Raw genomic sequence first — 57,671 nt, 5'->3', positions numbered from 1 at the left:
GTGTTCGCGGACAAGGTGTTCCCGGCGGCGGAAGAGTTCCTCTTCCACCCGGTCCACCAGATCGGCCGGTGTGACGGTGCGGCCGGTCTCGGCCGAGATTGAGGTGGTGCCGGCGTCGGTGATCCCGCAGGCAATGATTTGGCTGTATGGCGCGAGGTCATTGCTGCAGTTCAGGGAGAATCCGTGCATGGTGACGCCCTGGTTGACGCGGATGCCGATGGCTGCAATCTTGCGGTCCGGACCGCCGCCCCTAATCCATACCCCGGACCGGCCGGCAACGCGCTCGCCGGTAATGCCGAAGTCGGCAAGGACCGCAATCAGCACGTCTTCGAGTGTGGAGACGTACTCAGCGATCTTGCTGGGGTCCGGCAGGCGAAGGATCGGATAACCGACCAGCTGCCCCGGACCGTGCCAGGTCAGCTTGCCGCCGCGGTCCACGGACACCACCGGGGTGCCGTCGAAGGGGCGCTCATGCTCTTCGGTGCGCTTGCCTGCCGTGTACACCGGAGAATGCTCCAGCAGAAGCACCGTGTCCGGTGCCGTACCGGTGAGGACATTTTCATGCAGGGCGCGTTGCCGGTCCCAGCCGTCCAGATAATCCACATAATCCGGGGCAAGACCGATGCGCAGGAACTCCAAAGCCATGGGGACAGCCTAGACTGCCGCAGCCGAAGTTCCGACTATGGCCTTGGTCACACTGTTTCTGTGGCTCTGAGCACTGCCGGAAAAGGCCTGTGGATAACCCGGCAGACAGCAGCAATGGGGCTAGAACTGAGTCCATGGACAATAACGGAACGGCCGGAATCTCTGCCCTGCCGGTAATTGAGCAGGGTTATCAGGTGGTCGGGTTCCTGGGATCGGGGCGTACGGCTGCGGTGTGGCTGATCCAGCGGGAGGGGGACGGTACCCGCTTTGCGCTGAAGATTCCGGAAGGGGCAGCCGGAGGGCCGGGTACCACCTTTGAAACCCGGCGTGAGCTGAACATCCTGACCCGGTATGAACATGTGAACCTGCTGCGCCTGCACACCGTGCTGGAAACGGACCAGGGGCCCGGGCTGTTGATGGAGCGGGCGGCTGGGGGCTCCTTCGCCCGTCTGTCCGGTGCGCGGGGGGCCCTGTCTCCGGGGGAGGCTGTCACCGTGCTGGTAGGCATAGCATCCGCACTCGATTATCTGCACGGCCTGAACGTGTCCCACTCGGACGTGTCCCCGGGCAATATCCTCTTCACTGCAAACGGCAAGCCGCTGCTTGCGGATCTGGGCACGGCTCGGCTGTTTGGGACAGGTGCGGGAGTATCTGCAGCCCCGGAAGAGGACATCTTTGCCTTGGCAGCTGCGGGATGGCTGGCCCTGACGGGACGGGCGCTGCCTCCGGCAGAGCGGCGCCTGCCGTTGGCTGCGCTGGTGCCGGGAGTTCCGGGCGCGCTCGCCGAGGCGGTTGATGCCGGTCTGCAGGAAAACCCGGGACTCCGCCCGGATGCCGCCGAGTTTTCCCGCATGGTTTATGCCGCGGCCGCCGCGCAGCCGTTGGACCTGGCATTGTCCGAGGCAGCGGCCGCGTTTCCCGAGCCGCAGACACGGCGCGCCCGCCGGCACGCCAATCAGGCAGCGGGCAGGGTGTGGAAGCAGCCCGTGAGATTGCGGCGCGAACAACCGGACCCGGAAGAACCGAGAGGTTCCCGGCGGCCCGGCCCGCTGGTGCTGGCAGGAGCAGGGGTCCTCGTGGCGGCCACCATGGCGCTGGGAGCTGTGGCCGTAGCAGCACCGGAGCTCCTGCAGGGCGGGGACAGGGAGTCTGCTTCGGCACAGGAAAAGACAGAGGGGGAGAGCAGAGCATCCGGGAATCGTGAATCGGACATCCTGCCGGCACCCGCGCCGGACCCGGAACCAGACCGCGGCCCTGGCCACGGGCCAGGGAACTCCGCGCCGCAGCCGGGGCCTGTGTCTTTGGCACTCACGCACGACCTGGACCTGCGGCAGATGGTGCGCGGTGAAGACCCGGTGCAGGCCGCTCGGGCACTCGCGGAACTGCGGGCACGGGCCTTCAGCGCTGCCGACCGGGAGCAGCTCAACAACGTCAACGCACCGCGCTCGCCGGCCATGGAAACGGATCAGGAGGAGATCGGCAAACTCAAGGCATCAGGCACCGTACTCGCTGGTCTCGGGGTGGAGATCGTCTCCGCCGAGCCGCTCCGCCCGGGTCCGGAAGGGCGGATCAGCGTTCGGGCAGGAGTTTCCACATCCGCCTACGAGGAACGGGACGCCGGAGGCGGCGTGGTGCGGAACGTGGCTGCGGTGCCCGCTCAGGACGTGGTGCTGGTGCTGCTGCCGAGTCCGGACGGGTGGCGCATTGAGGACGTCCTGGCACCGGCTGCCTGAGGCAACCGGATTCCTCTGGCCCTGGTTCGGGGCCAGTCCTAAGCTTTTGAACATGAGTGAGGATCCAGTCCAGACCAATCCGGATCACTACACCGTGGTGTTCGAAAATGACCGGGTGCGCGTGCTCGAATATCGGGACAAGCCCGGTCATCGCAGCACCATGCACATCCACCCGGACAGCGTCATGATTACTGCCAGCACTTTCCGGCGGCGCCTCAGCTCCGGTACCGGTTCAATGGAGGTGGAACTGCCGGCCGGCAGCGCCAGGTGGCTGCCGGCCCAGGAACACTACGGGGAGAACATCGGGGACACCGATACCCATGCGTTCTTTGTGGAGCTCAAGGAGCCGGGCCCGGCAGCCGCCGCACGGGAGGGCGGTGTCCTGGGTCCGGGTCTTCCCGACCGGTAAAGGGTGCGATTCGGCTAGGTTTGGGAGATGTTGACCCTGGAAACTCCCCGGCTGCTCCTTCGCCCCTATACCGACGACGACGCCGCGTTCGTCCTCGACCTGTACTCGCGCCGGGAAGTTCAGCAGTTCCTGGGCGTTTCCCCGAAACTGATGAAGGATTCCGCCGAAGCGCTGGCCTTGATCGCCGCCTGGAACAGGTTGGATGACGGCACCTGCGGCGTCTGGGCCGTCCAGGTCATGGACGCCGCTGGTTCGGAGCACCTTGCCGGGACGCTGCTGTTGAAGCCCATTCCGGCGTCCGGGCCCGAACGAAAGCCGTCCGGGGACATCGAAATTGGCTGGCACTTCCACCCGGACAGCTGGGGAAAGGGATACGCGCCGGAGGCCGCAGCTGCTGTTTTGGACCATGCACTGGCCCGGGGCCTGCCGAAGGTGGTGGCCGTCATCAATCCTGCCAACGGAGCTTCCCGGCGGGTGTGCGAGAAAGTCGGCCTGCATCATCAGGGAACCTCGGACCGGTACTACAACGCCGTCTGTGAACTCTTCAGCACAGAAAGGCCGGCCTGTCCCTGAGCGGCCGGGACGTTCCTGAAAGATAGGATCGCACCATGAGCCCAACTGCCTACCTCCGTTATCCCGACCTGCACGGCGACCTTCTCACCTTCGTGGCCGAAGACGACGTCTGGATGGCTCCGGCCACCGGCGGCCGCGCCTGGCGCGTTTCGGCAATGGCATTGCCCGCGCGCAGTCCGAAGTTCTCCCCGGACGGCACCGCCCTGGCCTGGCAGGTGGTCCAGGGCGGGGCTCCGGAAATCGTCACGGCGGATGCGGAGGGCGGAAACTTCCGGCAGCTGACCTTTTGGGGCAGCCAGAGCACCCGTCTGAAGGGCTTCAATTCGGCGGGCCAGATCATTGCCACTACCTCGGTGGAGCAGGAGGACAATCGGCTGCGCTGGGCTTTCAGTGTGCCGCTGGACGGTTCGGCCCCCACAAAGCTCCCCTTCGGGCCGGTGGAAACGATCGCTGAAGGGCCCGCCGTCGGAGACGAGCGCCCGGTGGTCATTGGCAGCATGCTGACCCGTGAGCAGGCCTGGTGGAAGCGTTACCGCGGGGGTACGGCAGGGAAACTGTGGATCGATTCGGACGGCCTCGGGGAATTCGAACGCCTGGTTCCCGAACTCGACGGCAATCTTTCGGACCCGATGTGGATTGACGGCCGCATCGTCTTTCTCTCCGATCATGAGGGGTACGGCAACCTCTACTCGGTCACGCCCCGCGGCACCGACCTGCGCCGGCATACCGATTTCGACGGCTTTTACGTGCGGCATCCTTCCTCCGACGGGACGCGCATCGTCTTTGAGTCCGCCGGACAGCTTTGGCTCCTGACGTCGCTGGATGCGCACGCCCAGCCGGTGGAAATAGTCCTTGGCTCGGCAGGCAGTGCCCGCCGACCGCGGCCGCTGGACGTATCAAAGCACCTTGCAGAGGTTGTTCCCGAAGCCACGGGTGCGGCCAGCATCGTTGAATCCCACGGCACCCTGCACTGGCTGACGCACCGTGACGGGCCTTCCCGTGTTATTCGAGCGGACTCAGCCGTACGCGCCCGCCTGGGCCGGCCGCTGGGGAATTCCCGGGCAGTGTTTGTGGCCGACGACGGCGGCGAAGAAGCCCTTTACCTCAAGGACGTCTTCGCTGATATCGACGCCGGTGCCGCGGCCGCAGAATCGATGGGGAACCTGGCCCTGGACAGGCCCGCCGCGGCACACCGCCCGGAGGCCACCGGCGAAGGCACCGGCTTTGTCCTGCCCAGCCCGGTGCCCGCGGCCGGGGCGGCCGGATCGAACGTCCGGGAGCAGCGCGGCGCCGGCCCCGGGAATCCGGACGCCGAACAGCATCAGGAGGCGTTGGATGACCCGCGAAAGACAACGGGGGCAGGCACCGTCCGCGTTGGCTTCGAGCGTCCAACCCGGGTCAGCCAGCTGGTGCCCGGCCCGGACGGCCGGCACGTGGGCGTGGCGACCGAGTACGGTGAAGTCTTTGTGCTTGATGTTGCTGCGGCGCAGCTCGTCCCGGTAGCTGCCTCCCAGTATGGAGCGGTTGACCAGCTGGCCTTCTCGCCTGACTCCCAGTGGCTCGCCTGGGCTGAGCCCGTCAGCGCCGAGGGCCGCACCAAGATCCGCCTGCGCTCCGTACTGGACGCCGCAGCACCGGTGCTGGACGTGACCGACGGCCGGTTCACCGACCACGATCCGTCCTTCACCACGGACGGCCGATACCTGGCATTCCTCTCCGAACGCAGCTTTGATCCGGTGTATGACACCCACCGGTTCGACCTGAGCTTCCCGTCCTCCACCAAGCCCTTCCTGGTGGCGCTTGCTGCCGGGACGCCCTCGCCGTTCGGCCCGTCGGTTTCCGGCGGCGGGTTGCCGGACGCCACGAACCCGGCGGCGGAGGACACCGCATCGAAGGCGGACTCCTCCACGGCCAAGGTGCCGGCCGTAAGGGTGGACGCAGAGCGGATAGGGGACCGCATTATTGCCGTTCCCGTCCCGCAGGGGCGTTATGACAGGCTCCGTGCCGCTGAAGGTGCCCTGCTCTGGCAGGCCACGGACATATTTGGAGTGACCGGCGACGGGAGGGCCACTGCTGCAGACCGCGAACCGGCATCCCGGCTGGAACGCTTTGACCTGGCGAAGAAGGAAACTGCCGTCCTGGTGCCGGCCCTGGATAGTTTCGAGGTCAGCGGCGACGGCACCAAGGTGGTGGTGCGTCACGACGGCGGTGTCCGGGTGGTCCCGGCAGGCTCCAAGGTGGAAGAGGACTCCGCCGAGAGCATCCGCGTTGATCTGGACCGTATCCGCGTCCGGGTTGATCCGGTCAAGGTCTGGGGCCAGGCCTTCGACGAGGCCTGGCGCCTGCAGCGGGATTTCTTCTGGGCTCCGGACATGGGCGGCCTGGACTGGAAGGGCGTGCACGACCGGTACCGTCCGCTGGTGCAGAATCTCGGCAGCCACGATGACCTGGTGGACCTGCTGTGGGAGATGCACGGCGAGCTGGGCACGTCCCACGCCTATGTCACTCCAGCGCCCGTCACGGAACAGGGATCAGGGGGCCAGGGATTCCTCGGGGCAGACCTGCGGCCGGGAGTCCGCGGGTGGGAAGTGGTGCGTATCCTCGGCGCGGAGTCTTCCGACCCGCAGGCCACCTCGCCGCTGAGCGCGCCCGGCGCAGACGTTCATCCCGGGGACATCATCGCCGCGGTCGACGGCGTTCCGGTGCCGCCGGGCGAAGGCCCCGCCCCGCTGCTGGCGGGTGCAGCCGGACGCACGGTGGAGCTGACCATCGTCTCCGCAAACGACGGCGCCCCGCCCGCGCAGCGCCGCATTGCCGTCGTTCCCCTGCGCAGCGAGGAGCGGCTCCGCTACCAGAACTGGGTGCATGCGAACCGCCGCATGGTCCGTGAAGCGTCCGGCGGCGCCTTCGGTTACCTGCATATTCCCGACATGGTGGCCAACGGCTGGTCGCAGCTGCACCGGGACCTGGATCAGGAAGCATCCCTGCAGGCCCTGGTGGTGGATATCCGGCGCAACCGCGGAGGACATACCTCCCAGCTGGTGGCGGAACTGATCGGCCGGAAGGTCACGGCGTGGGCTAACCCCCGCGGCGGCCAGCCCTCCACCTATCCGGCCCATGCCCCGCGCGGGCCCGTGGTGATCCTGGCGGATGAATTCGCCGGTTCAGACGGAGACATCATCACCCAAACCGCGAAGCTGCGCAGCATCGGTCCGGTGGTGGGCACCCGCACCTGGGGCGGCGTCGTAGGCATTGACGGCCGCTTTGGCCTGGTGGACGGCACCGTGGTGAACCAGCCGCGGTTTGCCTACTGGTTCACCGGCGGCGTGGGGTGGGGCGTGGAGAACCGCGGGGTGGATCCGGATATCGAGGTGGCATTCCCGCCGCAGGCTTATGTGGCGGGGGAAGACCCGCAGCTGGAGCACGGCGTGGGAATCCTGCGAGAAATGCTCTCAGAACTGCCCACCGACCAGCCTCCGGCCTTTGCGGGCTACCGGTCCCTTCAGCCTGCTCCGCTTCCGCCGCGTCCGCAGGCGGAACTGGGGCCGGTGATATTGGATGAGGGGACGGTCCCCGGACCAATTGCGGCCTCCGGGTGGGGCCCGGACATTTCCTAGTTCCCGGGAGCCGGCGGCAGACGCGATCGGGCGTCTGCCGCTCAAGAGCGCCGGATGGCTTTGCCAGCGTTGTAGGGCGTTGGCGGCGCCGGTAAAGTCAAGCAGATGGGTACGTCTCCCGATTCCCCACCAAAGCACCCCGTCGCCGTCGGCGTTTTTTCCTGACCCCGCGCAGCCTCGGAGCAAGGAACAAGAATGAGTACCGGCACCCGCCCGTCATACCTGCGCTGGGCAGCTATCGCACTCGTCTTTGTGGGCGGCGGATTCGGTGCCGCCAGCCGCGAGGGCCTTTCGCTCGTTATCCCCAACCTCGGCCAGGTGCCGGTCGCCATCCCCATCATCAACGTGGTTGGCGCGTTCCTGCTCGGCTACCTCTACGAAGCCGTCACCCGTCTGGACAGCGCGCGTCCCACGGGCGCCAACCTCAAGCTGCTTCTGGGCACGGGATTCTGCGGCGGCTTTACTACCTACAGTTCCCTGGCCACCGACACCGCGGTGCTCTTCCGCGACGGGCTGCCGGGCTCCGCGGTAATTTACGCCCTCGCAACAGTGATCGTGGGCGCCTGCGCCACCTGGGCAGGCATCGCCATTGCGACTGCGGTCAACGACCGCAGCACAGGGCAGCGCAAAGACCAGCAGGAGGACGCGACATGACACCCGGAATTTTCCTGCTGCTCGCCCTGGCCGGCGGTGTGGGCGCCGTGGTGCGGTTCATGTTGGACGGATTCATCCGAGCGCACTCCAAGACACGTTTCGCGTGGGCGACGACGATCATCAACGTCTCCGGCTCCCTCGTGCTGGGCTTTCTGACCGGCCTCACCATCGAGCACCTGGTGTCAACCGATGCCAGCATCGTGATCGGCACCGGGTTCCTCGGCGGTTATACGACCTTCAGCACGGCGAGCTACGAGACGGTGCAGCTGATGAAAAAGGGCCGCTACGGTGCGTCATTCGTCAGCGGTATTGTCATACTCGTGCTTTCCGTAGCCGCTGCTGTGATCGGTCTTTGGGCCGGCGCGGAGCTGTAAAGAGCGTGCCGGCCGCAGGTTCGGCACCGTCAGCCCGCAGCCGGCGCGGCCGTACTGTCACGGATGACGAGCCGCGTTGCGAGGTCCATCCGGGGGATGGTTTCGAGGGTGCTCTCACTCATGCGGATCACGAGCCGCGCCGCTTCCTCGGCCATCTCCGTGAGCGGCTGATGCACAGTTGTGAGTGCAGGACTGGACCACTGGGCAAGCTGCAGATCGTCGTAACCGACGATGGACAAATCAGCGGGCACCCGCAGCCCAAGGGTTCTGGCAGCCTCGATGACGCCTAGCGCCTGAAGATCGCTTCCCGCGAAGATCGCGGTGGGGCGGTCGGGCAGCGTCAGGAGTTCGAGCGCGATGCTGCGGCCCCCGTCGACCCGGAAGTTGCCGAATCGAACGAAGCGTTCATCGATCTTGATACCGGCCGAGTTCATGGCGGATCGGTATCCGTCGACGCGGGCGAAGGAGCACATCATGTCGTCCCGGCCGGTGATCGCGGCAATCCGGGTGTGTCCCAGTTCGATGAGATGGCGAGTGGCAACGAGGCCGCCGGACCAGTTCGCCGACCCGACCGCGGGGACGTCGGGGGCCGGATCGCCGGCCGGGTCGATGACCACGAACGGAATGGCGCGGGATTGGAGGGCCGCCTTCGCTTCCGCCGCGAGACCGGCGAAGACGAGCACCACCCCCACCGGGCGCCGGCGGAGAACCCCGGTGATCCAGGCGGGGGAGGGGGAGTGGCGGTCACCCGATTCGGTCAGTACGACGCTCAAATCGTTGGCACTGGCGACATTTTCGACTCCACGGATAATCTCCATGGCCCAGGCTCTCTCGAGTTCGGGGAAAACGAGCTCGATCAAGGTGTCTCTGTTGGTCAGGCCCGGGCGGCGTTGGTATCCGTGCTTGCCGAGGAGCTCTTCGATTTTCGCCCGTGTCGGGGCGGATACATCTGACCGCCCATTGAGGACTTTCGAAACCGTGGAGAGTGAAACTCCGGCCTCATCGGCCAATTCAGTGAGTTTGACCTTGCGACCTGAGTCGGCCATGGGGGTCCAATCTGTATTTGTTGCGGAAAACACTTGCGTTTCACCGTGCCACTGCTAGGCTCACACCACACTAAGTGCTTTCGACGCAAATGTCGAAACTTTCGAGAGGCGTTCAAAGATGAACAAGCACCGTATCAGGAAGCTGCTGACAGTTGGGGCGGCGACGGCAATCGCGCTTGGCGGCCTGTCAGCGTGTGGCTCCGACAGTGGAGCAACAGAAGATGGTGAGGTCACCATGACGTTCTGGCATAACTCGACCACGGGCGCCGGCAAGGCGCACTGGGACAAGACGATCGCAGCGTTCGAGGAGGCAAACCCCGGCGTCAAGATCAACGCTCAGTCCATCCAGAACGAGGAGATGGACGGGAAGCTCCAGACGGCACTGAACTCCGGCGATGCACCCGACATCTTCATGGCGCGCGGCGGCGGCAAGCTTGCGGATGTCGTTGCGGCCGGACAGGCCATGGATATTACTGATTCCATCGACGACGCCACCAGGGCGGCTGTGCCCGAAGGTGTTTTGAACGCCTTCGCGGTCGACGGCAAGATTTACGGAATGCCGACCGCGGTGCTGCCTGGTGGCATCTTCTACAGCCAGGACCTCCTCACCGAAGCGGGCGTCGACGCGGCTCCGACAACTATGGATGAGCTCGGCTCCGCCGTAGACAAACTCAAGGCTGCCGGAATCGCCCCCGTCGCCGTCGGCGCCAAAGATGCCTGGCCTGCTGCCCACTGGTACTACTTCTTCGCGCTGCGGGCCTGCTCGCAGGACACGATGAATGAAGCGGCCGAGTCGAAGAAGTTTGACGACCCGTGCTGGCTCGAGGCTGGAAAGGAGATGGAATCGTTCGTGAAGACGGAACCGTTCAACGACGGATTCCTCACCACCTCGGCACAGCAGGGAGCAGGCAGCTCTGCAGGTCTCCTTGCAAATCACAAAGCAGCAATGGAACTCATGGGCGCATGGAACCCGGGTGTCATCGCATCGCTGACCCCTGATGAAAAGCCGCTGGAAGACCTGGACTGGTTCCCGTTCCCGGCTGTCGACGGAGGTGACGGCGCCGAGGGCGCCATGATGGGTGGCGTCGACGGATTCACCTGCTCCGCTCAGGCACCGAAAGAGGAATGCACGGCATTCCTGAACTTCTTCATGCAGCAGGAGTACCAGGAGGACTACGCGGAGGCGTTCCAGACCCTCCCCGCCAACCAGGATGCCCAGGCAGTTGTCACCGACCCGGCGCTCCAGTCGATTCTCCAGGCGTACAACGACGCACCGTACGTTACGGTGTGGCTCGACACCCTGTTCGGCCAGAACGTCGGGAACGCACTGAACAAGGGCGTTGTCGACATGCTCGCCGGTCAGGGCTCTGCTGAAGACATCGTCTCCGCTGTGAACGACGCAGCGGCCAAGGGATAGCAGCAGATAATGACTGAACCTGCAGGCGGTGCTCCGTTGATGACGGAAACGCAGCCACCGCGGGGCACGGCCACGGCAGGGGACGGCGCTCGCGTGTCGTCCCCTGCCGCACCGCGGCCCAGGCGGCGTCCAACGGACTGGCGCAAGCGCCTCGAGATCACGCTTCTGGCGGGGCCGGCCGTCTTCGTTTTTGTCGGCTTCGTCATCTTCCCGGTTGTCCTCGCCGGCTACTACGGCTTCTTCCGCTGGAAGGGCTTTGGGCCGGCCACAGACTTCGTCGGTTTCGAAAACTACAAGATCATCTTCCAGGACAGCGCGTTCCACGACGTGCTGCTTCACAACGGTTTCATCCTGGTGCTCTCCCTGGTCATCCAGGGCCCCATTGCAGTGGTCCTGGCCCTCTTGCTCAACCGGAGTATCCGGGGCCGCTCGCTCATCCGCGTCCTCATCTTCGTCCCGTACATCATCTCCGAGGTCATTGTCGGGATCGGCTGGGGTCTCATGCTGCAGACATCCGGTGCCGTCAATGGAATGCTCGACAGCATCGGGCTGGGAGCGTTCAAGGCGGACTGGCTCTCTGATCCGAAGATCGCCATCTGGTCCCTGATGGTGATCATCTCCTGGAAGTACATCGGATTTGCCGTCATCCTTTTCCTGGCCGGACTGCAAAGCATCCCCAACGAACTGTTCGAGGCGGCCGCGATCGACGGCGCCAGCTACTGGCAGATCCAGCGCGCCATTACGCTGCCGCTCCTCGGGCCGACCGTGCGGATCTGGGCGTTCCTGTCAATCATCGGTTCGCTGCAGTTGTTCGACCTGGTCTTCATCATCTGGGGCCAGTACGTCGCCTCCACTGCCGGGACCTCGACCATGGCCACCTACATGGTCGCCAACGGACGCACGTCGGGCAACTTTGGCTACGGCAGCGCTGTCGCCGTCGTCATGTTCCTGATCTCCCTCGTCATCGCATTGATCTACCAGCGGTTTGTTCTTCGGCGCGACACCGCCGGCGCCCTCACGTCAGGAAAGAAGTGATGACTGTTCTCGAAACTCCCACGCTCCAGCGCAAAAAGCGTCCGCCGAGGGAACGCCAGCCCTGGGGCAGCCCCGCGACCTACTTCGTCGCCTTTGTCTTCATCTCGCTCTGTCTCGGGCCGGTCATCTACATCATTCTCGGCGGGTTCCGCGACAACTCGCAGATCACCAATTCTCCCGCGGGATTCCCGAGCCCGTGGAATTTCAGCAACTACGCGGAGGTGCTCGCGAGCCCAACCTTCTGGCAGCAGGTCACCAACTCGGCGATTGCCGCGATCGCTACGACCATTGGCGTGGTGGTGCTCGGCCTGATGGCAAGCTTCGTCCTCGCGCGATACACCTTTGTCGGTCGCGGAGCGATGTATTCACTTTTCGCCGCCGGGCTCATGTTCCCGATGACCGTGGCGATCACGCCGCTCTACATCCTCGTCAGGGATCTGGGCCTGATGAACAGCCTGGGGGGCGTAATTCTCCCGCAGATCGCTTTCGGCCTGCCGGTGACGATCATCATCCTGGTGCCGTTCCTCAAGGCCATCCCCGATGAGATCGAAGAGGCGGCGTCGATCGACGGTACCAGCCGGCTGGGCTTCTTCTTCCGGATGGTCGTTCCTTTGTCGCTTCCGGGCGTGGTGACTACAGGCATTCTTGCTTTCGTGGCGAGCTGGAACAGCTATCTTCTGCCGCTGTTCATCCTCAGTGACCAGGCGTCGTACACCCTGCCGCTCGGAGTCCAGGCGTTCGCTTCGCAGTATTCGGTGGACACGGCAAAGGTACTCGCCTTCACCTCACTGTCCATGATTCCAGCACTGATATTTTTCACGCTGTTCGAGCGTCGCATCGTCGGCGGACTCACCGGCGCAGTCAAAGGTTAGGACTTTCCTTGAGCAACACGACATCCACGACGACGACGCCATGGCGCGACGTCAGTGCATCCGCTTCGGACCGCGTCGAAGCACTCCTCGCCGAGCTCACGCTCGAGGAGAAGATTGCCCAACTGTTCGGCGTCTGGGTCGGTGCGTCCAGCGAGGGCGGGGACGTTGCCCCGCATCAGAACGACATGGACGACCTCGTTGACCTCGACGCGCTCCTGCCGAACGGGCTCGGCCAGCTGACCCGGCCATTCGGCTCGGCTCCGGTCGACCCGGCGCTCGGGGCGCTGTCCCTCCTCCGCAGCCAGCGCCGGATTGCGGCAGCCAACCGGTTCGGCATCCCGGCTGTTGCGCATGAAGAGTGCCTCGCCGGCTTCGCTGCTTGGGGGGCAACCGCCTATCCGGTGCCCCTCGCCTGGGGCGCTTCCTTCAATCCCGCACTCATTGAACGGATGTCACGCCGCATCGGGTCTGACATGCGCTCGGTCGGCATCCACCAGGGCCTTGCCCCGGTGCTCGACGTGGTGCGGGATGCCCGCTGGGGCCGGGTCGAGGAGACTATCGGTGAGGACCCGTATCTCATAGGCACCATCGGAACGGCGTATGTCCGCGGCCTCGAGTCCGCAGGGATAGTGGCAACTCTCAAGCACTTCGTCGGATACTCGGCGTCGAAGGCCGGGCGTAACCTCGCGCCGGTCTCGGTCGGTCCGCGCGAACTCGCTGACGTGCTGCTCGTCCCGTTCGAAATGGTCATACGCGAAGGAAAGCCGCGTTCCGTTATGCACTCCTATACCGACTTCGACGGTGTGCCGTCCGCGGCTGACGAGTCGCTGCTCACCGGTGTCCTGCGCGACACCTGGGGTTTCGACGGTACCGTCGTGGCCGACTACTTCGGGATCGCCTTCCTGAAACTTCTTCACGGCGTCGCGGGTTCGTGGGGCGAGGCCGCCGCTCTCGCGCTCACTGCGGGCGTGGACGTCGAACTGCCGACGGTGAAGACCTTCGGTGCGCCGTTGACTGAAGCGGTTCGGTCGGGTGCCCTGCCCGAGGCGGTCATAGACCGTGCCCTCCGGCGTGTGCTGCGCCAGAAGGTGGAACTCGGACTGCTTGATCCTGACTGGGATGCCACGCCCGAAGCGTTGCGGGACGCCGACGTGGACAACGCGGAAAGCATCCGCGGCACCGTCGACCTGGACAGCACCGGTAACCGGACGGTCGCGCGCGAGATCGCCGAACAGTCCATCGTGCTCTTGAGCAACGACGGGACCCTGCCGCTCGCCGCCCCGCGCCGGATTGCCGTTGTCGGGCCGACAACCGACGACCCCTTCGCCGTTCTCGGCTGCTATTCGTTCCCTGCACATGTGGGCGTGCAGCACCCCGGCACGGCCCTTGGCATCGAACTGCCGACCCTGCTGGATAGCCTCCGCATCGAGTTTCCCGAAGCCGATATCGAGTACGTTCCCGGGACGACGATCGACGGAGGAGAAACCGCCGGGATCGCTGCGGCGGTGGACGCCGCAACGCGGGCCGACGTCGTCGTCGTCGCCCTCGGCGACCGGGCGGGGCTCTTTGGCCGCGGCACGAGCGGTGAGGGCTGCGACGTCGAATCGCTCCGGCTGCCCGGCGCCCAACAGATCCTTCTCGACGCCGTCCTGGCAACATCGACTCCTGCCGTTGTCACCCTGCTCGCTGGACGCCCGTACGCGCTGGGATCCGCCGTCACCGGCGCCGGCGCGATCGTGCAGGCGTTCTTCGCAGGAGAAGAAGGAACCGCCGCGCTTGCCGGCATCCTCTCCGGCCGCGTCAATCCGAGCGGACGCCTGCCTGTCAGCATCCCGGCCTCAGAGGGAACGCAGCCGTCCACCTACCTGGCCGCTCCGCTGGGACGCTCCAACGGAGTGTCGAGCATTGATCCGACCGCAGCCTTCGCGTTCGGCCACGGGATCGGGTATTCGACCTTTGAGTGGAGCGCCGGCCAGCATGGGCCGGGTACGGTCGGAGTCGACGGCACAGCGACCCTGGGACTGCGTCTCCGCAATATCGGGGACCGTTCCGGGACCGAAACCGTCCAGGTCTACCTCCACGATCCCGTCGCGTCAGTGGTGCGCCCGGTGCAGCGTTTGGTCGGCTTTCAGCGCGTTGACCTGTTGCCGGGTGAATCCGTTGAGCTTTCGATCCACATCCCCGCAGACGTCACCAGCTTCACCGGCCGAAACGGGGAGCGGATCGTCGAACCGGGGGAGATCGTCCTTAGTCTTGGAGCGTCGAGCACCGATCTGCGGATCACGCGGTCGGTGGAGCTCTCCGGTGAAACCCGCGTCGTGGGCTTCGAGCGGGCCTTCCACACGATTTTCACCGAGATCGCACGCAGCACCTCATGAGTGTCGACCACCGGCGGGGAACCACGCACGTCACCGTGCTGGACTCCGTCGGCAACCCTGTGCGCAACGCGGATGTCACCGTCGAACAGAAGCGCCATGACTTCGCCTTCGGCAACATCGGTTTCGACTTCATCCCGCTCGCGAATGGGGAGGCCGAGCAGGAAGCCTCGGCGGGGCCCGTTTTCGGCGGGGCAGGGCTTGCCGGGCCGCCGGATCTTAAGGCGATGTGGCTCGACCTCTTCAACACAGCGACCCTTCCGTTCTACTGGCGGGGATTCGAGCCGACCCGCGGCACGCCTGACACCCGAAGGCTTCTCCGGACCGCCTCGTGGTTCGCTGAGCACGGAGTGAAGGTCAAGGGGCATCCGCTGACCTGGCACACGCTCGCGCCCGAGTGGCTCACCGGTTTACCGGTTACGGAGATCGAGAAGCTGCAATGCGAGAGGATCCGCCGCGAGGTGACCGATTTTTCCGGGGTCATCGACACGTGGGACGCCATCAATGAAGCCGTCATCATGCCCGTGTTCACTGCGGAGGAAAACGGTATCACCCGGCTTGCGCAGAGCCTGGGCCGGGTGCCCATGATTCAGCTCGCGTTCGAGGAAGCCCGCGCCTCGAACCCTTCGGCGACGCTCGTCCTGAACGACTTCGACATGTCGAGCGACTACGAGGCTCTGATCGAGCGCGTCCTCGAAGCGGGGATCACTGTGGACGCGATCGGCCTGCAGACGCACATGCACCAGGGATATTGGGGAGAAGAGACCATGCAGGCGATGGTCGACCGATTCGCCCGCTTCGGGCTGCCCCTCCATCTGACCGAGACGACTCTGCTGTCGGGGGACCTCATGCCGCCGGAGATCACCGACCTCAACGACTATCAGATCCCGTCATGGCCATCGACACCCGAGGGAGAGGCCAGACAGGCGGACGAGATCGTGCGCCACTACCGCTCACTCGTAAGCCACCCGGCGGTGGAGGCCATCACCTACTGGGGGATCACCGACGACGGAGCATGGCTTGGTGCGCCGGGCGGGTTCGTTCGCGCTGACGGCACGCCGAAACCCTCGTTTTACGCGCTGCGGTCCCTCATCAAGGGGCAGTGGTGGCTGCCGCGAACGGTGATGCGCACGGATCATGAGGCACGCTTGCCGATCACGGGTTTCTTCGGTGATTACGTGATTGAGCACGACGGACAGAGCGCACCGGTCTCGCTCTCGCGGGGGCATGAAACGGCCACCGTACAATTCGGCTGACTCCGGCGCGACGAACGACTCAGGGGCGCTTGGCCGCGGGAAGGTAATGGGCAATGACCAGGAACACCCAGGTGGTGAGGATGTACGGCCAGGTGTAAGTGGGGGCGTCAAGGCGGTGCATCACCACCGTGACCACAGCGGTCACCACCGTTCCCACCACGGCCAGCACCCAGGAGATCGTGTTGCTGCGCAGAAACACCACGGCGAGCGCGATGGCGGTGAGGACACCGGAGTAGCCGGCGAGACCGTTTGCGGTTTCGGTGAGCGACTCGCCCATTGCCAGGGCACACAGGCTGCCCACCACGCTGCCGAGCAGCCCGGCCAGGCCGATTTTCCAGCCGGCCACGAACAGCCCGAGCAGGATGAGGGCTCCGGACCACTCGTTGTTGATGAGCACCACCTCAGACACATTTGTCAGCAGGGAGCGTGCGAAGGCCAGCGACGCCGAGTCGATGGTTTCAGACTGCGCGGCACTTACATGCATCGATTCGGTGCTGAGCAGTATCACCGTCGCTACGATGCAGAACGGTGCCGTCGTCGACGGCAGGTTGTAGACCTTCAGTGGCGTCTTCGTGAACAGCGCAACCACCAGCCAGGTCACGGGCGCGCAAAGCAAACCGCCGACGAGCGCGATCGGATACGACTCCCACCGCCCGCCGATGGCGGAGTAGGTCCCGGCACCGACGAGGGCGCCGCAGAATCCCTGCATGCCCGATGTCACCGAGGTGGAATCGGCCTTGAGCAGGCGCCCTCCCACTGTGTTTCCCGCGCAGCCAATCAGCACCAGCACTGCCATGCGCCAATCCGCTACGGCGAAGGCAACCAGAATCAGCAGCGCCGTATAGACATTGCTTTGGAAGAAGATTTGCGAAAGCCCCTCGCACCACCCTTTCAGCCATCCTGTACCTGAGATGGACGGGCTCGGTGCTGCCGCTGCTGCGCTGCTCATGTGATGTCCCCGCCCGGGGCGTCGTGCCGCGGCGCTCCTGTTTCTGTTTCCGGCTTCGGCTTTGTGCCTGGATCGGGTCCGCCCTGTGCAGCTGGGTCGCCCACGGCGCCCGCCCCGCTGCCCGCCAGCGCCCACCGCTGCTCCACATGGCCGAACCGCCAGTAGGCGGTGGAGGTGAACCAGACCAGTATCAGCGTGCCGACGACGATGTAGCCGGCGTTCTCAAGGTCGATGGCGGCCACCCAGCCGGTGAGGGGGTCGCGCAGCCCCAGCTTCTCGTTCAGCAGCCCGACCAGCTCGATGCCGCCGATCATGACGGCGATCATGACCGAAAGCCCGGTGATGGTGAGGTTGTAGTACAGCTTGCGGACGGCGTTGACGCTCGCCCAACCGTAAGCCTTCACCATCACGGCAGAGTCAAGGGTGTCGAACAGGCTCATGCCGGCCGCAAAAATCAGGGGCAGGCAGAGGATGGCGTACCAGGGCAACCCTGTCGCAGCCCCTGTTCCGGCCAGGACCAGCAGGGCGATCTCACTGGCGGTGTCGAAGCCGAGCCCAAACAGAAAGCCGACGGCGTACATCTTTCCCGGCCGGTCGATGGTCCGCAGCATCGGCCGGATGAGCCGGCTGATGAGGCCCCGGCCCTGAAGATGCCGCTCCAACTGCAACTCATCGAGGTCGCCGTTGCGGGATGCCCGCCAAACCTTGAGGATTCCTACGAATGCCACGGCGTTGATGAGACCGATCAGCAGCAGGAAGACGCCGGACACCAAGGTGCCGAACACGCCGAGCCCGTTGCGCACTTCATTGCCGTCGCTGCTCAGGCCCACCGCCCAGCTAACCCCGAGTGCCAGCAGAGCCGCCATCAGAAAGACGATGGTGGAGTGTCCGAGGGAAAAGAACAGGCCAACCCCTGCGGCCGGCTTGCGCAGGTCCACAAGTTTGCGGGTGGTGTTGTCGATGGCGGCGATGTGGTCCGCGTCGAAGGCATGCCTGACGCCGAGCACATAGGCCACAACAGCAATCCCCACTCCGAAGATGGAGGACCCCAGCTGCAGATGCAGCGGCTCGACCAGGAAGAAGAAGAGTCCGAATCCCGCGATGTGCAGGAGCGCAACCGGAATGAAGGCACGCACCACCTGCGCCCGGTAGGATCGCACCGGCTTCATCGCCGTATCTTGCGCCGTAGCCCGTTCTATCACCGTAAGTCCCCTCTAGCTCTTTCGAATGACGGGTGCCTGCCGCCCGGTCAGCAGTTCGTGGACCGCTGATGCCGCGGCGGTGTTCGCGGCAGCCACAGCCACGGTGTCATTGCCCACCAGGCGCATCCACACGCCGGCATCGTGCGGCAGCGTGCTCACCCCGTAGATGAGGTCGCCTCCGCTGTCACCGAGTACCCGGTGCAGCGTGTCAGCGAGCTGGGCCGGTGAAGCCAGCGGCGTGAGGACGTAGAGCATGGTGAGCACATCGTGGTCCGCGAGCACGCCCAACCCGTTCACGCCGTCGGCCGCTCCGCCGGGTTCCGCACCCTTCTGCGGGCACAGCCGCACCCGGTCGAGGGCGACCAGGCGGCCGTCCGGCCGCCGTACCTCGAGGTCCGAGGCGTAGACGTCGTACGCATGCCGCTCTCCGCGGGCGAGCCTGCCGGCATACACGGTCTCGCCCAGCAGCAGTGTTGCCGACTCGTCGAGTACCACCGAGGTTTGCTGGTAGAAACGCGAATCCGCGAAGGGCACGGTGGGCTCAGGCAGGTACTCAACGTAGGCGTCCTGCTCCACCTCAATATTCATGATCGCGGCGGCGTAGTCGTGGTCCATGCGGTAGACCCGGGTGTGGGTCTGTGTGGCCAGGTATGCCGACGTTCCGGGGCCGAAATGAAGGTCCGTGCGCAGCCGGTCTCCCTGCAGGATGCCGCCGCCGGAGGACATGAGGTAGGTGTAGGCCATGTCGGGACGCAGGGGATTGAAGTAGAGCGGATGCATGATCTGCAGCGGCGACTTCTGATAGTGCTGCACGAGCTCGGTGCGCCCGCGGTTACGGGCAAACCCCAGCTGCAGCACGCCCACCTTGCCCGGGCTGCCAACGGGCAGGGTGGGCACCCCGGCATGGCGCAGCACTTCGGCAGGCACCCGGGCCGGCTCATAGTAGGCCGGCTGGAGCCGGTAACCTCCGGTGCTCGGTTCCCGGCCGCCGGTCTGCCGGGGCGGCAGGGCAGGCGCGGGGATTACGCCGTCGTCAGCCGGGGTAGCCCCGGGGGGTGTTGGCGCATTCCGCGGTTCCGTCACCTTAACCGTCATCCGATGAGCTCGGTTCTGGCGCCGTTCCACTGGGTCATGATCTCCCGGTACAGTTCGTCGACCCCGTGCCCGGTGAGCGAGTTCGTCAGCACCACGGGCCGGTTCTCACGCACCCGGTGCGCATCGGACTCCATCACGTCCAGGTTCGTGCGCACGTACTGCGCAATGTCGATCTTGTTGATCACCAGGATGTCGCTGTCCGTAATGCCGGGCCCGCGCTTGCGCGGCATCTTCTCGCCCTCGGCGGTGTCCAGCACGAACACGAACACATCTGCGAGCGCGGGCGAGAAGGTAAGCGTGAGGTTGTCGCCGCCCGATTCGTAAATCAGGGTGTCGATATCGGGAAACCGTTCCAGCATTTCCGCACCGACGGCCAGGTTCATGGTCGGATCATCACGTACGGCAGTATGCGGGCAGGAACCGGTCTCAACACCCATCACCCGCTCGGGGTCCAGGATGCCCGCCAGCTCCCGGCGCACATGGTGGGCGTCTTCCTGGGTATAGATGTCATTCGTGATTACGCCGGGTGTGCGCCCGGCTTCAATGAGCAGCGGCACCAGTGCCTCTGTCAGCGCAGTCTTCCCGCTGCCTACGGGACCGCCGATGCCAATCCTCAAAACGTTCTCGCTCATCAGTTCCTCATTTCAGTGATCTCTGGTGTTCTTCTGCCTGTCCGTGCGGGCGTCAGCTGGCAAACAGCCGAGCCTCGGCTCTCTCGTGCCGGGCCGACATGATGTCGGCCATGGGTGCGCAGCCGCCAATGTCGGCAAGATCGCGCTCAAGGGCTTCCTCCGTCGCCCGCTCGATCACCGCGGCCGTCTCCAGCAGGATTGCCTGGGCGTGCCGGTGGTCGGTCAGCCGCAGCCGCAGGGCGGCTCCAACAAAGCTCGCCGAAAAAGCGAACAGGTCCGATGCCACTGCCTGCCGGGTGGTTACCCCGTTGGCGGCATACACCACCGCCGTCGCGACCGGCTGGCAGCCGGGTGTGCTGCGCAGCCGCACCCGTTCGCTGTACTCCGCGAGCAGCACGTTATCGATCAGTTCGGCACCCAAATCGATCAGCTGGTGCCCGCTGCGCACGGAGGCGGTGCGCATCTCCGCGTTGAGTTTTGAGGCGAACAACCGTTGGTCGATCTCCTGGACGAGTTCGACGTCGCCTCCTGCCGCCGCACGGTGAGCGGCGGCAAGCGCAGTGCCGTCCCCCGGCCCCACGGAGTGCAGCAGCAACTCAGCGAGCAGCTGCTGCACTCCGTGCCGGGACACAAGCCGGGCCTGGCTGTAAGCCTCGAGCCCGTGGGACATGGTGTAAAAGCCGCTGGGAAAGGCCGAATCTGCGAACTGCAGGCTGGTCAGCAACTGGTTTACATCCGTCATCCGGTGCCCCTAGGCGAGGAAGAACAGCTGAGTCAGCGGCAGTGTCTGCGCCGGCGGAATCGTGGCCAGCGTCCCGTCGTATGTCACGTCGTACGTCTCGGGGTCAACTTCGATATGCGGCGTCGCGCTGTTGCGTACCATGTTCTCCTTCCCGAGGCCGCGGCACCCGTGGACCGGAAGGATCTGGCTTTCCAGCCCGAGCCGCTCCGGAACGCCTTTGTCGATGGCCGACTTGGACATGAACGTCGCCCGCGTGCTCTGCAGCGTCTTGCCCTGCGCGCCGAACATGGGACGGTAAAACACCGGCTGCGGTGTCGGCAGCGAGGCGTTCGGGTCTCCCATCAGGGCCCAGTTGATCAGGCCGCCCTTGACGATCAGTTTGGGCTTGGCGCCGAAGGAGCCGACTGGCCAGAGCACGATGTCGGCCATCTTGCCCTCTTCCAGCGAGCCGATGTAATCGGATACGCCCTGGGTGATGGCCGGATTGATCGTGATCTTGGCGAGATAGCGCAGTACCCGGAAGTTGTCGTTGTCGGCACTGTCTTCCGGAAGGGCGCCGCGCTGGTCCTTGCAGTGGTGGGCAATCTGGAAGGTGCGCATGAACGACTCTCCGATGCGGCCCATGGCCTGGGAGTCGGAGGAAACCATCGAAATGATCCCCTCGTCATGGAAGACCGTCTCGGCCGAGATCGTCTCGGCACGCACGCGGGAGTCGGCGAAGGCTACGTCTTCGGGGATGTCATGGGAGAGGTGGTGGCAGACCATCACCATGTCCAGCAGTTCGTCAACCGAGTTGGCGGTGTAGGGCAGGGTGGGGTTCGTCGAGGACGGGAGTACGTTGGGATGACCGGCCACCTTGATGATGTCCGGTGCGTGCCCGCCGCCGGCACCCTCGGTGTGGAAGGTGTGGATAGTGCGGCCGTCGATGGCATCGAGCGTGTTTTCGACATACCCGGCCTCGTTGAGGCTGTCCGTGTGCACTGAAACCTGCACGTCGTACGCGTCAGCAACGGAAAGCGCGTTGCTGAGCGCGGCCGGTGTGGAACCGTAGTCCTCATGCACCTTGAGTCCGCATGCCCCGCCCTGCACCTGTTCGATCAGGGCTTCGGGCAGCGATCCGTTGCCCTTGCCGAGGAAACCCATGTTCACCGGCATCGCCTCGGCCGACTCCAGCAGCCGGGCAAGATTCCACACCCCCGGGGTGGTCGTGACGCCGTTGGTGCCGTCGGTTGGTCCCGTACCGCCGCCGAAGAGGGTGGTGATGCCGTTGGAGAGGGCGGCCAGGGCCTGTTCCGGCGAAATGTAGTGCACGTGCGAGTCGATGCCGCCGGCGGTGGCGATAAGGTGCTCGCCGGCCAGCAGCTCGGTGCCCGGGCCAACCACAAGCCGCGGATCCACTCCGCTCATGGTGTGCGGGTTGCCCGATTTGCCGATGCCGGCGATCTTCCCGTCGCGCACACCGATGTCGCCCTTAACAACGCCGAGCACCGGATCCAGGATGATGGCGTTGGTGATGACCAGGTCAAGCACGCCCTCCGCGTCAGTTGCAGACGGGTCCGCAGCCATGCCGTCACGGGCTGTTTTCCCGCCGCCGTAGACCACCTCGTCGCCGTAATGGCCCTCGTTGTAATCCTTCTCAATCTCGATCACCAGATTGGTGTCGGCCAAGTGGACCCGGTCGCCAACCGTGGGACCAAAGAGGTCCGTGTACTGCTTGCGCGAGATGATAGCCATTACTTGTTCCCCTTAGATGCGTCGCCGGTTGCGTTGGCACTGGGTTTGGCGCTCGGTTTACCGTTTTTGAATTCGAGTTCTTTCATGCGTGCCATCGCCCGGATTTTCGTTGCAGCGGAGTCGAGCCCGCCGTCCACGAGGTTGTTGAAGCCAATCACCCGCCGGATTCCGGCGTACGCGGTGAGTGTCACTTCACGGGTGTCGCCGGCCTCCAGCCGGATGCCGGTCCCCGCGGGCACATCCAAATGCATGCCGTAGGCAAGTTCCCGTTCGAAGAGGAGTGCCTTGTTGGCCTCGAAGAAGTGGAAGTGCGAGCCAATCTGCACGGCCCGGTCGCCGGTGTTGCTTACCAGCAGGGTGACGCTTGGCCTGCCGGCGTTAATCTCGATGTCTTCGTCTTTATGGTGATAGGTGGGGCTGCCCAGCATGGTGTTTCCTTCCCTTGCGGCGCGATGCGGGGTCGCTGCGCGCGGCATTGCGGTGTAGGAGGGATCCGATCAGCTCGAACGGATGGGGGTGGGATGGTGGTGCGTGTGAGAGTCGGCCTGCCCGTACTGATGCGCATGGGAGTGGCCACTGGCCTCCTCGAAGGCGTGCGAGTGGGCGTAACCGTGCCCGTGGTCAGCCGTCAGGCCTGCCTCAATGCCGTTGCGGCCGTGGCGCAGGTTGTGCAGAGCATCGCGGACCCGTTCGCGGATGACGCGCAGCGCGGCCTGCTCGCTCAGCAGCGCACCGTAGAACCCGGCATCGGCGAACCCGCCTTCCCCGAACGGCACGGGTTCCCCGCGCACGGTCGCTGTCCGTCGGAACCCTGCGGGGACGACGATCGTTTGCGCACTGCCGAGCAGCCGCAACCGGTTTACGGCCGCCAGGAGTCCGGTGGCGTCATCAACGGTCGCCGTATCCACAGGGTTGCCGGCCCCGTGGGTACGCACCAGATGTGCGATGCGGTGGAGCTCGGCGTCGTCGAAGGGGTTGGCAGCATCCGCGAAGATCAGGACAGCCGCCTCCGGTGCGCGCCGGCGCACCTCGGTGGCGGCAGCCCGAAGCCATGCCGTGAGGTGGTCAGCGCTGCCAAAGGCGTCGGCCAGGACCATTGGCGCGGGGGAGGATGCGGTGCCGTGACTCGGGGGTGCCTGGAGGCCGAGCCAGCTGAGCGTCTTGGCGATGTCCGCGACCAGGGTCGGATTCCGGCCGAAAGTCATTGGGAGCACGACGATCGGAGCCGGCTCGGCGCCGGAACCTGAACGGCCGCGCGCGCGCAGCTGTGTGAGCATGTTGTGCAACGGCCGGCCGGCCGGGGTGATGAGGGCACCGGGAACCAAATCCGCCGCGAAGGAGAGATCCGCTCCGTTGTTACTCTCGTGCCCTCCGACCAGCACCACGGTCGCTTGGGACTCGAGGAGCTGAGTCAACTCATACCCCGATGGGATCGTGGCAGGAGACGAGCTTGCTGCCGTCCACGAAAGTTGCCTCGACCTGCAGGAGCGGCAGCCGCTGCCGGACGCCATCCATGCACTGGCTTTCGGAGACGATGGTTTTGCCAAGCTCCATCACCTCCGCGACGGTCCGGCCGTCACGGGCGCCTTCCAGAATCGCCTCGCAAATGAGAGCGGTGGCTTCGCTGACATTCAGCTTGGTTCCGCGTTCTCGCCGTTTTCGGGCCAAATCGGCCACTTGGTATATGTACAGCTTGTCTATTTCTTTTGGAGTGAGGTCCATTGCTTCACCTTCAGCCGCAGTTGCGATCGCTTTGTTGGTGCTCGGCGCACCGGCCGAGCCCGCGTAAAAGAGACGCTACCCGCAGCAATTGGCAGTCAACACCCCGCTGTCCGGAACTGGGGTTGGTACAGTGCAGACAAATATCAGCGTTCATCCTGCACCCCGGACGGGTACAAAAAACCCGTGCTTCCCTTGACTTTCCAAGGGGAACACGGGTTGTTTGCGTACCGGCGCCGAGCCGGCTCGGACTTAGGACTCCAAGGCTTAGGACTCCAGGGTGGCGTCCAGCGAGATCTTGATTCCGGCGAGCGCCTGCGACACCGGGCAGCCGCTCTTGGCAGCCTCGGCGATGTCGGTGAATTCTTCGGCGGAGAGGCCGGGAACCACGGCAGTGACCTTCAGGCGGCTCTCGGTGATGCCGGTGCCGGGGACGAAGGTTACGTCAGCGGAGGTCTCGATGCGCTCAGCGGTCTTCCCGGCTTCGGCCAGTCCGTTGCTGAAGGCCATGGAGAAGCAGGCAGAGTGGGCTGCGGCGATCAGTTCCTCCGGGCTGGTCTTGCCGTTGGCTTCCTCTGCACGGGCCTTCCACGTGACGTCGTAGGTGCCGAGGCCGGAACTGTCGAGGGTGACATCACCCCTGCCGTTGAAGAGATCGCCGTTCCAGACGGTGTGGGCTGAGCGGACTGTAGCCATGGGAAGCTCCTTAAATGAGGATGGGATGAAGGCCGGCAGGTGCCGGGACTTCATCCCATCCTATTCAGTGACGTACAGCGGGTTCTACTGTCCTAGTGCCACATGGTTGCAACGGCGATGTTTACGACGGCCAGAATGCCCACGCTGTTGGCCAGGGCGGAGCTGACGGGCTCGTTCTTCTTGTACTTGCGCTGGCCGATGAACGCCAGCACGGCGATAACCAGGGCCACCACAAGCTTGACGGTAATCTTCGGGTAATTGACTTCGTAGTCATCCATCTCGGCCAGGCCGACGAGGAGGAGCCCGGTCAGCAGTGCCAGCAGCGCACCGTGGAACTGTCCGGGCATGACCGTGGGCTTCTTGATGTTGGCAAGCCAGATGCCGACGACGATAGCTGCACCGAGAATGTGCAGGAAAACAAGAAAGTTGTGTAGGAAGTCCATGTCTCCACTTTACGGAAGGCCCTGTCCGCATCAACCAGCAGACGGCGGGAGCAACGGTAACTTTTCGACAACATGTAGAAATTATGAGGGCAGCCGGTTCATGGCCGGGTTCCTCGGAGCTGGCCGGAGACGGAAAGCAAAAAGGGCGCTTCCCCGAGGGGAAGCGCCCTTTTAGGCGGTATTCAGACCGGGACTAGAGGCCCAGATCCGAGGAGAAGTTGCCTTCTTCAAGGCGGGCCTTCAGCGTCTGCAGGAACCGGCCTGCATCAGCGCCGTCCACCAGGCGGTGGTCGTAGGACAGGGACAGGTACATCATGGAGCGGATGGCGATGGTGTCATTGCCCTCGGCGTCGGTGAGGACGACGGGACGCTTGACGATCGCGCCGGTGCCCAGGATGCCCACCTGCGGCTGGTTGATGATCGGGGTGTCGAACAGGGCACCCACGGAACCGATGTTGGTGATGGTGAAGGTTCCGCCGGACAGCTCGTCCGGTCCGATCTTTCCGGCCTTGGTGCGCGAACCGACGTCGCCGATGCGCTTGGCCAGGCCGGCGATGTTCAGGTCGCCGGCATCGGTGATGACGGGGACCAGCAGGCCCTTTTCGGTATCCACGGCAATCGCGAGGTGCTCGGCGTCGTGGTACGTGATCTGCTGGGCGTCCGAGTCGTAGGACGCGTTCAGCTTCGGGTGCTGCTTCAGTGCCTCGGTGACTGCCTTGGCAATGAAGGGCAGGAAGGTGAGCTTGGCCCCGTTCTGCTCCTGGAAGGAGTTCTTGGCCGAGGCGCGCAGCTTGGCGATGCGCGTCATGTCCACTTCCTGGACCTGGGTCAGCTGGGCCGAGACCTGCAGCGATTCGACCATGCGGCGGGCGATCGTCTGGCGGATCCGCGGTGCCTTGACCGTGGTGCCGCGCAGCTTGGCGCTCTCATCGCTGATCTTTGCCGGAGCAGCCTTGTCAGAGGACGCCGATGCAGCAGCAGGAGCAGACGCGGCGGCCGGAGCAGCTTCGGAAGCCTTCTTGGCTTCGGCGGCTTCCAGGACATCCTGCTTGCGGATGCGGCCGGCTACGCCGGAACCCTTGACGGTGGACAGGTCCACGCCGTGCTGGTTTGCCAGTTTGCGCACCAGCGGCGTGACGTAGGTTCCTTCGGACTCGGAAGCTGCGGGAGCTTCCTGCTGGGGAGCCTCCTGCTTCGGAGCTTCGGCCTTGGGCTCAGGCTTCTTCTCTTCCTGCTTCGGGGCTTCCTTCTTCTCCGGCTCAGCGGCCGGAGCTTCGCGCTCGTCCTTGGAAGCGGCTGCTACCGGCTCGGCTTCCTTCGGCTCGGCCTTGGCCGGAGCGCCTGCACCCGAACCGATGACGGCGAGGACAGCGCCAACCTCGGCGGTGTCATCCTCATTCACGCGGATTTCCAGCAGCTTGCCGGCCACCGGGGAGGGGATCTCGGTGTCAACCTTGTCGGTGGAAACCTCAAGCAGGGGCTCATCCACCTCGACGTCGTCGCCCACGGCCTTGAGCCAGCGGGTGACGGTGCCTTCAGTGACGGACTCGCCCAGGGCCGGAAGGGTTACTTCGGTGCCTTCGCCGGAGCCCGACTCGGAGGCGGATGCCTCTTCGGCCGGAGCTTCCTGGGCCGGGGCTTCCTGAGCAGGAGCTTCTTCGGCGGGAGCTTCCTGGTTGGCGGCGCTGCCGCCGTCGTCCTTGGCATCGGCGGAACCGGAGCCGTCGCCGATGCGCACGAGCGCCTCGCCAACCTCGGCGGTTTCGTCTTCGGCGACGAGGATTTCCTCGATGACGCCGGCCACGGGGGAAGGAATTTCGGTGTCAACCTTGTCGGTGGACACTTCCAGCAGCGGCTCGTCTACCTCGACGCTGTCTCCGACTGCCTTCAGCCAACGGGTAACGGTACCTTCGGTAACGCTTTCACCAAGGGCGGGTAAGTTCACGGTTTCAGACATATTGTCCCCGTTTCTCCTTATTAGATCTTTTGAACCAGCCGTGCCGCTGGTGCTGGTGGTGGAAAGCCTAGTGCACCCGGGTTTTGTGAACCCGGGTGCACCGGGCAGGTAATTCTTTGTTTAGCCGTGCAGGGGCTTGCCGGCGAGGGCCATGGCGGCCTCGCCGAGTGCTTCGTTCTGCGTGGGGTGGGCGTGCAGCAGGCTCGCCAGGTCTTCCGGGTAGGCTTCCCAGTTCACGATCAGCTGTGCTTCACCGATCTGCTCGCCGATGCGGCCGCCGATCATGTGGACACCCACAATGGGGCCGTCCTTCTCGCGGACCATCTTGATCAGGCCGGAGGAGCCCAGGATGGAGGTCTTGCCGTTGCCGGCCAGGTTGTATTCCTGGACCTCGACGCTGTCATCACCGAACTTTGCCTTGGCAGCCTTCTCGGTCAGGCCCACCGAAGCGATTTCGGGCTCGCAGTAGGTGACCTTGGGGATGTTGACGTCTTCAACGATGACCGGCTTGAGGCCGGCGATTTCCTCGGCCACGAAGATGCCCTGCTGGAAGCCGCGGTGGGCCAGCTGCAGGCCGGGAACAATGTCGCCCACGGCGTAGACGTTGCCGACGCCGGTGTGCAGGCGCTCGTTGGTGATGACGAATCCGCGGTCCATGGTGAGGCCGGCTTCCTCGTAGCCCAGGTTGGCGGTGACCGGTCCGCGGCCGACTGCCACGAGCAGGAGGTCGGCTTCGTACGTCTTGCCGTCCGCCAGCGTGACGACGACGCCGTCGTCGTTCTGCTGGACGTTGTCGAAGAAGATACCCGTGCTGAACTTGATGCCGCGCTTCTTGTAGGCGCGCTCAAGCTGCTTGATGATGGCTGCGTCTTCGTTCGGGACCAGGGAGGGCAGGCCTTCCACGATGGTGACGTCCACGCCGAAGGAGTTCCACACCGAGGCGAACTCGACGCCGATGACGCCGCCGCCGAGGATGATGGCGCTCTTGGGCACGGTGTCCATCTTCAGGGCCTGGTCAGAAGTGATGACCTTGCCGCCGATTTCCAGGCCGGGCAGTGAACGGGAGTAGGAGCCGGTGGCCAGGATGATGTTGGCGCCGGTGTACGTCTCGCCGTTGACCTCAATGGTCTTTTCGCTGGTGAGCTTGCCTTCGCCTTCGATGACAGTGATGCCCTTGGACTTGATCAGGCCCTGCAGGCCGCGGAACTTGCCCGCAATGATGTTGTCCTTATAGGAGTTCACAGCCGTCATGTCGATCGAATCGAAAGTGGCGTTGATGCCGTACTTCGATGCGGTCTTGGCATTCTCGGCAATTTCGGCCGAGTGAAGCAGAGCCTTGGTGGGGATGCAGCCGTTGTGCAGGCAGGTGCCGCCCAGCTTTCCCTTTTCAATAAGTCCTACGGAGAAACCCAGTTCCACGGAACGGAGAGCAGCGGCATAACCACCGCTTCCTCCTCCAAGGATCAGGATGTCGAATTCTTGCGCAGTTGCCTTTTCGGCCACTTGGACGCTCCCTCGCGTAATCGGTGACGCACATGGGCGCGTCGTTTTAGTGATTTGGGCGGTTGTGATCGTCTCTCACACTATCCCGCCGGCAGGGCTCCATCCACTCGGTGATGGGCCGCCGGCGGGAAGTGTAAGGAGAAACACGAGCCGTATTGCTTGTTCCCGGTAGTCCCCGAAGGGTGCCGGTGCTATAGGTACGCCTTAGGCGGAGCGGGAGACAACGTCTTCCGCGTAGGCCACCAGTGTGCGGACGGCGACGCCGGTCCCCTCCTTGGGCGTGTAGCCGTAGGGTGAGCCTTCGTTGAATGCCGGTCCGGCGATGTCCAGGTGGGCCCACGGGATCTTCACGCCGTCGACTTCTCCGACAAACTCCCGCAGGAAGCTTGCTGCGGTCATCATGCCGCCGAACCGCTCGCCGTGGTTGGCGATGTCGGCAACCTGTGAATCCAGGGATGCCCGCAGTTCCTCGGGGATGGGCATGGGCCAGAACAGCTCTCCGGCGCGGTCCGCGGCGACCTTTACGGCGTCGCGCACCCCTTCCTCGCCCATGACGGCCGAGACCCGGTTGCCCAGGGCGATCATCTGTGCACCGGTGAGGGTGGCAACGTCGATCAGGACGTCGGGCGCTTCTTCAGAGGCTGCTACCAGGCCGTCGGCCATGACCAGCCGGCCTTCGGCATCAGTGTTCAGAACCTCAACGGTGCGTCCGCCGTAGGTGGTCATGACGTCGCCCGGACGCTGCGCGGTGCCCGAAGGCATGTTCTCGGCCAGGCACAGCCAAGCGGTGACCTTGACCGGCAGGCTCAGTTCGGCGATGGCGAGCAGGGCGTTCAGGACGACGGCGGCCCCGCCCATGTCGCACTTCATGGTCTGCATTCCGGCGGCAGGCTTCAGCGAGAGTCCGCCGGAATCGAAGGTGATGCCCTTGCCCACCAGGGCGAGCTTGGCCTTGGCACGCGTGGGGGCGTATTCCACCTTGACCATGCGCGGCGGGCGGGAGGAGCCCTTGCCCACGCCCATGAGCCCGCCAAAGCCGTCACGCTCCAGCTTCTTTTCGTCCATGACGGTGATCTTGACCTTGGATGAGAGAGGCTTGGCCAGGTCCTTTGCCGCCTGCGCGAAAGTCTCCGGATACAGGTGGCTCGGCGGCTGGTTCACCAGGGTCCGGGTGGCGTTGACCGCGCGGCCCAGGATCCGGGCGCGGTCCAGGGCAGGCTTCAGCGCCTTGTCGTCAGCGGCCGGCGTGACAACGATGATGTTGCTCACCGGGTCCTTGAGCTTGGCCTTGTCCGTGCGGTGTTCGGTGTAGCTGTAGGCGCCGAACAGGGCGCCCTCGGCGACGGCTGCGGCGTCGGCCACGGTGGCGGCCGGCAGGGCAAGGGCGACGGTCTCGGTGCCGGCCAGCTGCCGGACGGCGGAGCCGGCGGCGCGGCGCAGTGCCTCGGAGCTCAGGGGGACGCCGGCGCTGACCTTGCCCACGCCGGTCAGGACCAGCATCTGTGCGTCGAGTTCCGGCAGGCCCGGAAGGCGCAGGACCTCGTCAGCGGCACCGGTGGCACCGAGCAGCGGAAGGGATGCCGCGAGGGCGGTGGCTGCCTTGGAACTGAGCGGGCTGTCAATCAGAACCGGACCGCCGGGGGTCTGGCCTATGCCCACTACCAAAGCCTGGGCCGGCACCTTTTGCACGTCCCGGGAGACCACCGTCAGATTTGGTTCGTTCGTTTTGACCACGAAGTTACATCCTTAATATTTCCGAATATTGGCTGGTGCCGCTTTCCCGCGTCCCGCTTTATGCCGGAGCAGCGCCTTATTACCGATCGTAGTCTCTTGGCAGTGGTGCACAGGTTTGCTAAGCCACGCGCGTGCGCCCTCGGCGGACGGGAATGAAACGCAGGGGCAGCGGCGTTTACCCTTGAGTAAAGAGCGCAGCAAGCGCTGGCCCGCTGTATTGGGCGGATTCCTCCCACATCGGGAGCACATCCTTATATTTCTCGAACGACCCGAGCGCATGGAAGCACAGAAGGGGAAGACATGCTTGACCCGCTGACCCTGTTCAACCTGAATCCGGAGGTGGCCGACGATTCCGGCCTGCACGGATTGCAGCTTCTGATGGGCTTCACCGGCTTCGCCGAGGCAGGCCATGTGGTCTCCCAGATCCGCGATGAGCTGCTGGAAACCCTGGACCATGACCTGGTGGCCACCTTTGATTCGGACCAGCTCATCGACTATCGGGCGCGGCGTCCGCAGATCGCCTTTGTCCAGGACCACCTGGCCGACTACGAGCCGCCGCAGTTGAACCTGTACCGGCTGCATGACGGCCTGGGCGAACCCTTCCTTTTCCTGACCGGGTTTGAACCGGACGTGCAGTGGGAACGCTTCGCTGCCGCCGTCGTCCACCTGGCCAAGAGCTTTGACGTGCAGCGGGTGAGCTGGATCCACTCGATCCCCATGCCGGTGCCGCATACCCGGCCCGTGGGCGTGACCGTCCACGGGAACCGGCCCGACCTGATGGCCGGCATCAGCGCCTGGCGTCCCAACGCGCAGATCCAGGCAGCCGTGGGGCACGTGCTGGAACTGAGGCTGATGCAGGCGGGGTTCGACGTCGTCGGCCATGCCATGCACGTGCCGCACTACCTGGCCGAAGCCGAATTCCCGCCCGCCGCCGTGGCGGGCCTGGAATACCTCGGTGCAGCCGCCTCGCTGGTGCTGCCCACCGACCGGCTGCGTGAAGCCGGCCGTGAAGTGGAGCGCCAGATTGCCGAACAGGTGGAAGCCTCCGCAGAGGTGAAGGGCGTGGTGGCCACCCTCGAAAAGCGCTATGACGAATACACGGACAGCACGGTTCGCCGCTCCCTGCTTGTTAAGGACAATGACGAGTTGGCCGATGCAGAGGAACTTGGTGCCGCCGTCGAAGCCTATTTGGCGAGCCCGCAGGCGGAGGAAGAATCCGAAGCCCTGCGGCCTGAAAACAATCTGGATACAACGGAGGACGCAGAAACTCGTGGGAATGCCGATACATCCGGAGAAACGAAGTCTTCCGGCCCGTCCGACCGGGAAGCCGGGACAGCTACGGGGGACTAGTCCGACGGCGGTGCGGCCATGACCTCGAAACGCGCCTGGATTGTATGGGGCGTCAGCGTCCTGGCCTATCTTGTTGCGGTGACCCAGCGGACCACCTTTGGTGTTGCCGGTCTGGAAGCCACAGCCCGCTTTGACGCCACCGCCTCGATTCTTTCGGTCTTCACGGTGGTGCAGCTGCTGGTCTACGCCGGGCTTCAAATTCCGGTTGGCGTGCTGGTGGACCGCTTTGGCCCGCGGCTGCTGATCGCCGCAGGTGCCGCACTGATGGTGGCGGGGCAGCTGCAGCTTGCCACTGCCGATACCGTGGGCGGGGGCATCCTGGGCCGGTCCCTGGTGGGCGCCGGTGATGCCCTGACCTTTATCAGTGTCCTGAGGCTTCTGCCGGCGTGGTTCTCCGGACGGCAAATCCCCGTACTGACGCAGTGGACGGGAATCATCGGGCAGCTGGGCCAGATTGCCAGCGCCGTTCCCTTTGCCTTTGTCCTGCACCGCTTCGGCTGGAGCACAGCCTTTGTGTCCGCCGCGTCCCTGTCCGTGCTGGTCCTCGCGCTCACGCTCGTCTTTGTCCGCAACCGGCCCTCCGGTGCTGAGGCCCCGGTGCTGCTGCCCCTGCGCCAAACCGCGACCTCCCTGGGCCAGGCCTGGCGCCAGCCGGGCACCCGGCTGGGAATGTGGACACACTTCACCATTCAGTTCCCCGGCACCGTGTTTGTCATGATGTGGGGCTTCCCGTACCTGGTCAGCGCTGAGGGAGTGGAGTCCTCCTGGGCATCGGCCCTGATGACCCTCTTTGTGGTGGTAGCCGTCATTTGCGGGCCATGTCTGGGGTCCTGGGTGGGGCGCCATCCGCTGCGCCGGTCCACCATGGTCCTGCTGATCGCTGCCGCCATGGCCAGCGCCTGGCTTGCGGTGATGCTGTATCCCGGCCCGGCGCCGCTGTGGCTGCTGGCACTGCTCGTCGCGGTCCTGGCCGTTGGCGGCCCCGGCTCAATGATTGGGTTCGACTTTGCCCGCACCTACAACCCGGGCCACCGGCTGGGCACCGCTACCGGGATAGTCAACATTGGCGGGTTCATCGCTTCCCTGGTGTCCATGTACCTGATCGGTGTGGTGCTGGACTTCCTGAATGCCCGCGGCTTCTCCGGCGGAGACCTGTATGCGCTGGATTCCTTCCGCATAGCGCTGGCAGTCCAATTTGCGGTGATGGCTGTGGGGGTCGCCGGAATCCTGCGCACCCGCTCCCGGGTGCGGGCGCGGATGGCCGACGACGGACTGCGGCTTCCGCCCCTGCGCGAAGCTATGGCCCGTGAACGGCGGCGCAAACAGGCAGAACGCGCCGCCCGGCAGGCTGCCCGCGGAGCTGGCTCCGATGGGACCGAAGCGGAAACCGAAACGGAAACCGAAACGGTGGCCGGACGCCGGGCCAGCTCCGGGAACGGCACGTTCGGCGGACACGGCCCGGATGGCGGCCCCGACGCGAACTAGGATCTGAGCGGGCGGTGCAGCGGGGATTTATCCTGGGGGATGGCCGTTTTTCGGCGGGTCGAGTCCTCCTCCACCGGGACGGCCGCGCGGCCGCGGAGAATGCTGTATCCACAGCAACGGCTTCGGCGCCGCTGCGCGCCTTCCACGCCGCAATGCTGGGGTTCATGACGAATTCTCCCAGCGGCCGGCGGCCCCAGGAACCGTTCCCAGTTCGCGGACCTGAGGACATTCTGGCCTTTATACCCCACAGCCTTGGTTTCGTTCCTCGGAACTCACTGGTCCTGATGACGGTCGACACCGTCCGCCTCGGGGCCACGCTGCGCCTGGACCTCCCGGCGTCAGCCCTTGATTATTCGGACTTTGCTGCAAAAGTCTGTGAAATCCTGCGCACAGACCTCTCCGCAGACGGCGTGTTGATGGCCCTGTATACGGACCGCGCCTGGAAGCGTCCGGATGTTCCGCCCTACCGCAGGCTCGTTTCAGCCCTGGGTCAGTGCCTGGCCGATGCAGGCATGCCTATCCGGGACGGCTGGGTGGTGTCCGCCGCTGCATGGCGGGAGTACTTCTGTGTTGACGGCAGCTGCTGCCCCTGGCCTGGACATCCGCTGGGTGATATCAGCGCCAGCACCCTCAGCGCCGAAATGGTGTACCGCGGAAGCGCCTATGCCCCTTCATTGGGTGAAGCTGTGGACATGGACCTTCCGCCGCGGTGGGCGGACGCTTCAGATGCTGCAGCCCATTGTGCTGCCTACGCACGCCGTTTGAAGGGCAGGTGGTGCGGGTACGAACAATTTGAGGACACTTTACGCATTTGGGACTGGTTCATTTCCGCTGCGGCAGCGGATGCCCGGTCCCTGCCCGGTGCCGAACCCGGCTGCCCCCGCGTTCGCGCCCACCCGGAGGCAGCCGGTTTCCTGCTGGCGAGTCTGCACGCCCGGCCGGTTCGGGACACGCTCCTGGTCATGGCCGCCCTGGGCCTGAAGCAGGCGCTGACCGGTGCTGCCGACTGTAACCTCCTGTCGGCAGACGGGAAGCCTCCGCTCGTGCCTCCGGGTTTCGGTCCTGCCGGTGCCGTGGAAAACGCCGGGGGTCCGGGCGGAGGCCCCCTGCAGCAGCGGTCGGACAGTGCGGCCCAAACCTTTCGTGATGTGCTGGTGGGACAGTGCCTCCGCGCACCGCAGTGGCGCGGCATGGACGCTGCTTTTTCCGTTTTCGCGGAACTCCTGGCGGCAGCTGCAGCTGATCAATGCGCAGACCGGGAGGCAACAGCGGCCCTGCTGAGCCTGCTGGCCTGGATTGAATGGGCCCGGGGGAGAGGATCCAGGGCACAGGTGTACCTGGTGCGGTGCCTGGCTGCCTATCCGGGATACCGGCTGGCCCAGCTCCTGGAGGAATTGCTGGCAACCGGCCTGTTCCCCCTCTGGGCGCGGTCAGCGGGGACGGCCTGGAAGGGGTCGTCGGAACAACACCCCGGCGCCGCCCGGACATGAGGACCGCGCCGTCCGGATACTGGCCCTGCGCCACCCGCCGAATGGGGGTCCGTTGCTGGCAGCAGCAGGAAATCGTGAGACAATGGGAACCGAGACCCGGTCGGGTTCGTGTATCAAGTGTCGCTTTTGATTCCTTTGCCTTGCGGCGGGGGAACAGAAACCGGAGCGTGAGTGTTCTCTTAAGGAGCACTACTGCAGACGGGATCGCTTGAATCCAAGCACGGACTTGACAGGGTCATAGTGGTGTTGCCCCTAATGGCGATTCCACAGCCCGCCGTATGAAAGGTTTTCTGTGTCGCCGAGAAAGTCAACTGCAGTCGAAGAGACTGACACTGCAAGCAAGCGCACTGCCGTAGAGGAAACGCCTGCTCCGATGGAAGCGGCCGCCGGCGAAAAGACCGCGGTAAAAACCGTCCGCAAGGCCGCGGTGCGTAAGCCTGCCGCAAAGTCAGGTACCGCTGCAGCCGGCCGCAAGACGCCCGCCAAGTCTGCCAAGGCCGCAAAGGCTGCCGCAGCCGAAGAGGAGGAGTCGCACAACGACTCCGAGGCTGAGCCGGAGGCTGACGCGCCTGACGCACCCGAAGCAGCGCCGACCGGCTCCGGATTCGTCTACTCGGATGCCGACGACGACGACGCACCTGCCCAGCAGGTCGTCTCCGCCGGTGCCACTGCCGATCCGGTCAAGGACTACCTGAAGCAGATCGGCAAGGTCGCCCTGCTGAACGCTGAGCAGGAAGTCGACCTCGCGCTGCGGATCGAAGCGGGGCTTTTTGCTGAAGAAAAGCTTGCAGCCGATCCGAACATGGACCCCAAGCTCAAGCGCGAGCTTGAGTTCATCGTCCACGACGGCAAGCGCGCCAAGAACCACCTGCTGGAGGCCAACCTCCGACTCGTGGTCTCCCTGGCCAAGCGCTACACCGGCCGCGGCATGCTCTTCCTGGACCTGATCCAGGAAGGCAACCTGGGTCTGATCCGTGCGGTCGAGAAGTTCGACTACACCAAGGGCTTCAAGTTCTCCACCTACGCCACATGGTGGATCCGCCAGGCCATTACCCGCGCCATGGCCGACCAGGCCCGCACCATCCGTATTCCGGTGCACATGGTTGAGGTCATCAACAAGCTTGCACGCGTGCAGCGCCAGATGCTTCAGGACCTGGGCCGCGAGCCCGCTCCGGAAGAGCTGGCGCTGGAACTGGACATGACGCCTGAAAAGGTTGTCGAGGTCCAGAAATACGGCCGCGAACCGATCTCACTGCACACTCCGCTGGGTGAAGACGGCGACTCCGAGTTCGGTGACCTCATTGAGGACTCCGAGGCCGTGGTTCCGGCTGACGCAGTGAGCTTTACGCTGCTGCAGGAACAGCTGCACTCCGTGCTGGATACACTCTCCGAGCGTGAAGCCGGCGTAGTGGCCATGCGTTTCGGTCTCACCGACGGCCAGCCCAAGACGCTGGATGAGATTGGAAAGGTTTACGGGGTTACCCGTGAGCGCATCCGCCAGATCGAGTCCAAGACCATGTCCAAGCTGCGTCACCCGTCGCGGTCACAGGTTCTGCGCGACTACCTGGACTAAGTATCAGCAGTACCAGCTGCAACTCTGGTGGTGTGCCCCCTGTTCCGCCTCGGCGGAACAGGGGGCACCGCTTTAAGCGGCCGGGACCTCAGGACGTGGTGCACCCGCAGGACCGCGGGCATGGAAAAGGCTCCCCCCGCTGAGCGGGAGGAGCCTTCCAAGCTGTACGCGGTGTCCGGGCAACCGGTTCCGCCGTCACTGCGGCACTAGTCTGCCGGGACTGCTTCTGCCTTCGTCATCAGGCGGGACGTCTCGTCCTGCCATTCCGAGGTCAACGGGCGGAGATTCGTCTCCACTGCCCGAGCATGATGTCCGCAGAAGAGAAGTTCCCCACCCGAGGATTCAAGTACCGCACGTACGTACGCCTGCGCGCCGCACCGGTCGCAGCGGTCCAGCGTATTCAGTTCACGAGTAGCTACTGCTGCTGTCATGAAAGCCTCCTAAAGGGTGTTGATACTTCATATAACCATCTTTGAGGTCGAAGCCTTTGCATACAGGGCGGTCTTTCGCTCTGCGCGTAGCAACCCGGCGGACTGTTGTGAGGTATTTCACCGCTGCTGAGTCGCTGGCGCGCAGTGTCAGTGGCGGGCCTTAACCTAGGAAGTAGCCCGGACCCTTCCGGGCAAGAGCTGGATCGGCGATCTGCCGGCCAACGGTCCCAAGGCCTGAGGAGTTTCAAACACGTGGCGCCCCCGAACACTGAGTACAACGCCCGCCACCTTTCCGTTCTGGAAGGGCTCGAAGCTGTCCGGAAACGCCCGGGCATGTACATCGGTTCCACAGACTCCCGCGGACTGATGCACTGCCTGTGGGAGATCATCGACAACTCGGTGGACGAGGCTTTGGCCGGATACGGCCAGAGCATCAAAATCATCCTCCATCCGGACGGCTCGGTGGAAATCCATGACGACGGCCGCGGCATCCCCGTGGACATCGAGCCCAAAACGGGTCTGTCAGGCGTGGAAGTCGTTTTCACGAAGCTGCACGCCGGCGGCAAATTCGGCGGCGGTTCCTACGCTGCCTCGGGCGGCCTGCACGGCGTTGGCGCCTCTGTGGTCAATGCGCTTTCCTCCCGCCTGGATGTCCAGGTGGACCGCTCCGGCAAGACGTACCAGATGAATTTCCGGCGCGGCGAACCGGGCCACTTTGCCGACACGGGCAAGACTCCCCGCCCCGACGCGAAATTCACGCCCTTCCTTGAAACCTCCAAACTTGAGGTGGTTGGCAAGGCCAAACGCGGCGTCACCGGCACCCGGATCCGCTATTGGGCGGACCGCCAGATCTTCACCCCCGACGCCAAGTTCTCCTACACGGAACTGCAGTCCCGCGCACGGCAGACCTCGTTCCTGGTTCCCGGCCTGCGCATCACCCTGCGGGACGAGCGCCGGCTTCCCGGCACCGCCGGCGAAGCAGGACCGGTGGAAGAAGTCTTCCAACACGACGGCGGCATCACCGAGTTTGTGGAATTCCTCGCGGCGGACGCTCCTGTCACCGACATCTGGCGCCTGCAGGGCAGCGGCAAGTTCAAGGAATCCGTGCCCGTCCTCGATGACTCCGGCCACAGCAAAATCGCAGAGGTGGAACGTGAGTGCGAGGTGGACATTGCGCTGCGCTGGGGGATTGGCTACGAAACCAACATCCGCAGCTTCGTGAACATCATCGCTACACCCAAGGGAGGAACGCACCAGGCCGGTTTTGAGCAGGCACTGCTCAAGACCTTCCGCAAAGTGATCGAGGCCAACGCCCGCAAGCTCAAGGCCGGCAGTGACAAGATCGAGAAGGACGACGTGTTTGCCGGACTCACTGCAGTCCTCACCGTCCGTCTGGCCGAGCCGCAGTTCGAGGGCCAGACCAAGGAAATCCTCGGCACTTCCGCTGTCCGCGCCATTGTGGCCAAGGTGGTGGACAAGGAAATCACGGCCCGGTTGAATTCCACCGCCCGGGCGGACAAGCAGCAGTCCGCGCTGCTGCTGGAAAAAGTTGTCTCGGAGATGAAATCCCGTATCTCCGCGCGGGTCCACAAAGAAACCCAGCGGCGCAAGAACGCCCTGGAGACCTCTACCATGCCGGCCAAACTGGCAGACTGCCGCATCGACGACAGCGAGCGTTCAGAGCTGTTCATCGTCGAGGGTGACAGCGCGCTCGGCACGGCCAAGCTGGCCCGCTCATCGGATTACCAGGCACTGCTGCCCATCCGGGGGAAGATCCTGAACGTCCAGAAGGCTTCCGTGGCGGACATGCTGTCCAATGCCGAATGCGCCGCCCTGATCCAGGTGGTGGGCGCCGGTTCCGGACGCAGCTTCGCCCTGGAGGCCGCCCGCTACGGCAAGGTCATCTTCATGACGGATGCAGACGTTGACGGCGCCCATATCCGCACCCTACTGCTGACGCTCTTCTTCCGCTACATGCGCCCGCTGGTGGAGGCCGGACGCGTGTACGCGGCGGTTCCGCCGCTGCACCGTGTGGAGGTCATCAATCATGGTTCCAAGGCCAACGAGATGATCTACACCTACAGCGAGAAGGAACTGCACCAGTTGCTGGCCAGACTGCAGAAGGAGGGCAAGAACTACAAGGAGCCCATCCAGCGGTACAAGGGCCTGGGCGAAATGGATGCGGACCAACTGGCCGAAACCACCATGGATCCGCGCCACCGGACGCTGCGGCGCGTGCGCATTGACCAGGCAGCCGACGCCGAACGGGCCTTTGAGCTGCTCATGGGCAGCGACGTGGCCCCGCGCAAGGACTTCATCATTGCCGGTGCCGCCATGCTGGACCGCGACCGCATCGACGCCTAGCAGGAGACAGGCCAGAGGGAACAGGCCAGAGGGAAGACACCAGGGGAGACACGCCAGGTGGAGCCGGCCGGAGGAATCCGGCCGGTAGCCTCGGCCGGGCGGAATCGGAAGACCCGCCCGGAATCCTGGGTCACTCCGGAATCAGAGGATGCCCGGAATGACCAGAAGCGTTGTGGGCACGGCCAGCAGCAGCCCGGACAGGATGAGCACAGCCGTGCGTTGCCAGGCAGGCAGCGGGGGCAGGGGGGTCAGCAGTCGGGTCAGCCGGTGCACCGTACCCAGTTTTTCCTGCTGGTCCGGGCTGTCCGGCAGAAGCCCCCGCGGTTCGTGCGCATTGAGTGCCTCCGGGGCCGCTGCACCGGTTCCCACGATTGCCACGGCCCGGATCAGGGTTTCGGGCTGCACTGCGCGCAGGGCGTCGTCGTCCGCCAGCATTTCGATCAGCTCATTGACCGACTGCTGGGCGAGCTGGGAGGTGGGCAGCCACGGAAGGGCCGCGCGCCACGCCGCAAAGGCCCAGAGCAGCAGGTGATGGTGCTGGGACAGATGCGCCTTCTCGTGGATCAGGACTGCTGAGAGCTCGTCGTCTGAGAGCATTTCCAGCAGCCCGTCCGAGAGGACTGTGACTGAACGCGCGCCGCCCGGAAGGCAGTAGGCCACAGGCGCGGGGTGGTTGATGACCACGGTGGCGGGCCGGGTGGCAGAGGGAGAACTGAGCAGCGCCAGCATGTCCCGGTGCCTGCGGCGGCCGCGATGGATCCGGTAATAGGTCAGCAGCAGGGTGAAAATGAGGTGGGCGCTGAGCAGCAGGGCAGCGCTGAGGGCAAAAACATGCACCAGGCCCAGCGTGGTGGCGGGTGCGCCGTTGATCAGGATGTTCCAGAGCCCGCGGAGCGCATCGACCAGGTTGTCGCCCAGGGGCTCAAGGCCCCAGGTGAGCATGGCGCCGATCATGGACAATCCGCCGGCGAGGGCGATGGCCTGCCAGAGCACCATGGCGGTGAAGGGCGATCGGGCAGGCCACTTGGCCCGGGACAGTGCTATGGGAACAGGCCACGCCAGCACGAGGGCCAGCGCGGCCAGAGCATATGAGGCCCAGAACACCGGGGCGGAATGTAGCTGCCGGTACCGGGTTAGACGCCGCCGAGCAGCCGGCGAAGGGTTTCGGCCTCGCTGATGGACACTGATCCGATGAAGCGCGCCAGTACGGCTTCGCGGTCACTGACGGATCCGAGCACCTCGTGCATCAGTTCCGCTGTGTGCTCGGCCTTAGTGGTGATGGCACGGTAGCGGTGCGGACGGATGTTCCGCTCACGCTCCACCAGTCCCTTTTTCTCCAGCCGGGAGAGGACCGTGAGGATGGTGGTGACCGCCAGGCCCTTGCCGTCGCCCGAGCCGGCCGCGGGGTTGGCCTCGGCCAGTTTTTCACGCAGTTCGTTCGCTGTGGACGCTTCCGCGGACTCCCAGAGGATGTCCATGGTTGCCCGTTCCAGCTCGCCGAGGGTAGCCATCTATTGTTCCTGTCCTTCACATTGCAATCCGCCCGAGCCTGTCCCTGGTCCCGCGTCCGAGGGGACGGCAGGGGCAGCGGCGGATGAGGTCTGACTCTCTAATGTACAGGGTTTTGCCGCTGGGTTCTACGTCACGTAGAAATCTTTTGGCATCTGCTCTACGATCGGAAGCAGAATGATTTTCTACGCTCTGTAGAAGTTCTGGTCCTACTGAAGGAATCCTCCCTTGGAAGCACTCGATATTGCCCGCTGGCAGTTCGGCATCACCACCGTTTACCACTTCCTCATGGTGCCGCTGACCATCGGCCTGGGGCTTGTGGTGGCCACCCTGCAGACCATGTGGGTACGCACGGGCAAAGATGAATACCTGCGGATGACCAAGTTCTGGGGAAAGCTCTTCCTCATCAACTTCATCATGGGCGTGGCCACCGGCCTGGTCCAGGAGTTCCAGTTCGGCATGGCCTGGAGCGAATACAGCCGCTTTGTGGGGGACGTCTTCGGCGCCCCGCTGGCCCTGGAATCGCTGCTGGCCTTCTTCACTGAATCCGTGTTCCTGGGGCTGTGGATCTTTGGTTGGAAGCGGCTGCCCAAGAAGATCCACCTCGCCACCATCTGGATTGCCACCCTGGCTTCCGTCCTCTCCGCCTACTTCATCCTGGCTGCCAACTCGTGGATGCAGCACCCCGTGGGCGTGGAGATGGTGGACGGCCGTCCGGTCCTGACCGACATCTGGGCCGTGCTGACCAACAACACCCTCCTGACCGCGTTCCCGCACCAGATCACGGCAGCACTGTCCGTTGCCGGCGGCTTCCTGCTGGGCATCGCCTGGTACCACCTGTGGAAGCGCCGCCGCGACGGCATCGACACCGTTGATGAAAACGGCAAGGTAGTGGTTGGCTCCCGTCCGGAAACCGGCCGGGACAAGTCGGACTACAGCGTGTGGATCAAGTCCCTTCGCATCGGCGCAGTGGTGGCCATGGTGTCTTTCGCCGGAACCGCCATCACCGGTGACCTGCAGGGCAAGCTCATGTTCGAGCAGCAGCCCATGAAAATGGCCGCCGCCGAGGCAGCCTGCCATGACGGCACATCCTTCTCGATCCTCTCCGTCGGCGATGTCGGGGCAAAAAACTGCGACGACGTCACCGCCGTGATCGAGGTCCCCGGCCTGCTGTCCTTCCTGGCGAACAACGACTTCGACACCGAAATCAAGGGCGTCAACACGCTGATTCCGGAATACCAGGAAGCCTACGGCACCCACATTCCCGACGATCCCAAGTACGGCGCACAGGCCGGGACGGAAATTGACTACCTGCCGGTCATGTCAGTGACCTACTGGGGCTTCCGCATCATGATCGGCTTTGGCGGCATTGCCGCCGCCGCATCCGCCGCCGCGCTCTGGGTAACCCGCAAGGGCACCGTGCCGCAGTCCAAGTGGCTGATGCGCCTGGCCGTGTTCGGCATCCTGGCACCCTTCGGCGCCAACAGTGCCGGCTGGATTTTCACCGAGATGGGACGCCAGCCGTTCGTGGTGGCTCCCAACCCGAGCTTCACCGGTATTGACCAGGTGTTCATGTTCACCGCGGCCGCAGTGTCTCCGGGCGTCTCTATGGCTGAGCTGATCTTCTCGCTGTGCTCATTCGCCCTGGTGTACCTGGTGCTGCTGGTGGTGGAAGTGCGGCTGCTGTTCAAGTTCACCCGCGGCGGGGTTCCGTCCGCCATGCCCGAACTGCTGCACGGCGGGGGGCACGACGGCGGTTCCTCCGGCGGCATGGATTCCGCCGGCGGTGATGACGGCACGGGCAGCGACGGGTCCGACACCAAGACCAAGCTGCCCGACGATGTCCTCGGCTTTGCCTACTAAGCGATCTGGAGCACAGAAGTGATTTCGCTACCCACCCTTTGGTTCATCGTCCTGGCCTTCCTCTGGACCGGTTACCTCTTCCTCGAAGGCTTCGACCTCGGCGTCGGCATGCTCATGAAGCTGATGGGCCGCAACGAGAAGGACCGCCGGGTCATGCTGAACACCATCGGCCCGGTCTGGGACGGCAACGAGGTCTGGCTGATCACCGCCGGGGCCATGACGTTTGCCACGTTCCCGCTCTGGTACGCCGCACTCTTTTCGGCACTGTACATCCCGCTGGTGCTGGTCCTGCTGGGACTGATTTTCCGGGCCGTATCCATCGAGTACCGCGGCAAGCACAATGATGACCGCTGGCGCAGCCGCTGGGACTGGGCCATGGCCCTGGGCTCCTTTGTCTCCGCCTTCGGCGTCGGGGCAGCCCTCGCGCTGACCACCACCGGCCTGCCGTTGAACGAAAACGGCGACCGGGTGGGCGGAGCCTTCGCCTGGTTCAACGGCTATGCGGTCCTGGGCGGCCTGGCCGTGGTGGCCTTCTGCCTGGTCCATGCCTGCGCCTTCCTCGCGCTGAAGTCCCGCGGCGACATCGAGATGCGGGCCCGCCGCGCCGTCGTGCGCTGGCTGCCGCTGGGCGTGCTGCCGATGGCCGCCTGGGCCATTGTGGTCCAGCAGCAGAACGGCAAGGTGCTCACCCTGATTCCGCTGGTGATCGCCGTCGTGGCCGTGGTGCTGGCCTGGGTTACGGCACGCCGCGGCCGCGAAGGCTGGAGCTTCACCTGGATGGGCCTGTTCCTGGTGGCCGGTGTCTTCACCATCTTCGCCTCGCTCTACCCGAATGTCCTGCCCTCCACCCTGGACCCGGCCTGGAACCTGACCGTGGACAACGCATCCTCTTCGGACTACACGCTGACCGTGATTTCCTGGGTCTCGCTCTTCGGCCTGCCGCTGGTGGTGCTCTACCAGGGCTGGACCTACTGGGTCTTCCGCAAGCGCATCACGGCTGACTCCATCCCCGCTGCCCACTCGGTGACCGCCCAGTGAAACCTGTTCTTCCGGTCAGCTCCGCCAGCCGGCGGGCGCTGTATCTCCTGGGGTTGCTGGCCGCCGTCAAGGCGGCCGGACTGGTCCTCCTGGCCACGGGCGTGGCTGCGGGCGTTGCCGGACTTGCGTCCGGCGAGCCGGACTGGCGCTGGGTGTTCGCCAACGGCATCGCCGGTGCCGTGCTGCGGTCCCTCGCGGTCTGGGGAACCGAAACGGTGTCCCAGCGCGCCGCGGCGGGCGTCAAGGAGGAGCTGCGGGCGTCCCTCACTGCGCGGGCGCTCGACGACGGCGGCAGCGTTGCCGGCATGGGCAGCGGCGCGCTGAGCGTGCTGATTACCCGCGGCCTGGACGGGTTGGACAACTATTACGCCAAGTACCTGCCCGCGCTGGTGACCTGCGCCGTCGTACCGCTGCTGGTGGGCCTGCGGATCCTCTCCGCTGACTGGCTCAGCGCGGTGGTGGTTGTCCTGACCGTGCCGCTGATTCCGGTGTTCATGATCCTGATCGGCCTGCACACGGGAGACAAGACTGCCGCAGCAGTGGACGCCCTGAACCGGCTCTCGGACAACATGCTGGAACTGGCCAAGGGACTGCCTGTCCTGGTGGGCCTGGGCCGCGCCCGGGCCCAGACCCGTGCCCTGCGCGACGTGGCCGAGAACTACCGCACCCGCACCCTGGAAACCCTGAAGGTTGCGTTCCTGTCCTCCCTGGCGCTGGAACTGATTGCCACCATCTCCGTGGCACTGGTGGCCGTAGTGATCGGCGTGCGGCTGGTTCACGGCTCCATGTCCCTGGAACTGGGCCTGCTGGCATTGATCCTGGCCCCGGAGTGCTACCAGCCGCTGCGTGACCTGGGCACGGCCCACCACGCAAGCGAAGACGGACTCGAGGCGCTCAAGCGCACCAACGCCGTCCTGCACGCGCCCGCTGCAACGCCGCTCGTCCCGGCAGCTGAGACCCATGCGCCGGCTGACACCAATGCCTCAGCAGGCCTCACCGGGCCTGCCCCTGCTCCTGCCGCGCTGTCCGTGGCAGGGCTGACCGTCCGCTACGCGGGGCGGCCCCGGCCCGCAGTGTCCGGCCTGAGTTTCGACGTGCCAGCCGGCAGCATTGCGGCACTGACCGGATCCAGCGGCAGCGGCAAGACCTCCGTCCTGGAAACTCTCGCCGGACTGCGCCGCAGCGGCGGCGACACCACGCTGGAAGGGACCGTCACCGGCGTCGACCGTTCCGGTATTGCCTGGATTCCGCAGCACCCGGTGCTCGTGGAAGACACCACCGTGGATGAGATAGCCCTGTACTCCGGCCTGGACTCGGCGGAGGGAGGACGGCAGGCTGCCGCAGATGCGCTCGCCGCCATTGACTCGGGGCACCTGCTGGACACCCGCACCGCGGACCTGAGCCCGGGTGAACAGCGCCGCGTGGCCGTTGCCCGGGCGCTGGCGCGCATTGCCTGCCAGCCGCAGGTGCACGTACTGCTGGCCGACGAGCCCACCGCCCACTTGGATGCCGCCAGCGCCGCCTCAGTCATCCGCGCACTGGACAGCCTGCGCGGAACCGTCACCGTGCTGCTCGTAGCCCACGACCAGGCGGCAGCGGCCATTGCCGACCGGCTGATCCCCGTGGATGCCGGGACCCCGGAAGCGCCGGCACCAGGTTCGCCGACGGTTTCGGATGCTGCAGTCCACGCCGCCGGGGACACCGCGGCCCTGCCTGCCGGAGCAGCTGCAAGTTTCGCCGGAACACATGCCGCGGCCGGCCGGGAAGCCGTGCGCTGGCAGGATGAGCTGGCCGAGACCGAACTTCATCCGGTGCACCAGCCGCTGTGGAAGAACCTCTTGGTCCTGCGGCCCTGGAGCGGCCAGTTCCTGCTGGCACTGCTGCTGGGCACCGGTGCCACCCTGTTTGCCGTGGCCCTCACCTCGCTGTCCGGCTGGCTGATTGTCCGGGCCTCAGAACAGCCTCCCATCCTGCTGCTGCTCGGCGTGATCGTGGGTGTCAGGTTCTTCGGCATCGGCCGGTCCGTGCTGCGCTACCTGGAGCGGCTGCGCCTGCATGACGCCGTCTTCCGGGCCACCAATGCCATCCGGATCCGCCTGTGGAACGGACTTCTGCAGCGCCCCGAGGGCTGGCGCCGGCTGGCCCGCGGCGGAGGAGCACTGGAACGCCTGGTGGGCGACGTGGACGAGCTGCGCGATATTGCACCGCGCGTCGTTTTTGCACCCTTGACCGGCTTCTTTACCGCGGTGGCCGCATGTATCGCCACCGGCCTGCTGGTTCCCGGGGCCCTCGCCGCGCAGATCCTGGTGTGCGTGGTGGGGCTCATTGTTGCACCCCTCGCGGCCGTGGGGGCCGACGCCGCCGCACGGGCTGCAACCGTGCGGCTGCAGTCCCGGTCCATGGCGGCCATGGCGCGGCTGCTCGAGGCGGCACCGGACCTGGAAGCCAACCGCAGCGCCGCCCCGGTGTTTGCCCGCCAGCAGGAGCTCGACGCGCGGGCCTCGGCTGCCGTGCGGCGCAGCGCCTGGGCCCAGGGCCTGGCCAACGCGCTTACGGCACTGGCCTGCTCTTTCGGCGCCCTGTACATGCTGACCGTGGCAGGGAACGTCTCCGCGACCGTAGCCGCCGTCGTGGTGCTGATGCAGCTGGCCCTGATCGAAGCCTTCGTGGCCGTCAACGGCTCCATCCAGCAGTTCTTCGCGTGGCGGACCCTCGGTGACAAGGTGCTGCCGGACCTGGGCACCGACACCGTGGAGCCGGAGGCAGAATCCGGGGACGAGGCTCCGGTCCCCGCCGTGGAAACCATTGAACTGCGCGGTATCAGCTACAGCTATCCCGGCTCCGACACTCCGGTATTCGAGGATCTGGACCTGGACCTGCGCCCGGACAGCTGGCTGGCTGTCACCGGACCCTCCGGCAGCGGAAAGTCCACGCTGTTGGGTGTCCTGCTGGGCTTCCTCACCCCGCAGGAGGGAACCTTCCGGATCAACGGCCGGGCAGCTGCGGACCTGCCGCCCGCTGCACGGCGGATGGCCTGGTGCCCGCAGGAAGCCCACTTGTTCGACTCCACGCTGCGCGGCAACCTGCTGCTGGCCCGGGACCGCCGCCACGCGCCCACCGAGGCGGAAATGATTGCTGCCCTGGACGCCGTCGGCCTCGGTCCGTTCCTGGCCGACCTGCCCGAGGGACTGGATACCCGCGTGGGGGGCGGCGGACATTTCCTGTCCGGTGGGCAGCGCCAGCGCCTGGCCGTTGCGCGCGCCCTCCTCACGGAAGCCGACGTCGTCCTCCTGGACGAGCCCACGGCGCATCTGGACGCGGAAGCGGGCGAACGGCTGATGGCCGATCTGGCATCGGGCCTGCGCGGCAAATCCGTGGTGGTGGTGACCCACAATCCGGCAGACACCGTCTGGTGCGACCGCAGAGTGAATCTGGGACAGCCGGCATGCGCTGGGTCACACCGATAGGAAACGCCCGAAGCAGGTGTCATAGTCTGGAAAGATGAGTATCTCGACACCACCGGAAATTCCTGGTCCCGCAACCGGTCTGCGCTGGCGGGCCATCACGGCGGAGGACACAGAAGCCTGGCTGGACCTGGTTCGGCGCATCGCCGCAGTGGACAAACCCGGCTATGTCCAGCAGCGGGCGGACCTGGAACACGTCCTGGAGGCCAGTGCCGACACGCCCGCCCGCGACACCCTGCTGGGGCTGGACCGGGACGGCGTGCCGCGAGCCTACGGATACCTGGTCCGGACCGAGGGATCGGACAAGATCCACGGTGCCGGGGGAGTGGACCCGCAGTGGCGCCGGCGCGGGATCGGCACCGCACTGCTGCGCTGGCAGCAGCAGCGTGCCCGCGAGCGGCTGCTGGAAACAGGCCATGAAAAAGGCCTGCTGCGGTTCATGGCCGAAGAGGACAACGCCTCGCACGTTGCACTGTTCCACGCCGCCAACGCGTCGGTGGTTCGCTACTTCACTGAAATGAGCCGGCCCCTGGATGCGGACATTCCGGACGCCGCGCTGCCGGAGGGGCTGGAATACGTGACCTTCAACGAGGACATTTCCGAGGCGCTGCGCGTGGCCCATAATGAGGTCTTCCAGGACCACTGGGGGAGCGAAGAGCGGGACCCCGAGCGCTGGCGGCACAACATCGAACACCCGCACTTCCGCCCCGACTGGACGTTCGTGGTGATGGACACCGCAGCCGGGGAAATTGCCGGCTACAACATTGCTTCCTTTGACCCTGAGGGACAGAAGCTCAACGGTTACAGCGAGGGTTACACCGAACTCCTCGGCGTGCGGCGCAGCTACCGCGGCCTGGGCCTGGCACCGGCCATGCTCGGAGAAGCCATGCGCCGTTACAAGGCCTCGGGCATGGAACGGGCCGGTCTGGGCGTGGACACCGAGAACCCGTCGGGAGCCCTGGGACTTTATGAGAGCCTGGGCTACACGCCCACCTACCGCGAGGTGGTCTTCGACCTGCACGTGCTGCCCTAGCTGCCCCGGGCATCGAATTCAGCCCTGCCCGGTGTCCTCCCCAGCGGCGGGCGCCGGCAGGACCCAGATGGACTGTGCGGCCGGAAGGCCCAGTTCCAGCTGGCTGCCGTTTGCCGCAACGGTGAGGGTTCCGGCGTAGGCCTGGCGGGAGAGAACGTGCACCTGCACGTCCAGATGCAGTCCTAGTCCGGCCAGATACCGCAGCAGTTCCGGGTCCGAGTCCGAAACCCGGGCGATGCTCACTCTGCTGCCCGGCTCGCAGCCGCTGAGCCGCACTGCCGCCAGCGGCGGAAAGCTGCCGTCCCGTGTGGGGATGGGGTCTCCATGCGGGTCGCGGACGGGATAGCCCAGGCGCCGGTCAAGGGCGTTCACCAGCTTTTCCGAGACGGCGTGTTCCAGATGCTCGGCTTCGTCGTGGACCTCGTCCCAGCCGTAGTCCAGGTACTCCACCAAAAATGTCTCGATCAGCCGGTGCCGGCGCACCATGGCCACCGCTTCACGCGTACCCTCTTCCGTCAGCGCGATCGAGCCGTAGCGCGCATGGGTCAGCAATCCCCGGGTTGTCAGCTTTTTCACGGCCTCCGAGACCGACGACGGCGAATTCCCCACGTGTGCGGACAGCGCGGAAACCGTGACCGGCGCGTCGGTCCATTCCTGGGCGGTCCAAATGACCTTGAGATAGTCCTCGGAAGCGGCTGAAAGCGAATTGGTACCCACGCCTCCACCTTACGTGGTGCGGCTGGCCGGGCTCCTGCGGGTGTCCAGCCCTTCGTGCACCAAACCTTCGTGCACCAGTAAAAGCTGCGTGCTGCCCCCGTCCGGGGTCAGCTCGATGCGCAGAAGGGAGAGCGGCTCATCGGGGAAATCCCAGGTCATCGCCAGCAGCCTTCCCGGTTCCCACCCTCGGACCTCGCTGATGCAGGAACAGTCCCCGGAGTGCTGGACGGTGACCGTGCTGCCTGCAGCGAATGCACCGGAGGTCACGGTCCCCATCCAATGCGGCAGCGCTTCCGGGCTTGTCAGCGCGTCCCAAACTCGGTCCGGGGACGCCGGCAGGGACCACCACAGGGTCACAGACCAGGACACGGTGTCCAACAAGTGGCTGGTCAGAGGCATGCCCGGAGCCTAATTGACTTCATCTTCCTCCACCAGCGTCCAGGCATCTCCGTGTTGTGGGCGGTGCCAGTGCTGCCTGGGGCTGCCGGTTTCCCGGACGACGTCGGTCAGCCAGATGGTCCGGTCCGGGTCCCAGCCGGCGATCACGGAAGCCCACTCCTCATCCAGGTGAAGCGCGCGCGCTGCACTGCTGAGATAGCCCAAGGTGCTCAGGTGGACGGCGTCCCATTCTCCGGCCACACGCTCCCAATCCGGGATCAGCCAGCGGCCGTCGCGTCCCGTGACACGGAACCAGTCGTTGCGTCGGGATGCTGTCACCTCGAGCGGGAAATTGCGGCATAGTGCTGTCCAATCGTCCTCAGCTCGAATTTCATAGGTCCTGCCCGCGCCGCGGACCGGAATGGTGGTGGCGTCCTTCCAGCCCGGTGAATCCTCGATGAGGTTCAGCCCCGCAGGGATGCTGCCCACGGTGCCAACAAGTCCGAGGGGGATTGACCACCAAGGCCCGGAGCAGTCCGGCCCTCGTGCACTTTCCTTCCATTTCATTTCCTCGGCACGGATGTTCCGGCCCCACTGCGCCAGTTTCTGCTGTGGATCCTGGTCCAGCGGCGCCGGGTCATCCGGCCCCCGCCAGTCGACGGCCCACTGTTCAGTGCCGCGGGGGGCCGCAGCGTGCTGCATGGCCGGCGTCGCCAACACCCTGGCGGCCAATGGAACGAGTGCTTCCCGGATGACCGGCAGCGCGGCGAGCACGTCCTCACCGTCGGGAGCCTGCCAATACCTGGCAGTATCCACTGCGGTCTCGAGAGCCGGCTGGATCAGCTCATTGCTCAGGCCCGAGAAATCAAGGCAGCGGAGCGAGGCGGCCAGCTCCTCGGGCGAGGTGACAACAGGGACACCGGCGTCGTCCTCATCGGCGTCATTGTGGGTTTCTTCAGGACTCATGAGGCCGAACATCACCGGGGAGGTTCCTTTGCCGGGATCGAGCTCGTAGCCCAGCCGGAACACGGCCATGCTGACGTCCGGGTCCAGTTCCGCCGCGAGCTGCAGGCACATCCGGCGTCCCCGGGGGCCGGCGAGCAGCGGTTCAATCTCTGCGTTCATTCGGTCATCCTTGCACGCGGCGTCCGCGGAGGAGGAGAAGCCGTGCAGGGGAAACGGGGGACGGGGGGGCACCAGGTATGCAAAGGTAACCCCATGGTTTCTCCTCAAACGCTGAGCGAAGCAGACCGGCGCATTTTGGCTGTTTGGGCCGCGGACTGCGCCGAACGCGTCCTGCCATTGTTCGAAGCGGACGTTCCCGATGATGGTCGGCCCCGGGATGCCATCGAACGCGCCCGGGCTTTTGGCTCCGGTGAACTCAGTGCCGCCGGTGAGATCCGGCGTCGTTTTCTTGCCTTCAGGGCCGCCGGTACTGCCGCAACGCCTGCCGGTGCTGCTGCAGCCAGAGCGGCGGCGCAGGCCGCAGCTGTTGCGCACATGGGGGCACATGCCCTGGGCGCCGCGGCATATGCCGCCAAGGCTGCCGCCCTCGCCGATGCCGGCCTGTCCGCCGTGGGCGCAGAACTCCAATGGCAGGTCGCCGGCCTGAGCCCGCAAACCCGGAGCGCTCTCCGGCTGCTTCCGCCGGTAGGGGAGGACAAGGCTGGACCTCTGGGGCCGGGACTGCTCGCAACCGGTGAGCTGGGGGCAAACATCCGGGCCATTCAGTCCGCCGTCAGCACCGGCGACTGACGCGCTCAGGAGATGCCGCAGCAAGCTCCTGAGCCGGCCGCGCTCGCCGGATACGCTGACCTCCATGACAGCCCTGATCTCACATACGTCCTTTGACAGCCTCGATGCCTTTGCCCAGTCAGTGTTCTGGAAAGAAGTCCTCGGTTTCCATGACGATCCCCGCGACCCGAATTATTCCGGCGACGAGGAGTGCATGATCGCCTCCGATGACGGCTCCCAGCGCCTGCTGTTCATCAACGTCCCGGACGCCAAGCAGGTCAAAAACCGGGTGCATCTGGATCTCAGGCCGGCGGAAGGGACCCGCGACCGGGAGCTGAAGCGCCTGCTGGCCCTGGGAGCACGGGAAGTTGCGGACCGGCGCCTGCCCGACGGGACGGGTTGGGTGGTGCTTGCGGATCCGGAGGGCAACGAATTCTGCATCCTGCGCAGTGACGCTGAGCGTGCGTAACCGGCACCTCACCATCACCCTCCAGGCTGCCGATGCTGCTCACCCCAGCAGCCGCCACATACCCCCTAGGGGTACTTGACGCATACCCCAAGGGGGTATATCTTCGTGGTAGATCGAATCTTAGGAGCACACATGAGCACAACCCAGGAACAGGCCGCCGGCGGCCTCGCAGAGCAGGATCACTCCGGTGCCCACGGGTATGCCTCGGACAAGGAGGCCTACCTCAAGCGGCTTCGGCGCATCGAGGGCCAGGTCCGCGGAATTGCCCGCATGGTCGAGGAAGACAAGTACTGCATCGACATCCTGACCCAGGTTGCTGCCATCAACAAGGCACTGCATGCCGTGAGCCTGGGCCTGGTCCAGGACCACATGTCCCACTGCGTGGTGGGCGCTGCCCGCGAAGCCGACGCCACCGGCAACCCGGAACTGGTGCAGGCCAAGGTTCAGGAAGCCACAGACGCCATTGGCCGGCTCCTGCGCTGACCTTCCCGCACCGCAGTTTTCAACGCTTCCAAAGCAACCACTACCGAAAGAGGAACCCCCATGGAAACCACACTGAACATCTCCGGCATGACCTGCGGACACTGCGTTGCTTCCGTTACTGAGGAACTTGAAGCCCTGAACGGCGTCGAGAACGTCAGCGTCGACCTCAACGCCGGCGGGATCTCCACCGCCGTCGTCACCTCCAGCCGCGAACTTTCACCCGTCGAGCTCGGTGAAGCCGTGGCAGAGGCGGGCTACCTCGTGGTGGAACCCTCCGCCTAGCAGCGACGGCACCGACGGCGGGCGCGCCCGGCGGCCGCCCCACGTACCCGCGGGCCCGTGCCCGCACCGCAACATCCTTGGAAGGACAGCATCCCCATGAGTACCGAAAAACTGCTCCAGCAGCCGCAGCCACGCGTCATCGACCTCAAGGTTGAAGGCATGACGTGCGCTTCCTGCGTGGGCCGGGTGGAGCGGAAACTGGGAAAGATCGAGGGCGTCGAAGCCACGGTCAACCTTCCGCTGGAATCCGCGCGGGTGCGTGTTCCGGACGGTGTCACGGACGAGCAGATTCTGCAGGCCGTGGATTCGGCCGGCTATAAGGCCAGACTGGTTCGGCCCGCCGGATCGCCGCGTGCCGCCGCCGGGGCGCCGCACGGGAGCTCCCAGGAGCATGCAGCCCATGATGCCTCCGGCATGGAGCATTCCGGCGAGGACCACATGGCCCACGGCGGAACGGCCGCCACGCTGCGTCCGCGGCTGATCCTGGCCGCAGTGCTCACCGTGCCGGTGTTCCTCATCTCCATGATTCCGGCCCTGCAGTTCAGCAACTGGGGCTGGGTTGCTGCGCTGCTGTCCCTGCCGGTGGTTACCTGGTCCGCCTGGCCCTTTCACCGGGCCGCGGCCATCAATGCCCGGCATTTCGCCTCCACCATGGACACACTGGTGTCCCTGGGCGTCATCGCGTCCTACCTGTTCTCGCTGGCCATCCTCCTTGCCGATCCTGCCCTGACCGCCCACGGCGGCATGTCGGATATGCCGGGGATGGCCGACGCCGGACACGCCAACCTCTACTTTGAAGTTGCCTCCGTGGTGGTCACCTTCCTGCTGCTGGGAAGGTATCTGGAGGCCAATGCCAAGGCCCGCGCCGGCGACGCCCTGAAGGCCCTGCTCAGCCTGGGCGCCAAGGATGCCACTGTGCTGCGCAATGGCGCCGAGGTCCGGGTACCGGCGCAGGACCTGGTGGTTGGCGACGTCATTGTGGTCCGCCCCGGTGAGAAGATCGCGGCTGACGGCGTGGTCACCGACGGACACTCAGCCGTGGACGCCTCCCTCATCACGGGTGAATCCGTTCCGGTGGAGGTGGGCCCGGGAGATACCGTCACGGGTGCCACGGTCAACACCTCCGGCCGGCTGCTGGTGACCGCAACCCGGGTGGGCAGCGAAACCACCCTGGCCCAGATGGGCCGCCTCGTCAGTGACGCGCAGTCCGGCAAGGCACCGATTGCGCGGCTGGCGGACCGGATCAGTGCCGTTTTCGTGCCGATTGTGCTGGGCATCGCCGTGCTGACCTTCGTGCTGTGGCTGGTCTTCACCGGTGACCTGCAGGCAGCCTTCACTGCCGCCGTCGCCGTCCTGGTGATCGCCTGCCCGTGCGCCCTCGGCCTGGCCACTCCCGTTGGCCTGCTCACCGGCACCGGGCGCGGGGCCCAGCTGGGCATCCTCATCAAGGGCCCGCAGGTACTTGAAGACACCCGCACCGTGGACACCATCGTGCTGGACAAGACGGGCACGGTCACCGACGGCCGGCTGTCCGTGGTGCGGACCCTGGTCCTGGATCCGGCTATTGATGAGCAGGAACTGCTGCAGCTGGCGGGTTCCGTGGAGGCGGCGGGAGAGCACCCCATCGCCGTCGCCATCGCCGCTGCTGCTCAGGCTGCGGCTGGATCCCAGGCAACGCCCGACGGCGCACTCGCCCCGGTCACTGCCTTCGACTCGGCTCCCGGCGGCGGTGTCCGCGGAACCGTGAACGGCCGCGCCGTCGTCGCCGGCCGCCCCGGCTGGCTGGAAGACAACGGAATCCACCTGCCCGAGGACGCCCGGACAATGCTGCGGGCCGAGCAGGAAACCGGCTCCACGGCCGTCTTGGTGGCCGTTGACGGCCGGGCCGCCGGAATCATTAGCCTGCAGGACAACCTCAAGCCCGGTTCCGTGGCTGCCATTGCACGGTTGCGGGGCCTGGGGCTGCGGCCGGTGCTGCTCACCGGAGACAACGCCGTGGTGGCGGCCCGGGTGGCGGCCACCGTCGGGATTGCCCCGGAAGACGTGCTCGCCGATGTCCGACCGGAGGGCAAGGTGGAAGCCGTGAAACGGTTCCAGGCCGCAGGCGCCACCGTGGCCATGGCCGGAGACGGGGTGAACGACGCCCCGGCGCTGGCCCAGGCGGACCTGGGCATCGCGATGGGCTCCGGCACCGACGTCGCCATCGAGGCCGCGGACCTGACCGTGATGGGCAACGATCTGGGCCAGGTGGCCACGGCCATCGAACTGTCCCGGCGCACCCTGGGCACCATCAAGACGAACCTGTTCTGGGCCTTCTTCTACAACGCGGTGGGCATTCCGGTGGCGGCCCTGGGCCTGCTGAACCCGATGATCGCCGGTGCGGCAATGGCCGCCAGCTCCGTATTGGTGGTCGGCAACTCCCTGCGGCTGCGCAACTTCGGCAAGCAGCGCAGCTAGGCGGATCCGCTCGCCGCGGCAGATGCGCGGGCAGAATCAAGCGGAATCAATCCGAAGATCGAACCGTTCAGCCAGCACTGCACCCGCCGGTCCCGCTATGGGACCGGCGGGTGCAGTGCGTTAGCGGACAGCGTGGTGCTGTGGAGCCTGCGGCGGATCCAGTGTTCAGCCTTTGGGGACTTCAAAGCAGCCGAATCTACGCGCAGGGGTACTTCGCCGGCATCGATCGTGCAGATAACGGGCCGCGCGGAATTCCTGTGTGCAGATGAAGGGCTTACAGGGGCCGATATGACGTGTTTGGGCCCGGCATCTGCACGAAGAAACTAGCAGGACCGAGTATCACCCCGTTAAGTGCACGAAGGATCTGCAGGACGGTGTTTTAGCCCCGTTAGCTGCCCGAAGGATCCGGGCCCGGCAGTTTGAGCCCGTTATCCGTACGAAAGATCCTGCGCTGGAACCGTAACGGCCTCGGGGGACAGGGAAGGCCGGGCGGTCCGCAGACCACCCGGCCTTCCCTGTTCCGGACCTAGCCCGCGGCCGGATCCTCGCCCGGCTCAACCGGCGTGTTGCTCGGCCCCACCTGGTCCACCTGGTTGGTTAGCGGAATGCCGGAGCCGTCCCGCCGTCCGTGCTCGGTGGGCAGCGCCCGCGCCACGCCGTTGGCAGCGGCAGCCTTTGCCGGACCGTGCCCGGCCCATGCCACCGCCAGCGCGTCCTCGCCCTTCAGGAAACGGTGCGCACGCACACCGCCGGTGGCCCGGCCCTTAACCGGATACTCGGAGAACTCGGTCACTTTCACCGAACCGCCGGGCGCCCCCGGCAGAGTCTCGCTCCCGGTGGATACCGTCACGACGACGGCGGCCGGGTCATTCTGCGCCACCACGCCAAAGAACAGCACCCGGTCATCGGCAGCGAGCTTGATGCCGGCGACACCGCCGGCAGTGCGTCCCTGCGGGCGGACCAGGGACGCGCTGAAGCGCAGCAGCTGAGCCTGTTCGGTAATGAATACCAGCTCGTCGGTGTCCTGCGCGGCTACCCCCAAGCCCACTACTTCGTCCTTGGGCTTGAGCGTGATGGCTTCCCAGTCGTCCCGGTTCAGCGGGTATTCCGGGTTGACCCGCTTCACGATGCCGTTCCGCGTTCCCAGCGCAATGATCTCGTTCAGCGGCACCAGGCCGATCAGCTTCTCGCCCTTGGCCAGGGTCATGAAGTCCTTCACCGGAACCCCGCCCGCCATGTTGGGCAGGCCTGCGGTGGGCGGCAGGGCCGGCATGTCCAGTACCTGGACGCGGATCATCCGGCCCGACGACGTCACCGCCCCAATCTCGCCGCGCGCCGTCGTTTTCACCACGGACCGGAACACATCGTGGCGCACCCGCTGGCCGGCTTCGGTGAGCGGCTCCTGGTTGGACGTGCGGGCCAGCTGGCCGGAACTGGTAAGGATCACCCAGCAGGGATCATCGGCGATCTCCAGCGGCATGGCCGCCTTGGCGCCCTTGCCGGTGACGGCGGGAGCAGCGGCCACGCCCTTCAGCGGAGAGGCGGCCTCGGATTCGAGCAGGACCGTCCGCCGCGGGGTGGCATACTTCGCCGCCACCTCGCCGAGTTCATCGGAAACCAGGGCGCGCAGCCGCGGCTCCGAATCCAGGATGGCCTGCAGTTCCTTGATCGCCAGGAGCAGGTCATCCTTCTCCTTCTCCAGCTCGATGCGCGAGTACTTGGTGAGCTGGCGCAGGCGCAGCTCCAGGATGTGGTTGGCCTGGATTTCCGTGAGGTCATAGACGGCCATCAGGCGTTCACGCGCCTGCGCCGTCTCATCCGAGGTGCGGATGATCTGGATGACCTCATCAATGTCCACAATCGCAATAAGCAGACCTTCGACCAGATGCAGCCGGTCCTGCTTCTTGCGCAGGCGGAAAGCGGTGCGGCGGCGCACGACGCCGAGGCGGTGCGCCACATAGACCTGCAGCAGCTCCACCAGGCCCAGGGTCCGGGGCTGCCCGTCCACCAGGGTGACGTTGTTGATGCCGAAGGAATCTTCCATGGGCGTGTACCGGTACAGCTGGGCCAGCACGGCGTTGGGATTGAAGCCGTTCTTCAGCTCAATGACCAGGCGGAGTCCGTGGCTGCGGTCGGTCAGGTCAACCACGTCCGAGATGCCCTGCAGCTTCTTGGAGGTCACCGCATCCTTGATTTTCTCGATGACCTTTTCCGGACCCACCATGTACGGCAGTTCCGTGATCACCAGGCCGGTGCGGCGGGCGGAGAGCTGCTCCACCTCCACCTTGGCGCGGGTCTTGAAGGATCCGCGGCCGGAGGCGTACGCGTCCCGGATACCGTCCAGTCCCACAATCCGGCCGCCGCTGGGCAGGTCCGGCCCGGGGATGAAGCGCATCAGTTCATCCAGCGTGGCGTCCGGGTTGGCGATCAGGTGCTGGGTGGCGGCAATGACCTCGCCGAGGTTGTGCGGAGCCATGTTGGTGGCCATGCCGACGGCGATGCCCGTGGTTCCGTTGACCAGCAGGTTGGGGAAGGCCGCCGGAAGCACCTCGGGCTGCATCAGCTGGTTGTCATAGTTGGGAACAAAGTCCACTACGTCTTCATCCAGGTGATCCGTCAGCGTCAGCGCGGGCGCGGCCAGGCGGGCCTCGGTGTACCGGGCGGCGGCGGGGCCGTCATCGAGTGAACCGAAGTTGCCGTGTCCGTCGATCAGCGGCAGCCGCAGGGCCCAGTCCTGCGCCATGCGGACCATGGCGTCGTAAATGGCGGAGTCACCGTGCGGATGGAGCTTGCCCATGACCTCGCCCACCACCCGGGCGGATTTCACATGGCCGCGGTCCGGCCGCAGGCCCATGTCCGCCATCATGTACAGGATGCGGCGCTGCACGGGCTTGAGGCCGTCGCGGGCGTCGGGAAGGGCGCGGGAGTAGATCACCGAGTACGCGTACTCGAGGAAGGAACCTTCCATCTCGGTGGTGACATCAATGTCGATGATGTTCTCGGCGATTTTCTCGCCGGGTGCGGTTTTGGAGACGGGTTGGCGCCGGGCCATGCTGTTGTCGGGTCCTTGCATTGGTAGGGGGTAAACGGGGGTGCAGGCGGGTTCGGCGCGGCGGCCGAACGCTCCTGCAGACAGCGG

General features: G+C 65.4%; 47 protein-coding genes and 1 pseudogene (1 of these 48 running past the window's edge). 25 read left to right on the top strand and 23 right to left on the bottom strand.

Going from position 1 to position 57,671, the window contains the following annotated elements:
* Window positions 1-645, bottom strand: partial view of a lipoyl(octanoyl) transferase LipB gene (gene lipB / locus ACIQXM_RS14815; protein ID WP_400932812.1) — the 5' portion only. It extends 78 nt beyond the left edge of the window; the window shows 645 of its 723 coding nt (coding positions 1-645); the start codon lies at window positions 643-645; its stop codon lies beyond the left edge, outside the window.
* Between the two features lie 134 nt (window positions 646-779).
* Here lipB and ACIQXM_RS14810 point away from each other — a divergent pair, with 134 nt between their 5' ends.
* From ACIQXM_RS14810 to crcB, 6 genes are all read left to right on the top strand, one after another.
* Complete coding sequence (locus ACIQXM_RS14810) at window positions 780-2,378, top strand: serine/threonine protein kinase (protein ID WP_400932810.1); 1,599 nt, start codon at window positions 780-782, stop codon at window positions 2,376-2,378.
* Between the two features lie 52 nt (window positions 2,379-2,430).
* On the top strand, window positions 2,431-2,787 hold the full coding sequence (locus ACIQXM_RS14805) for a cytoplasmic protein (protein ID WP_400932808.1): 357 nt from the start codon (window positions 2,431-2,433) through the stop codon (window positions 2,785-2,787).
* Window positions 2,788-2,814: 27 nt separating this feature from the next.
* Complete coding sequence (locus ACIQXM_RS14800; RefSeq protein WP_400932807.1) at window positions 2,815-3,360, top strand: GNAT family N-acetyltransferase; 546 nt, start codon at window positions 2,815-2,817, stop codon at window positions 3,358-3,360.
* Between the two features lie 35 nt (window positions 3,361-3,395).
* Window positions 3,396-6,977, top strand: a complete 3,582-nt coding sequence (locus ACIQXM_RS14795) for a S41 family peptidase (RefSeq protein WP_400932805.1) — start codon at window positions 3,396-3,398, stop codon at window positions 6,975-6,977.
* A 195-nt stretch (window positions 6,978-7,172) separates the two neighbouring features.
* Window positions 7,173-7,631, top strand: coding sequence for a fluoride efflux transporter FluC (locus tag ACIQXM_RS14790; protein WP_400932803.1), 459 nt, complete (start codon window positions 7,173-7,175; stop codon window positions 7,629-7,631).
* Window positions 7,628-8,005 carry a fluoride efflux transporter CrcB gene (gene crcB / locus ACIQXM_RS14785; RefSeq protein WP_400932801.1) on the top strand — a complete coding sequence of 126 codons (378 nt, stop codon included), beginning with the start codon at window positions 7,628-7,630 and terminating at the stop codon, window positions 8,003-8,005. The genes ACIQXM_RS14790 and crcB overlap by 4 nt, the downstream gene beginning before the upstream one ends.
* 29 nt (window positions 8,006-8,034) lie before the next feature.
* Here the strand turns inward: crcB and ACIQXM_RS14780 are convergent, their stop codons facing one another.
* On the bottom strand, window positions 8,035-9,051 hold the full coding sequence (locus tag ACIQXM_RS14780; RefSeq protein WP_400932799.1) for a LacI family DNA-binding transcriptional regulator: 1,017 nt from the start codon (window positions 9,049-9,051) through the stop codon (window positions 8,035-8,037).
* Between the two features lie 118 nt (window positions 9,052-9,169).
* Between ACIQXM_RS14780 and ACIQXM_RS14775 the strand changes: the two genes are divergently transcribed.
* The 5 genes from ACIQXM_RS14775 to ACIQXM_RS14755 are packed head-to-tail and all read left to right on the top strand — an operon-like array spanning window position 9,170 to window position 16,006.
* A complete protein-coding gene (locus ACIQXM_RS14775; protein ID WP_400932797.1) occupies window positions 9,170-10,468 on the top strand; it encodes an ABC transporter substrate-binding protein in 1,299 nt (432 codons plus the stop codon).
* A gap of 9 nt (window positions 10,469-10,477) precedes the next feature.
* Window positions 10,478-11,503, top strand: a complete 1,026-nt coding sequence (locus tag ACIQXM_RS14770; RefSeq protein ID WP_400932795.1) for a carbohydrate ABC transporter permease — start codon at window positions 10,478-10,480, stop codon at window positions 11,501-11,503.
* Window positions 11,503-12,375, top strand: coding sequence for a carbohydrate ABC transporter permease (locus tag ACIQXM_RS14765; protein WP_400932793.1), 873 nt, complete (start codon window positions 11,503-11,505; stop codon window positions 12,373-12,375). The genes ACIQXM_RS14770 and ACIQXM_RS14765 overlap by 1 nt, the downstream gene beginning before the upstream one ends.
* An 8-nt stretch (window positions 12,376-12,383) precedes the next feature.
* A complete protein-coding gene (locus tag ACIQXM_RS14760) occupies window positions 12,384-14,753 on the top strand; it encodes a beta-glucosidase (RefSeq protein WP_400932791.1) in 2,370 nt (789 codons plus the stop codon).
* Window positions 14,750-16,006, top strand: coding sequence for an endo-1,4-beta-xylanase (locus ACIQXM_RS14755; RefSeq protein WP_400932790.1), 1,257 nt, complete (start codon window positions 14,750-14,752; stop codon window positions 16,004-16,006). The genes ACIQXM_RS14760 and ACIQXM_RS14755 overlap by 4 nt, the downstream gene beginning before the upstream one ends.
* A 19-nt stretch (window positions 16,007-16,025) precedes the next feature.
* On the opposite strand, the gene ACIQXM_RS14750 is transcribed toward ACIQXM_RS14755, so the two are convergent.
* The 14 genes and pseudogenes from ACIQXM_RS14750 to ACIQXM_RS14685 form a co-directional block, all read right to left on the bottom strand.
* Window positions 16,026-16,955 (bottom strand): urea transporter, encoded by a 930-nt coding sequence (locus ACIQXM_RS14750; RefSeq protein ID WP_400932788.1) that lies wholly within the window; start codon window positions 16,953-16,955, stop codon window positions 16,026-16,028.
* Window positions 16,952-18,124, bottom strand: a complete 1,173-nt coding sequence (locus ACIQXM_RS14745; RefSeq protein ID WP_400932786.1) for a HoxN/HupN/NixA family nickel/cobalt transporter — start codon at window positions 18,122-18,124, stop codon at window positions 16,952-16,954. Before ACIQXM_RS14745 ends, ACIQXM_RS14750 begins: the two co-directional genes overlap by 4 nt.
* 45 nt (window positions 18,125-18,169) lie before the next feature.
* A complete protein-coding gene (locus ACIQXM_RS14740; RefSeq protein ID WP_400932785.1) occupies window positions 18,170-19,240 on the bottom strand; it encodes an urease accessory protein UreD in 1,071 nt (356 codons plus the stop codon).
* An 8-nt stretch (window positions 19,241-19,248) separates the two neighbouring features.
* Window positions 19,249-19,884, bottom strand: coding sequence for an urease accessory protein UreG (gene ureG / locus ACIQXM_RS14735; RefSeq protein ID WP_400932783.1), 636 nt, complete (start codon window positions 19,882-19,884; stop codon window positions 19,249-19,251).
* 52 nt (window positions 19,885-19,936) lie between these two features.
* Window positions 19,937-20,626, bottom strand: coding sequence for an urease accessory protein UreF (locus tag ACIQXM_RS14730; protein WP_400932781.1), 690 nt, complete (start codon window positions 20,624-20,626; stop codon window positions 19,937-19,939).
* Window positions 20,627-20,635: 9 nt separating this feature from the next.
* The gene (gene ureC / locus ACIQXM_RS14725) at window positions 20,636-22,360 is read right to left on the bottom strand and encodes an urease subunit alpha (protein ID WP_400932779.1); all 1,725 of its coding nucleotides are present in this window, start codon (window positions 22,358-22,360) and stop codon (window positions 20,636-20,638) included.
* Window positions 22,361-22,479: 119 nt separating this feature from the next.
* A pseudogene (locus ACIQXM_RS14720) lies at window positions 22,480-22,788 on the bottom strand (urease subunit beta); the annotation flags it as partial.
* Window positions 22,789-22,857: 69 nt separating this feature from the next.
* Window positions 22,858-23,775 carry a hypothetical protein gene (locus ACIQXM_RS14715; protein ID WP_400932777.1) on the bottom strand — a complete coding sequence of 306 codons (918 nt, stop codon included), beginning with the start codon at window positions 23,773-23,775 and terminating at the stop codon, window positions 22,858-22,860.
* Window position 23,776: 1 nt separating this feature from the next.
* Window positions 23,777-24,082: an urease subunit gamma gene (locus ACIQXM_RS14710; protein WP_104054653.1), complete on the bottom strand. Its 306-nt coding sequence runs from the start codon at window positions 24,080-24,082 to the stop codon at window positions 23,777-23,779.
* Between the two features lie 264 nt (window positions 24,083-24,346).
* The gene (locus ACIQXM_RS14705; protein WP_400932775.1) at window positions 24,347-24,775 is read right to left on the bottom strand and encodes an OsmC family protein; all 429 of its coding nucleotides are present in this window, start codon (window positions 24,773-24,775) and stop codon (window positions 24,347-24,349) included.
* Between the two features lie 92 nt (window positions 24,776-24,867).
* Window positions 24,868-25,218, bottom strand: a complete 351-nt coding sequence (locus tag ACIQXM_RS14700) for a hypothetical protein (protein ID WP_400932773.1) — start codon at window positions 25,216-25,218, stop codon at window positions 24,868-24,870.
* 193 nt (window positions 25,219-25,411) lie between these two features.
* Window positions 25,412-27,175, bottom strand: coding sequence for a 2-oxoglutarate dehydrogenase, E2 component, dihydrolipoamide succinyltransferase (gene sucB / locus ACIQXM_RS14695; RefSeq protein ID WP_400932771.1), 1,764 nt, complete (start codon window positions 27,173-27,175; stop codon window positions 25,412-25,414).
* A gap of 120 nt (window positions 27,176-27,295) precedes the next feature.
* Window positions 27,296-28,678, bottom strand: coding sequence for a dihydrolipoyl dehydrogenase (gene lpdA / locus ACIQXM_RS14690; protein ID WP_400932769.1), 1,383 nt, complete (start codon window positions 28,676-28,678; stop codon window positions 27,296-27,298).
* A gap of 204 nt (window positions 28,679-28,882) precedes the next feature.
* Entirely contained in the window at window positions 28,883-30,412 is a 1,530-nt protein-coding gene (locus ACIQXM_RS14685) for a leucyl aminopeptidase (protein ID WP_400932767.1), read from the bottom strand.
* 300 nt (window positions 30,413-30,712) lie between these two features.
* Here ACIQXM_RS14685 and ACIQXM_RS14680 point away from each other — a divergent pair, with 300 nt between their 5' ends.
* From ACIQXM_RS14680 to ACIQXM_RS14665, 4 genes are all read left to right on the top strand, one after another.
* Window positions 30,713-31,762 carry a proteasome assembly chaperone family protein gene (locus tag ACIQXM_RS14680; RefSeq protein WP_400932765.1) on the top strand — a complete coding sequence of 350 codons (1,050 nt, stop codon included), beginning with the start codon at window positions 30,713-30,715 and terminating at the stop codon, window positions 31,760-31,762.
* Between the two features lie 18 nt (window positions 31,763-31,780).
* Entirely contained in the window at window positions 31,781-33,247 is a 1,467-nt protein-coding gene (locus ACIQXM_RS14675) for a nitrate/nitrite transporter (protein ID WP_400932763.1), read from the top strand.
* Between the two features lie 152 nt (window positions 33,248-33,399).
* Window positions 33,400-34,737, top strand: coding sequence for a DUF4192 domain-containing protein (locus ACIQXM_RS14670; protein ID WP_400932990.1), 1,338 nt, complete (start codon window positions 33,400-33,402; stop codon window positions 34,735-34,737).
* A 292-nt stretch (window positions 34,738-35,029) separates the two neighbouring features.
* Entirely contained in the window at window positions 35,030-36,310 is a 1,281-nt protein-coding gene (locus ACIQXM_RS14665; protein WP_400932761.1) for an RNA polymerase sigma factor, read from the top strand.
* Window positions 36,311-36,516: 206 nt separating this feature from the next.
* Here ACIQXM_RS14665 and ACIQXM_RS14660 read toward each other — a convergent pair whose 3' ends face one another.
* Entirely contained in the window at window positions 36,517-36,741 is a 225-nt protein-coding gene (locus ACIQXM_RS14660; protein WP_400932759.1) for a hypothetical protein, read from the bottom strand.
* Window positions 36,742-36,993: 252 nt separating this feature from the next.
* Between ACIQXM_RS14660 and ACIQXM_RS14655 the strand changes: the two genes are divergently transcribed.
* Entirely contained in the window at window positions 36,994-39,105 is a 2,112-nt protein-coding gene (locus ACIQXM_RS14655) for a type IIA DNA topoisomerase subunit B (RefSeq protein ID WP_400932757.1), read from the top strand.
* 141 nt (window positions 39,106-39,246) lie between these two features.
* On the opposite strand, the gene ACIQXM_RS14650 is transcribed toward ACIQXM_RS14655, so the two are convergent.
* Both ACIQXM_RS14650 and ACIQXM_RS14645 read right to left on the bottom strand, forming a co-directional pair.
* Window positions 39,247-40,209, bottom strand: a complete 963-nt coding sequence (locus ACIQXM_RS14650; RefSeq protein ID WP_400932755.1) for a M56 family metallopeptidase — start codon at window positions 40,207-40,209, stop codon at window positions 39,247-39,249.
* A gap of 29 nt (window positions 40,210-40,238) precedes the next feature.
* Entirely contained in the window at window positions 40,239-40,616 is a 378-nt protein-coding gene (locus ACIQXM_RS14645; protein ID WP_400932753.1) for a BlaI/MecI/CopY family transcriptional regulator, read from the bottom strand.
* 226 nt (window positions 40,617-40,842) lie between these two features.
* Between ACIQXM_RS14645 and ACIQXM_RS14640 the strand changes: the two genes are divergently transcribed.
* Genes ACIQXM_RS14640 through ACIQXM_RS14625 form a run of 4 tightly spaced genes read left to right on the top strand, consistent with a single transcriptional unit; the run spans window position 40,843 to window position 48,012 of the window.
* Window positions 40,843-42,477: a cytochrome ubiquinol oxidase subunit I gene (locus ACIQXM_RS14640; RefSeq protein WP_400932751.1), complete on the top strand. Its 1,635-nt coding sequence runs from the start codon at window positions 40,843-40,845 to the stop codon at window positions 42,475-42,477.
* Window positions 42,478-42,495: 18 nt separating this feature from the next.
* Window positions 42,496-43,515 carry a cytochrome d ubiquinol oxidase subunit II gene (gene cydB, locus ACIQXM_RS14635; protein WP_400932749.1) on the top strand — a complete coding sequence of 340 codons (1,020 nt, stop codon included), beginning with the start codon at window positions 42,496-42,498 and terminating at the stop codon, window positions 43,513-43,515.
* On the top strand, window positions 43,512-46,982 hold the full coding sequence (gene cydD / locus ACIQXM_RS14630) for a thiol reductant ABC exporter subunit CydD (RefSeq protein ID WP_400932747.1): 3,471 nt from the start codon (window positions 43,512-43,514) through the stop codon (window positions 46,980-46,982). Before cydB ends, cydD begins: the two co-directional genes overlap by 4 nt.
* A gap of 34 nt (window positions 46,983-47,016) precedes the next feature.
* Window positions 47,017-48,012: a GNAT family N-acetyltransferase gene (locus ACIQXM_RS14625; RefSeq protein WP_400932745.1), complete on the top strand. Its 996-nt coding sequence runs from the start codon at window positions 47,017-47,019 to the stop codon at window positions 48,010-48,012.
* Between the two features lie 18 nt (window positions 48,013-48,030).
* Here the strand turns inward: ACIQXM_RS14625 and ACIQXM_RS14620 are convergent, their stop codons facing one another.
* The 3 genes from ACIQXM_RS14620 to ACIQXM_RS14610 are packed head-to-tail and all read right to left on the bottom strand — an operon-like array spanning window position 48,031 to window position 50,232.
* Window positions 48,031-48,729 (bottom strand): metal-dependent transcriptional regulator, encoded by a 699-nt coding sequence (locus ACIQXM_RS14620; protein WP_400932743.1) that lies wholly within the window; start codon window positions 48,727-48,729, stop codon window positions 48,031-48,033.
* Between the two features lie 9 nt (window positions 48,730-48,738).
* Window positions 48,739-49,128, bottom strand: a complete 390-nt coding sequence (locus ACIQXM_RS14615; protein ID WP_400932741.1) for an SRPBCC domain-containing protein — start codon at window positions 49,126-49,128, stop codon at window positions 48,739-48,741.
* Between the two features lie 9 nt (window positions 49,129-49,137).
* Entirely contained in the window at window positions 49,138-50,232 is a 1,095-nt protein-coding gene (locus ACIQXM_RS14610; RefSeq protein WP_400932739.1) for a hypothetical protein, read from the bottom strand.
* Window positions 50,233-50,325: 93 nt separating this feature from the next.
* Here ACIQXM_RS14610 and ACIQXM_RS14605 point away from each other — a divergent pair, with 93 nt between their 5' ends.
* From ACIQXM_RS14605 to ACIQXM_RS14585, 5 genes are all read left to right on the top strand, one after another.
* Window positions 50,326-50,862, top strand: coding sequence for a putative immunity protein (locus tag ACIQXM_RS14605; protein ID WP_400932737.1), 537 nt, complete (start codon window positions 50,326-50,328; stop codon window positions 50,860-50,862).
* Between the two features lie 64 nt (window positions 50,863-50,926).
* Window positions 50,927-51,310 carry a VOC family protein gene (locus ACIQXM_RS14600; RefSeq protein ID WP_400932735.1) on the top strand — a complete coding sequence of 128 codons (384 nt, stop codon included), beginning with the start codon at window positions 50,927-50,929 and terminating at the stop codon, window positions 51,308-51,310.
* 132 nt (window positions 51,311-51,442) lie between these two features.
* Window positions 51,443-51,793, top strand: coding sequence for a metal-sensitive transcriptional regulator (locus ACIQXM_RS14595; protein ID WP_400932733.1), 351 nt, complete (start codon window positions 51,443-51,445; stop codon window positions 51,791-51,793).
* A 60-nt stretch (window positions 51,794-51,853) separates the two neighbouring features.
* Entirely contained in the window at window positions 51,854-52,075 is a 222-nt protein-coding gene (locus ACIQXM_RS14590; RefSeq protein ID WP_400932731.1) for a heavy-metal-associated domain-containing protein, read from the top strand.
* Window positions 52,076-52,171: 96 nt separating this feature from the next.
* Window positions 52,172-54,532 (top strand): heavy metal translocating P-type ATPase, encoded by a 2,361-nt coding sequence (locus ACIQXM_RS14585; protein ID WP_400932729.1) that lies wholly within the window; start codon window positions 52,172-52,174, stop codon window positions 54,530-54,532.
* Window positions 54,533-55,058: 526 nt separating this feature from the next.
* Here the strand turns inward: ACIQXM_RS14585 and ACIQXM_RS14580 are convergent.
* Window positions 55,059-57,584 carry a DNA topoisomerase (ATP-hydrolyzing) subunit A gene (locus tag ACIQXM_RS14580; protein WP_400932727.1) on the bottom strand — a complete coding sequence of 842 codons (2,526 nt, stop codon included), beginning with the start codon at window positions 57,582-57,584 and terminating at the stop codon, window positions 55,059-55,061.
* Window positions 57,585-57,671: the final 87 nt, after the last annotated feature.

It is taken from the genome of Arthrobacter sp. NPDC097144 (assembly GCF_044762205.1).
In the GTDB taxonomy this organism is placed as follows: Bacteria; Actinomycetota; Actinomycetes; order Actinomycetales; family Micrococcaceae; genus Arthrobacter_B.
The sequence above is the reverse complement of the archived record's forward strand: the minus strand, read 5'-3'. Positions and strand labels throughout refer to the sequence as shown.

What these genes read in the sequence shown, in the direction of transcription:
- ACIQXM_RS14700 (WP_400932773.1), bottom strand. Translation starts at nt 25,218, where the DNA reads ATGGACTTCCTACACAACTTTCTTGTTTTCCTGCACATTCTCGGTGCA.
- ACIQXM_RS14805 (WP_400932808.1), top strand. Translation starts at nt 2,431, where the DNA reads ATGAGTGAGGATCCAGTCCAGACCAATCCGGATCACTACACCGTGGTG.
- ACIQXM_RS14705 (WP_400932775.1), bottom strand. Translation starts at nt 24,775, where the DNA reads ATGGCTACAGTCCGCTCAGCCCACACCGTCTGGAACGGCGATCTCTTC.
- crcB (WP_400932801.1), top strand. Translation starts at nt 7,628, where the DNA reads ATGACACCCGGAATTTTCCTGCTGCTCGCCCTGGCCGGCGGTGTGGGC.
- ACIQXM_RS14580 (WP_400932727.1), bottom strand. Translation starts at nt 57,584, where the DNA reads ATGGCCCGGCGCCAACCCGTCTCCAAAACCGCACCCGGCGAGAAAATC.
- ureC (WP_400932779.1), bottom strand. Translation starts at nt 22,360, where the DNA reads ATGGCTATCATCTCGCGCAAGCAGTACACGGACCTCTTTGGTCCCACG.
- sucB (WP_400932771.1), bottom strand. Translation starts at nt 27,175, where the DNA reads ATGTCTGAAACCGTGAACTTACCCGCCCTTGGTGAAAGCGTTACCGAA.
- ACIQXM_RS14750 (WP_400932788.1), bottom strand. Translation starts at nt 16,955, where the DNA reads ATGAGCAGCGCAGCAGCGGCAGCACCGAGCCCGTCCATCTCAGGTACA.
- ACIQXM_RS14625 (WP_400932745.1), top strand. Translation starts at nt 47,017, where the DNA reads ATGAGTATCTCGACACCACCGGAAATTCCTGGTCCCGCAACCGGTCTG.
- ACIQXM_RS14585 (WP_400932729.1), top strand. Translation starts at nt 52,172, where the DNA reads ATGAGTACCGAAAAACTGCTCCAGCAGCCGCAGCCACGCGTCATCGAC.
- ACIQXM_RS14770 (WP_400932795.1), top strand. Translation starts at nt 10,478, where the DNA reads ATGACTGAACCTGCAGGCGGTGCTCCGTTGATGACGGAAACGCAGCCA.
- ACIQXM_RS14730 (WP_400932781.1), bottom strand. Translation starts at nt 20,626, where the DNA reads ATGACGGATGTAAACCAGTTGCTGACCAGCCTGCAGTTCGCAGATTCG.
- ACIQXM_RS14780 (WP_400932799.1), bottom strand. Translation starts at nt 9,051, where the DNA reads ATGGCCGACTCAGGTCGCAAGGTCAAACTCACTGAATTGGCCGATGAG.
- ACIQXM_RS14790 (WP_400932803.1), top strand. Translation starts at nt 7,173, where the DNA reads ATGAGTACCGGCACCCGCCCGTCATACCTGCGCTGGGCAGCTATCGCA.
- ACIQXM_RS14610 (WP_400932739.1), bottom strand. Translation starts at nt 50,232, where the DNA reads ATGAACGCAGAGATTGAACCGCTGCTCGCCGGCCCCCGGGGACGCCGG.
- ACIQXM_RS14595 (WP_400932733.1), top strand. Translation starts at nt 51,443, where the DNA reads ATGAGCACAACCCAGGAACAGGCCGCCGGCGGCCTCGCAGAGCAGGAT.
- ACIQXM_RS14600 (WP_400932735.1), top strand. Translation starts at nt 50,927, where the DNA reads ATGACAGCCCTGATCTCACATACGTCCTTTGACAGCCTCGATGCCTTT.
- ACIQXM_RS14675 (WP_400932763.1), top strand. Translation starts at nt 31,781, where the DNA reads ATGACCTCGAAACGCGCCTGGATTGTATGGGGCGTCAGCGTCCTGGCC.
- ACIQXM_RS14590 (WP_400932731.1), top strand. Translation starts at nt 51,854, where the DNA reads ATGGAAACCACACTGAACATCTCCGGCATGACCTGCGGACACTGCGTT.
- ACIQXM_RS14605 (WP_400932737.1), top strand. Translation starts at nt 50,326, where the DNA reads ATGGTTTCTCCTCAAACGCTGAGCGAAGCAGACCGGCGCATTTTGGCT.
- ACIQXM_RS14660 (WP_400932759.1), bottom strand. Translation starts at nt 36,741, where the DNA reads ATGACAGCAGCAGTAGCTACTCGTGAACTGAATACGCTGGACCGCTGC.
- ACIQXM_RS14800 (WP_400932807.1), top strand. Translation starts at nt 2,815, where the DNA reads ATGTTGACCCTGGAAACTCCCCGGCTGCTCCTTCGCCCCTATACCGAC.
- ACIQXM_RS14765 (WP_400932793.1), top strand. Translation starts at nt 11,503, where the DNA reads ATGACTGTTCTCGAAACTCCCACGCTCCAGCGCAAAAAGCGTCCGCCG.
- ACIQXM_RS14810 (WP_400932810.1), top strand. Translation starts at nt 780, where the DNA reads ATGGACAATAACGGAACGGCCGGAATCTCTGCCCTGCCGGTAATTGAG.
- ACIQXM_RS14680 (WP_400932765.1), top strand. Translation starts at nt 30,713, where the DNA reads ATGCTTGACCCGCTGACCCTGTTCAACCTGAATCCGGAGGTGGCCGAC.
- ACIQXM_RS14645 (WP_400932753.1), bottom strand. Translation starts at nt 40,616, where the DNA reads ATGGCTACCCTCGGCGAGCTGGAACGGGCAACCATGGACATCCTCTGG.
- ACIQXM_RS14745 (WP_400932786.1), bottom strand. Translation starts at nt 18,124, where the DNA reads ATGAAGCCGGTGCGATCCTACCGGGCGCAGGTGGTGCGTGCCTTCATT.
- ACIQXM_RS14670 (WP_400932990.1), top strand. Translation starts at nt 33,400, where the DNA reads ATGCTGGGGTTCATGACGAATTCTCCCAGCGGCCGGCGGCCCCAGGAA.
- ACIQXM_RS14615 (WP_400932741.1), bottom strand. Translation starts at nt 49,128, where the DNA reads ATGCCTCTGACCAGCCACTTGTTGGACACCGTGTCCTGGTCTGTGACC.
- ACIQXM_RS14775 (WP_400932797.1), top strand. Translation starts at nt 9,170, where the DNA reads ATGAACAAGCACCGTATCAGGAAGCTGCTGACAGTTGGGGCGGCGACG.
- ACIQXM_RS14710 (WP_104054653.1), bottom strand. Translation starts at nt 24,082, where the DNA reads ATGGACCTCACTCCAAAAGAAATAGACAAGCTGTACATATACCAAGTG.
- ureG (WP_400932783.1), bottom strand. Translation starts at nt 19,884, where the DNA reads ATGAGCGAGAACGTTTTGAGGATTGGCATCGGCGGTCCCGTAGGCAGC.
- ACIQXM_RS14755 (WP_400932790.1), top strand. Translation starts at nt 14,750, where the DNA reads ATGAGTGTCGACCACCGGCGGGGAACCACGCACGTCACCGTGCTGGAC.
- ACIQXM_RS14795 (WP_400932805.1), top strand. Translation starts at nt 3,396, where the DNA reads ATGAGCCCAACTGCCTACCTCCGTTATCCCGACCTGCACGGCGACCTT.